Origin of the sequence: Pontibacter flavimaris (assembly GCF_001907195.1) — a bacterium.
GTDB lineage: Bacteria > Bacteroidota > Bacteroidia > Cytophagales > Hymenobacteraceae > Pontibacter > Pontibacter flavimaris.
The window spans coordinates 172,849-230,519 of the sequence record NZ_LVWA01000002.1 but is presented as its reverse complement, the minus strand read 5'-3'; the positions used below and the strand labels follow the sequence as shown (position 1 = coordinate 230,519).

General features: G+C 55.5%; 41 protein-coding genes, 2 tRNA genes and 1 pseudogene (2 of these 44 only partly in view). 28 read left to right on the top strand and 16 right to left on the bottom strand.

Features of this window, described 5'->3' with window-relative positions; all coding sequences use genetic code 11:
* Nucleotides 1-1,762 carry the 5' portion of a BamA/TamA family outer membrane protein gene (locus A3841_RS00935; RefSeq protein WP_073850411.1) on the bottom strand. 134 nt of this gene lie to the left of the window's left edge, so 1,762 of the gene's 1,896 nt are visible here — the first part of the coding sequence; it begins with the start codon at nucleotides 1,760-1,762; its stop codon lies off the left edge, out of view.
* Nucleotides 1,763-2,028: 266 nt separating this feature from the next.
* On the opposite strand from A3841_RS00935, the gene A3841_RS00930 reads away from it, so the two are divergent.
* The 10 genes from A3841_RS00930 to sigZ all read left to right on the top strand — a co-directional run bounded on the left by A3841_RS00930 (nucleotide 2,029) and on the right by sigZ (nucleotide 12,019).
* Nucleotides 2,029-3,294: a putative DNA modification/repair radical SAM protein gene (locus A3841_RS00930; RefSeq protein ID WP_073850658.1), complete on the top strand. Its 1,266-nt coding sequence runs from the start codon at nucleotides 2,029-2,031 to the stop codon at nucleotides 3,292-3,294.
* Nucleotides 3,295-3,392: 98 nt separating this feature from the next.
* Nucleotides 3,393-3,524, top strand: coding sequence for a hypothetical protein (locus tag A3841_RS20665; protein ID WP_262502536.1), 132 nt, complete (start codon nucleotides 3,393-3,395; stop codon nucleotides 3,522-3,524).
* Nucleotides 3,525-3,559: 35 nt separating this feature from the next.
* Nucleotides 3,560-4,342 carry a TIGR03915 family putative DNA repair protein gene (locus A3841_RS00925; RefSeq protein ID WP_073850410.1) on the top strand — a complete coding sequence of 261 codons (783 nt, stop codon included), beginning with the start codon at nucleotides 3,560-3,562 and terminating at the stop codon, nucleotides 4,340-4,342.
* Between the two features lie 184 nt (nucleotides 4,343-4,526).
* A complete protein-coding gene (locus A3841_RS00920) occupies nucleotides 4,527-4,895 on the top strand; it encodes a hypothetical protein (protein ID WP_073850409.1) in 369 nt (122 codons plus the stop codon).
* A 635-nt stretch (nucleotides 4,896-5,530) separates the two neighbouring features.
* On the top strand, nucleotides 5,531-7,519 hold the full coding sequence (locus A3841_RS00910) for a DUF3857 domain-containing protein (protein ID WP_073850407.1): 1,989 nt from the start codon (nucleotides 5,531-5,533) through the stop codon (nucleotides 7,517-7,519).
* A gap of 93 nt (nucleotides 7,520-7,612) precedes the next feature.
* A complete protein-coding gene (locus tag A3841_RS00905; protein WP_073850406.1) occupies nucleotides 7,613-9,529 on the top strand; it encodes a DUF3857 domain-containing protein in 1,917 nt (638 codons plus the stop codon).
* A 24-nt stretch (nucleotides 9,530-9,553) separates the two neighbouring features.
* Nucleotides 9,554-10,132, top strand: coding sequence for a hypothetical protein (locus A3841_RS00900; protein WP_073850405.1), 579 nt, complete (start codon nucleotides 9,554-9,556; stop codon nucleotides 10,130-10,132).
* A 211-nt stretch (nucleotides 10,133-10,343) separates the two neighbouring features.
* Complete coding sequence (locus tag A3841_RS00895) at nucleotides 10,344-10,760, top strand: ArsI/CadI family heavy metal resistance metalloenzyme (protein ID WP_073850404.1); 417 nt, start codon at nucleotides 10,344-10,346, stop codon at nucleotides 10,758-10,760.
* Nucleotides 10,761-10,865: 105 nt separating this feature from the next.
* Nucleotides 10,866-11,381: a GNAT family N-acetyltransferase gene (locus tag A3841_RS00890; RefSeq protein ID WP_073850403.1), complete on the top strand. Its 516-nt coding sequence runs from the start codon at nucleotides 10,866-10,868 to the stop codon at nucleotides 11,379-11,381.
* A 2-nt stretch (nucleotides 11,382-11,383) separates the two neighbouring features.
* On the top strand, nucleotides 11,384-12,019 hold the full coding sequence (gene sigZ, locus A3841_RS00885) for an RNA polymerase sigma factor SigZ (RefSeq protein ID WP_083610102.1): 636 nt from the start codon (nucleotides 11,384-11,386) through the stop codon (nucleotides 12,017-12,019).
* A gap of 817 nt (nucleotides 12,020-12,836) precedes the next feature.
* Here the strand turns inward: sigZ and A3841_RS00875 are convergent.
* Together A3841_RS00875 and A3841_RS00870 are read right to left on the bottom strand one after the other, a co-directional pair.
* Complete coding sequence (locus tag A3841_RS00875; RefSeq protein ID WP_073850401.1) at nucleotides 12,837-14,927, bottom strand: ComEA family DNA-binding protein; 2,091 nt, start codon at nucleotides 14,925-14,927, stop codon at nucleotides 12,837-12,839.
* Nucleotides 14,928-15,130: 203 nt separating this feature from the next.
* Entirely contained in the window at nucleotides 15,131-16,006 is an 876-nt protein-coding gene (locus A3841_RS00870; protein ID WP_073850400.1) for a hypothetical protein, read from the bottom strand.
* 272 nt (nucleotides 16,007-16,278) lie between these two features.
* Between A3841_RS00870 and A3841_RS00865 the strand changes: the two genes are divergently transcribed.
* The 6 genes from A3841_RS00865 (at nucleotide 16,279) to A3841_RS00840 (ending at nucleotide 25,683) form a co-directional block, all read left to right on the top strand.
* Nucleotides 16,279-19,419: a SusC/RagA family TonB-linked outer membrane protein gene (locus A3841_RS00865; RefSeq protein ID WP_073850399.1), complete on the top strand. Its 3,141-nt coding sequence runs from the start codon at nucleotides 16,279-16,281 to the stop codon at nucleotides 19,417-19,419.
* Between the two features lie 21 nt (nucleotides 19,420-19,440).
* Nucleotides 19,441-20,922 carry a SusD/RagB family nutrient-binding outer membrane lipoprotein gene (locus tag A3841_RS00860; RefSeq protein ID WP_073850398.1) on the top strand — a complete coding sequence of 494 codons (1,482 nt, stop codon included), beginning with the start codon at nucleotides 19,441-19,443 and terminating at the stop codon, nucleotides 20,920-20,922.
* Nucleotides 20,923-20,946: 24 nt separating this feature from the next.
* Complete coding sequence (locus tag A3841_RS00855) at nucleotides 20,947-21,591, top strand: immunoglobulin-like domain-containing protein (protein ID WP_235861233.1); 645 nt, start codon at nucleotides 20,947-20,949, stop codon at nucleotides 21,589-21,591.
* A 12-nt stretch (nucleotides 21,592-21,603) separates the two neighbouring features.
* Nucleotides 21,604-22,122, top strand: a complete 519-nt coding sequence (locus tag A3841_RS00850) for a lipid-binding protein (RefSeq protein ID WP_073850397.1) — start codon at nucleotides 21,604-21,606, stop codon at nucleotides 22,120-22,122.
* A gap of 126 nt (nucleotides 22,123-22,248) precedes the next feature.
* Complete coding sequence (locus A3841_RS00845) at nucleotides 22,249-24,633, top strand: TonB-dependent receptor (RefSeq protein WP_073850396.1); 2,385 nt, start codon at nucleotides 22,249-22,251, stop codon at nucleotides 24,631-24,633.
* Nucleotides 24,634-24,639: 6 nt separating this feature from the next.
* Nucleotides 24,640-25,683 carry a DUF4249 domain-containing protein gene (locus A3841_RS00840; protein WP_073850395.1) on the top strand — a complete coding sequence of 348 codons (1,044 nt, stop codon included), beginning with the start codon at nucleotides 24,640-24,642 and terminating at the stop codon, nucleotides 25,681-25,683.
* Between the two features lie 818 nt (nucleotides 25,684-26,501).
* On the opposite strand, the gene A3841_RS00835 is transcribed toward A3841_RS00840, so the two are convergent.
* Nucleotides 26,502-28,838 carry a glycoside hydrolase family 20 protein gene (locus A3841_RS00835; protein WP_073850394.1) on the bottom strand — a complete coding sequence of 779 codons (2,337 nt, stop codon included), beginning with the start codon at nucleotides 28,836-28,838 and terminating at the stop codon, nucleotides 26,502-26,504.
* Between the two features lie 925 nt (nucleotides 28,839-29,763).
* Nucleotides 29,764-32,097 (bottom strand): S46 family peptidase, encoded by a 2,334-nt coding sequence (locus tag A3841_RS00825; protein WP_235861232.1) that lies wholly within the window; start codon nucleotides 32,095-32,097, stop codon nucleotides 29,764-29,766.
* 94 nt (nucleotides 32,098-32,191) lie between these two features.
* Here A3841_RS00825 and yidD point away from each other — a divergent pair, with 94 nt between their 5' ends.
* From yidD to A3841_RS00810, 3 genes are all read left to right on the top strand, one after another.
* Complete coding sequence (gene yidD, locus A3841_RS00820; protein ID WP_073850392.1) at nucleotides 32,192-32,413, top strand: membrane protein insertion efficiency factor YidD; 222 nt, start codon at nucleotides 32,192-32,194, stop codon at nucleotides 32,411-32,413.
* Nucleotides 32,414-33,423: 1,010 nt separating this feature from the next.
* Nucleotides 33,424-34,899: a DUF5687 family protein gene (locus A3841_RS00815; RefSeq protein WP_073850391.1), complete on the top strand. Its 1,476-nt coding sequence runs from the start codon at nucleotides 33,424-33,426 to the stop codon at nucleotides 34,897-34,899.
* A gap of 51 nt (nucleotides 34,900-34,950) precedes the next feature.
* A complete protein-coding gene (locus A3841_RS00810; RefSeq protein ID WP_073850390.1) occupies nucleotides 34,951-35,646 on the top strand; it encodes an ABC transporter ATP-binding protein in 696 nt (231 codons plus the stop codon).
* Between the two features lie 255 nt (nucleotides 35,647-35,901).
* Here the strand turns inward: A3841_RS00810 and A3841_RS00805 are convergent, their stop codons facing one another.
* Complete coding sequence (locus A3841_RS00805; protein ID WP_073850389.1) at nucleotides 35,902-36,474, bottom strand: sugar O-acetyltransferase; 573 nt, start codon at nucleotides 36,472-36,474, stop codon at nucleotides 35,902-35,904.
* 133 nt (nucleotides 36,475-36,607) lie between these two features.
* On the bottom strand, nucleotides 36,608-36,988 hold the full coding sequence (locus A3841_RS00800) for a DUF6334 family protein (RefSeq protein WP_073850388.1): 381 nt from the start codon (nucleotides 36,986-36,988) through the stop codon (nucleotides 36,608-36,610).
* Between the two features lie 272 nt (nucleotides 36,989-37,260).
* Here A3841_RS00800 and A3841_RS00795 point away from each other — a divergent pair, with 272 nt between their 5' ends.
* Both A3841_RS00795 and A3841_RS00790 read left to right on the top strand, forming a co-directional pair.
* Nucleotides 37,261-38,187 carry a DUF1684 domain-containing protein gene (locus tag A3841_RS00795; protein WP_073850387.1) on the top strand — a complete coding sequence of 309 codons (927 nt, stop codon included), beginning with the start codon at nucleotides 37,261-37,263 and terminating at the stop codon, nucleotides 38,185-38,187.
* Nucleotides 38,188-38,639: 452 nt separating this feature from the next.
* Entirely contained in the window at nucleotides 38,640-39,299 is a 660-nt protein-coding gene (locus A3841_RS00790) for a thioredoxin family protein (RefSeq protein WP_073850386.1), read from the top strand.
* A 165-nt stretch (nucleotides 39,300-39,464) separates the two neighbouring features.
* Here the strand turns inward: A3841_RS00790 and A3841_RS19850 are convergent, their stop codons facing one another.
* On the bottom strand, nucleotides 39,465-41,459 hold the full coding sequence (locus A3841_RS19850) for a peptidylprolyl isomerase (RefSeq protein WP_083610101.1): 1,995 nt from the start codon (nucleotides 41,457-41,459) through the stop codon (nucleotides 39,465-39,467).
* 115 nt (nucleotides 41,460-41,574) lie between these two features.
* On the opposite strand from A3841_RS19850, the gene A3841_RS00770 reads away from it, so the two are divergent.
* The 6 genes from A3841_RS00770 (at nucleotide 41,575) to cysK (ending at nucleotide 47,125) form a co-directional block, all read left to right on the top strand.
* Complete coding sequence (locus A3841_RS00770) at nucleotides 41,575-42,051, top strand: hypothetical protein (RefSeq protein WP_073850385.1); 477 nt, start codon at nucleotides 41,575-41,577, stop codon at nucleotides 42,049-42,051.
* Between the two features lie 21 nt (nucleotides 42,052-42,072).
* On the top strand, nucleotides 42,073-42,573 hold the full coding sequence (locus A3841_RS00765; RefSeq protein WP_073850384.1) for a hypothetical protein: 501 nt from the start codon (nucleotides 42,073-42,075) through the stop codon (nucleotides 42,571-42,573).
* A gap of 203 nt (nucleotides 42,574-42,776) precedes the next feature.
* On the top strand, nucleotides 42,777-43,949 hold the full coding sequence (locus A3841_RS00760; RefSeq protein ID WP_073850383.1) for an MFS transporter: 1,173 nt from the start codon (nucleotides 42,777-42,779) through the stop codon (nucleotides 43,947-43,949).
* Nucleotides 43,950-44,499: 550 nt separating this feature from the next.
* The gene (locus tag A3841_RS00755; RefSeq protein WP_139307847.1) at nucleotides 44,500-45,204 is read left to right on the top strand and encodes a hypothetical protein; all 705 of its coding nucleotides are present in this window, start codon (nucleotides 44,500-44,502) and stop codon (nucleotides 45,202-45,204) included.
* 147 nt (nucleotides 45,205-45,351) lie between these two features.
* Nucleotides 45,352-46,185 carry a serine O-acetyltransferase EpsC gene (gene epsC, locus A3841_RS00750; protein ID WP_073850381.1) on the top strand — a complete coding sequence of 278 codons (834 nt, stop codon included), beginning with the start codon at nucleotides 45,352-45,354 and terminating at the stop codon, nucleotides 46,183-46,185.
* A gap of 22 nt (nucleotides 46,186-46,207) precedes the next feature.
* Nucleotides 46,208-47,125 (top strand): cysteine synthase A, encoded by a 918-nt coding sequence (cysK, locus tag A3841_RS00745; protein ID WP_073850380.1) that lies wholly within the window; start codon nucleotides 46,208-46,210, stop codon nucleotides 47,123-47,125.
* A 71-nt stretch (nucleotides 47,126-47,196) separates the two neighbouring features.
* Here cysK and A3841_RS00740 read toward each other — a convergent pair whose 3' ends face one another.
* From A3841_RS00740 to A3841_RS00705, 8 genes and pseudogenes are all read right to left on the bottom strand, one after another.
* Nucleotides 47,197-47,979, bottom strand: a complete 783-nt coding sequence (locus tag A3841_RS00740) for a hypothetical protein (protein ID WP_073850379.1) — start codon at nucleotides 47,977-47,979, stop codon at nucleotides 47,197-47,199.
* Between the two features lie 78 nt (nucleotides 47,980-48,057).
* Nucleotides 48,058-48,492, bottom strand: a complete 435-nt coding sequence (locus A3841_RS00735; RefSeq protein WP_073850378.1) for a DUF2267 domain-containing protein — start codon at nucleotides 48,490-48,492, stop codon at nucleotides 48,058-48,060.
* A 188-nt stretch (nucleotides 48,493-48,680) separates the two neighbouring features.
* Nucleotides 48,681-48,751, bottom strand: a tRNA-Pro gene (locus A3841_RS00730).
* Between the two features lie 23 nt (nucleotides 48,752-48,774).
* Nucleotides 48,775-48,984: pseudogene (locus A3841_RS20550) on the bottom strand (GIY-YIG nuclease family protein); the annotation flags it as partial.
* A 43-nt stretch (nucleotides 48,985-49,027) separates the two neighbouring features.
* Nucleotides 49,028-49,101: transfer RNA gene (locus A3841_RS00720), tRNA-Ala, on the bottom strand.
* A 117-nt stretch (nucleotides 49,102-49,218) separates the two neighbouring features.
* A complete protein-coding gene (locus tag A3841_RS00715) occupies nucleotides 49,219-52,500 on the bottom strand; it encodes a TonB-dependent receptor (RefSeq protein WP_235861231.1) in 3,282 nt (1,093 codons plus the stop codon).
* 323 nt (nucleotides 52,501-52,823) lie between these two features.
* Entirely contained in the window at nucleotides 52,824-55,946 is a 3,123-nt protein-coding gene (locus tag A3841_RS00710) for a TonB-dependent receptor (protein WP_073850377.1), read from the bottom strand.
* A 137-nt stretch (nucleotides 55,947-56,083) separates the two neighbouring features.
* On the bottom strand, nucleotides 56,084-56,713 hold the full coding sequence (locus tag A3841_RS00705; protein WP_235861230.1) for a C40 family peptidase: 630 nt from the start codon (nucleotides 56,711-56,713) through the stop codon (nucleotides 56,084-56,086).
* Nucleotides 56,714-56,786: 73 nt separating this feature from the next.
* Here A3841_RS00705 and A3841_RS00700 point away from each other — a divergent pair, with 73 nt between their 5' ends.
* A protein-coding gene (locus tag A3841_RS00700; RefSeq protein ID WP_073850376.1) for an FAD-binding oxidoreductase crosses the window boundary here: on the top strand, nucleotides 56,787-57,671 show its 5' portion. It continues 519 nt past the right edge of the window; only the first 885 of its 1,404 coding nucleotides appear in the window; the start codon lies at nucleotides 56,787-56,789; its stop codon lies off the right edge, out of view.

Genomic DNA, 57,671 nt, shown 5'->3' with positions numbered 1-57,671 from the left:
TCTGTATGGTGCTGAAAGAAGTGAACTCGTTGCGGAGCCTGAAACCAATGCCGTAGCTGCTGTAGGGCTTCTGGCTGAAGGGGGAGCTCTGGTTGCCGTAGGAGAGCCAGGCCAGATCGGCATAAACAAAGGTAGCCAGGCGGAAGCCCAGCAGCGAGAGCGGCGTGTAGAGGTTGGCCTCGTAGTTGAAGGAGGCCCTGCGTGTGCCGCGCACCAAATCGGAGCGGAAGCCCCGGATGCCGCTTTCGTTGTTGATGGACAGCAGCTCCTCGGGATAGCGGTTGATGCCGAAAGTGCCGCGGCCCAGCAGCTTGTGGCGCAGTTTCCAGTTGCCCCACTCGGCCAGCCGCGTAATATACATGGCCTCCAGGTCCAGCACCCCCTGCTCCCAGCGGTCGTCCCGGATAAAAGAGCCGTAGCCCACCCGGCTGTAGAGGTAGCCAAAGCTGGTGCCGTACCGGGCAAAGGAGAGCGAGGAGCCAAAATAACGCCTGTCCCATACGTCCCCGTCCTGGTAGCCGCCCGTAACGGAGAAAAGCGTGCCCACCGGTATATCTTCCGTCCTGCCGAAGCCGAAGATAAAGCGGTCTTTGTAGTACTTCCTGATGCTGTAGCCCACGCTGGCCAGCATCAGGGTGTTGTCCTGGAAGTTATCGGTGGGGGCGGTGTTATAGTTGGTGTTGATGACGCGGGCGCCAAGTATAATGCGGCCACGGGGCTCGTAGCCCAGGTTGTAGGACTTGAACCTGAGGGTGCGGCCCAGCCAGGCATCCTGCCGGGTGTAGCCCACAAAGCCGTAGCGGGCCACGGAGTCGTCAGGCTGGGCGGGCAGCAGGATGCGCTCGTCTACCCAACTGGCCCCCACGGCGCCCGCATACTTGGTGTTGAGCGAGTAGAAATCGCGGTGCAGGGAAAAGCTCTTCTCTTTGTAGTAGTTCTCATCCACGTACGCCACATCGGCGGTAATGTAGGTTCTGCCGATGTTCTCTATCGTGTAAAAACCGGCCACTTCCCAGGGGCGGGGCCGGTTCAGGTTAAACTTGTACGTGCCCTCTATCTGGTGGCCCTGGCCCAGAAAGTTGAGCTCGCGGAGCGTGACGCGCCCCTTGCCGGAGGAGGGGGTATAGGAGCCGGATCCGCCCAAACTAAAGATGTCGCGGGTGATCACGAACACATCCACGCTGTCGTTGGTGGTGGTTTCCTCGTTCACGATAATGCGGGCGTCGAGGATGTGGCGCGTCTGGCGCAGCAATCGCTCCGACTCCACCAGTGCCAGCGGCTCCAGGGGCTCCATCTTCCGGAAGAGCAGCTTGTTGCGCACCTCGCCCCGGCCCGTCTTCATGTGCAGCGAGTTGCCGGCCTTCTCAAAGAAGTTGCGGGGCACCCGCGCAGTGTCGTTCACGGAATAGCCAAAGGGGTCCAGTGTCAGGATATCGATATTGCGGACGATCTTATAGCTGTGCAGCTCATACTCTTTCTGGATCAGCTCGGCATCCAGGCCATACACTTCCTCCTCGTTCCGGTCAAAGTCGAGCAGGGCCTTCAGCAGCTTGCCCATGATGGTCTTGCGCTCCGACATCTGCTTGAGGTTTTGGATGACGCGGTCGTTGAAGTTCTGCGCGGTGGTATCCTGCGGCGAAAGCTGCTGCTGCACGGTATCCTGCGGCTGCACCTGCGCCTGGCACACGCTGCCACAGAGCAGCAGCAGGCACAGCAGGCATGCCAGCGGCAGCGGTTTTAATGGAGGGTGCAGGTAAGGCATGAGTCGTAGGCGCGTGATGGTCCGGTTTGCATCAACCTCCTAATATAACGCTTTCTATAGCCACAAGTAACGGCAAAGCCTATAAAATAGCTATACAGGCATGTTCGGGTTTATCCGGGAGGGTTGCGTTATACTTTGCTGTGCTAATAAAATTAGTTTATGAACACCTGTAGATAAGTATGTGGATAAAATATTGCTAATATAATTGGTTTTGTGGGGGTGATGCTGGTATCTTTAACCCGTTGAAAGTACAGAAGCACAGCGGTATGGAAAACAGATTGATAGAGAAGCTAACAATTTTAGCAGATGCTGCCAAGTATGATGTTTCCTGCTCCTCGAGCGGCGGAAAGCGCAGGAACGAGAGCAAGGGCTTGGGAAACGCAGAAGGGATGGGCATCTGCCACAGCTATACCGAGGACGGCCGCTGTGTGTCATTGCTGAAGATACTGCTGACCAACCACTGCATTTACGACTGTGCCTACTGCGTGACCCGCAGAAGCAACGACGTGAAGCGCGCCGCCTTCACGGTGCAGGAGGTGGTGGACCTGACGATCAACTTTTACCGCCGCAACTACATTGAGGGCCTTTTCCTGAGTTCAGGCATCTTTAAGAATGCGGATTATACAATGGAGCGGCTGGTGCGGGTGGCCAAAAAGCTGCGGCAGGAGCACCGGTTCAACGGCTACATCCACCTGAAAACGATACCAGGCGCGAGCGAGGAACTGATAAAGGAGGCGGGGTTGTACGCCGACAGGCTGAGCGTGAACATTGAGCTGCCCTCGGAGATGAGCCTGCAGCAGCTGGCGCCGGAGAAGAACTACAAGGAGGTGTTGGAGCCGATGGGCAACATCAAACAGCAGCTGGTGCAGGCAAAGGAGGAGAAAAAGCTGTTTAAATCCGCGCCGAGTTTTGCGCCGGCAGGGCAGAGCACGCAGCTGATCGTGGGGGCCTCGGCCGAGAACGACCACCAGATCCTGCAGCTCTCGAGCCAGCTCTACAAGGACTACAGCCTGAAGCGCGTGTACTACTCCGGCTACGTGCCCATCAGCAGCGACAACCGCCTGCCGATCATCACGGAGCCGCCCATTATCCGGGAAAACCGCATTTACCAGGCCGACTGGCTAATGCGCTTCTATGGCTTTGAGGCCGGGGAGATCGTGGATGAGCAGCATCCGCACCTGGACCTGGACATTGACCCGAAGCTGGGCTGGGCGCTGCGCCATCGCCACGCGTTTCCGGTGGAGGTGAACACGGCAGACTATGAGCTGATCCTGCGGGTGCCGGGCATCGGGGTGAAAAGCGCGCAGAAGATCGTGTCGGCCAGGCGGTTTACGCCGCTCCACTTTGAGCACCTGCGGCAGATGGGTGTGGTGCTGAAGCGGGCGAAGTACTTTATCACCTGCCAGACCAAGAGCCTGCAGCGCCAGGAATATACGTCGGAGCTTATCCGCAGAAAGATATTATTGGGTGACGGCTCGGTGCGAAGCGCCCTGCTCACCCAGCAGCTGGACCTGTTTAAGCAGGTAGGTTAACAAACGAAGGGAAAGGAAGCGGCATGAGAGAAAGAAAAAAGAGATCATCTGTACCAAGTTATACTTCCAAATCAATCCAACCGAAGAACGTATTAGTCATGAGAAAGAACCAGAAAGTTGCCCGCGTATCGCTGTACTGCAAACTGAACATGCTGGTGCCGCAGCTGCAGAGCCTCTCGGCACGCGCCAAGGCCGACACTGGCGACAAAAGCCGCAAGGCAGGCAAATAGCACCGCCTGCTTTTAGGCTGAGTTTATACTTACACATGCACTTCTATACTTACGATGGCACTTTTGAGGGGCTGCTGACGGTGGTGTTCGAGGCGTTTGAGCGCAAGGCCTGGCCCACCGGCATACAGCAGGAGCACCTGGCGCAGCCCAGCATGTTCGGGGAGCATATTGCCGTGGTGACGGATGAGGAGAAGGCCGGCAGGGTGTGGCAGGGGCTGCAGAAAAAGCTAAGTATAAACGCGCAGCAGGCGCTCTACCATACCTTCCTGTGGGAGCAGCCCGGCTCCGAGCAAATCCTCTTTGACTACATCAAGCTGGTTTTTAGCTCCAGGCAAAGTATAGAAGACAACTTTGCTGCGCCCTGCGTGCTGCAGGTGCAGCAGGCGGCCAAGCAGGTGCACCGCGAGAAGCACCGCATGGAGGCCTTTGTGCGTTTTCAGAAAACAACCGACGGTTTATACTTTGCCGTCATCTCCCCGGATTTCAATGTGCTGCCGCTCATCGTGCGCCATTTCGAAAAGCGCTACGCCGACCAGCGCTGGGCCATTTACGACACCAGCCGCCGCTTCGGCGCCTACTACGACCTGAAGCAGGTATCGCTTATTAGCTTGGAGTTGCCGCCGCACCAGCGCCATACTTCCCTGGCGGCAGAGGCCAAGGACGCGGAGGAAGATGTATACCAGCAGCTCTGGCAGGTATACTTTGATAACGTGAACATACCCGAACGCAGGAACCCGAAGCTGCACCTGCGCCACATTCCCCGGCGTTACTGGAAATACCTCTCTGAGAAGCAGCCCCGGCAGCTACGCCAGGCGTAGCATGCTATACAACTTCTCTTGCACTAAAGCGAGAATCAAATTGCACTCACTATGAAACCTTTTTCGCCTTCTATGCGTTTATAGGTATATATATCAGTTTAAAAGTAGTGCAGAAAGCAAGCCCCGGTGTTTTTTACGACGCTCCGGAGTGCTGCCTGCGTAACCCCGTTTTATTTTCCCACAGATGAATTCACGCGTACGAAAGAAACTCATTCAAGTAGCTCGCGGCCGAGCGCACCTCATGTCTTTCCAGAACCTGATTTACGAAGCGGAACTCGGCCTGAACCTCGAGAACCCCCACGAAAAATCGATGCTGACCGAAGTGATTGACGAGATTTCGGAGCGGGAGTATCGGGAGGGCCGCCCACTGCTCAGTTCGCTTGTACGGGTAAAAGGGCAGAAGAACCAGGGCGACAGCTTTTTCAGGATGTGTGAGCGCCTGGGCTACGGTAACTGGAAAGACCTCAAGAAGAACTCCCAGTTTATAGAAGAGCAGCGTGATGCCTGCCGGGAGTTCTGGTCCGACAAAAAGAATTTCACAGAGTATCTGTAAGCATACTTCCTGTAACGCACGAAGCCGTGCGGCTGCCCTATTTCACCGGGCTGCCGCACGGCTTTTTTTGTTTCCCGATCCTCACCTCCCCAAACCGTCCTTCAGAGGCAACCTTCCCATTCACCACTATCCTACAAAACAGCGGGGAAATCCCGCTTCCGCCCACGGGCGCTCAGCCTAATAGGAATAGTAGATATTCTCAAGCGCGGCTGGAGGTTAGCAACTGCCCCTTTTCCTGATCTATGAACAGATGCGGCTGCGCCTCTTATGAGCGCATCGGGGGATTCAGCGCCAAAGTATAACAAGACTGGCACAGCAGAAATAAAACAGGCTTCTTCATGGTTCTGAGCGGGGCCTCTATGGAATTCCTGAAATGCGCCAGAAAGGGGGAAATACGCCGCAGCGACGGCTAATCCTGTTTTGTAACATTCCGCTACAGCAATTGTGAAAATTGTCCTGAAAAATTCATTCGCCATTTTGTCTATATATAAAAATATAGCTTTCTTTATGGAAAATTATGGTGCAGCGCAATGGTATGATGCTGATTAGATCAGTGTTATGAGCGCCTGCCTGTAGTTCTACTTGCTCCTGAAATTGTACATACATCACAGTTATTAACCGCTTTAGAATTGCCTATGAAAGCAAATTTTACAAAACTATTTGTACTGGCCCTTGTTGTGGCCGGTTTTTCCCACCAGGCCGCCGCTCAGGCCGTTAAGTTCGGAAAGGTATCCGAAGATGAGCTCAGGATGAGCGTCTATGACAAAGACACCTCCGCCGCCGCTGTTATACTTTCCGATTATGGCTTCACCCGTATCGAGTACATCGGGGAGCTGAAGGTGGTGTTCGAGCGCCAGATGCGCATCAAGATCTTCAAAAAGTCCGGATACGACTGGGCCGATGTGGTGGTGCCATACTTCCAGCAAGGGCAGGCCAAGGAGCGGGTAGGCTCTATAAAAGGATTTACCTACAACCTGGAGAACGGCAAGGTTACCAAGGACAAGCTGGAGAGCAAAAGCATATTCGACGAGCAGGCGACGGAGTACAGGCACACCAAGAAGTTCACCATGCCTAACGTAAAGGAGGGATCGGTGATCGACATCAGCTACACCATTACCTCCGACTCCGAGTTTATCTACACCCTCCGCGACTGGGAGTTCCAGCACAGCATTCCGGTGGCCTGGAGCGAGTACCGCGCCCGCATACCGGGGTACTTCGACTACAAATTCCTGATGCAGGGGTACCACAGCCTTTACAAGAACGAGCGCCTGAAGGAGGCTGCCACCGGCTCTGCCAAGGCCTCGCCGGACATGATCGATAACGCCTACGTGTGGATTATGAAGGATGTGCCGGCCCTGAAGGAGGAGAAGTACATCACCACCATCCGTGATTACCAGTCCAAAATAGAGTTTGAGCTGCAGCGCGTGCACTTCCCGGGCGAGGCCTCCCGCACCATGACCGGCGACTGGCAGAAAGTAACCTCAGACCTTCTGATGGCCGATAAGTTTGGCGTGCAGCTGAACCGCAGCGGCTTCTTTAAGAACGAGCTGGCCGCCATCCAGGGTAAGTATAAAAGCCAGCCGGAGCAATTGGCTGCCATTTTCGACCTGGTGAAGAACCGCATGAAATGGAACGGCAACTACGGGGTGTACGCCAGCACCACCATCCGCAAAGCCTGGGACGAGCGCACCGGTAGCGCAGCCGACATCAACCTGCTGTTAACCTCCATGCTGCTGGAGGCCGGTTTCGACGCTTCTCCAGTGCTGGTAAGCACGCGCAACCACGGACGCATTAATACGGCCATGTCGCCGATGGTAAGCAAGTTTAACTATGTGATTTCGCAGGTGAAGGCGGGCGATAAAGAGTACCTGCTGGATGCCACTGATCCGCTGGTGACGGTGGGCGTGCTGCCGGCCCGCTGCCTGAATGGAGAGGGGCGCCTGATCAAAAAAGGGGCGGGCCACTGGGTGAGCCTTACGCCGGGCGCAAGCCATACCCGGCTCATCAGCGCCAACCTGACCATGAACGGGCAGGGCGAGATCGTGGGCACCGGTCGCGAGTCTGCCGGGGGCTACGGTGCCATAAGCCTGCGCCGGACGATACTGGAGGAGGGCGAGAGCAAGTATATCGAGCGCCTGGCCAAGGAGGTGGGCGACTTCAAGCTCCTCACCCCGGAGATCAAGAACCTGAACGACCTGCAAAGCACCCTGGATATCACCTACAGCATCAGCGTGAACGGCAGCGGCCGCTCCAACGACATCATCTACCTGAACCCGATGCTGGGCCGTGGCGAGAAGGAGAATCCCTTTAAGCTGCAGGAACGCCTTTACCCGGTAGACTTTGGCACCCCGATAGACGAGACCTATATCTGCAACTTTACCATACCGGAAGGTTATGAGGTAGAGGAGGCACCGCAAAGTATAGCCCTGACCCTGCCGGAGAAAGGTGGCCGCTTTATGTACATGGTGCAGCAGCAGGGCAACACGCTGCAGGTAATGAGCAGGCTGAACATCAACAAGCCGGTGTTCTACGCAGAGGAGTACGCCATGCTGAAGGAGCTCTACAACCGCATCATCGCCAAGCATGCCGAGCAGATCGTCTTAAAGAAGATAGCGGCAAACTAACCTGACGTATGGCTTACAGGTTGAAGCCTGCCGGCCCATGTGCCTGCGCAGGCTTTGCCTGGTGCCTTTTTATAGTTTTATAGATGATCGGCTATGTTACGAACAAACAGAAAGTATAACTGGCTGGGCGCCCTGGTGTGCTGGCTGCTGCTGGCCCCGCAGGTGCTTACGGCCGGCAACGCCACGCTGGCTGAGCTCAGCAAGGAGGCCAACGTGGTCATCCGCTCCGAGGAGACGGTGTTCACCGTGAACTCCATCAGCAGCGGCACGCTGCGCTTCAAAACCAGGATCACCATCCTCAACGAGAACGGCGACCATCGCGCCACGCTTTACGTGCCTTACAACAAGATGAGCAAGGTGAGCAGCATCAGCGGCACCTTGTACGACCGTTTTGGCAACCGCTTAAAAAAACTCAAAAACAGTGATATTAAAGACATAAGCGCCATCAGCAGCATCTCGGTGTATGAGGACAGCCGCGTGAAGATCGCCAGCCTTGAGTACAGCGTGTACCCCTACACCGTGGAGTTTGAGTACGAGGTGGCGCGATCGAACATGATGTTTTACCCGCGCTGGATTCCGCAGGACGAGGAGAACCTGTCGGTGGAGAAGGCCAGCCTGCAGGTGCAGGTGCCGGTAGCCTCCAAACTGCGCTACCTGGAGAGCAACGTGCCCGAGAAGGCCAGGCTGAGCCAAAACGCCACCCATCAGATTTATACCTGGGAGGTGAGTAACCTGAAGCCGGTGAACCGTGAGCCTTACGGCCCTGGCTTCAGTGAGCTGGTGCCCATGGTGCTGACTGCCCCCGGCGAGTTTGAGGTGGATGGCTACAGAGGAAGTATGGAAACCTGGAAGGACTTCGGCCTTTGGCAGAGCAAACTGAACGAGGGGCGCGGCCAGCTGCCCGCTGAAACAGTGGCCAAACTGCAGCAACTGACGGCAAACGCCAAAAGTACGGAAGAGAAGGTGCGGTTGGTATATGATTACATGCAGGGCAAAACCCGCTACGTGTCCATACAGCTGGGCATTGGCGGCTGGCAGCCCTTCGAGGCGAGCTTTGTGGACAGCAAGGGCTACGGCGACTGCAAGGCGCTCTCCAACTATACCCAGGCCATGCTGCAGGCCGTGGGCGTGGCGTCTTTCTACGCGCTGATAAATGCCGGGGAGGGCACTCCGGACATACGAACCGACTTCCCGAGCAGCCAGTTTAACCACGTCATCCTCAGCGTGCCGATGGCACAGGACACCATGTGGCTCGAGTGCACCAGCCAGACCGAGGCAGCCGGCTACAACGGCAGCTTCACCGGCGACCGCCACGCGCTGCTCATCACGCCTGAGGGAGGGAAACTGGTGAAGACTACCGCGTACGGCGCCACCGATAATCAGCAGATCAGAAGTATACAGGTAAAACTGGACGAGACCGGCAGCGGCACTGCCACTGTGCGCACCCGCTACACCGGCATTCAGCAGGAGACCCGCGACCGGGTGATTACGAACCGCAAGCCGGAAGACCAGCGCAAGTGGCTGTACGAGAACATCACGGCCCCGCCTTTCGAGATCAGCAAGTATAACTTTACCCAGCAGAAGGAGCGCGTGCCAAGCGTGACCGAGAACCTGGAGCTGAGCCTGCGGCAGTGCGCCACCCTGAGCGGCAAGCGCCTGTTCCTCAACCCGAACCTGATGAGTAAATGGACGCATGTGCCCAACCAGAAGGAGAAGCGCCTGACTGATGTGGTGCGGGTAATGGCCTACCTGGATGTGGACACGGTGGAAATAGAGATGCCGGCCGGCTACTCGGTGGAGTACCTGCCGCGCGCGATACAGCATACATCCGTGTTTGGCGAGTACAGCGCCTCGGTGAAGGTGGACGGCCAGCGCGTAACGTACATGCGCCGCATGCAGATGCACAAAGGCCGCTTTGCACCCGACACCTACGCCCAGTTGGTGGAGTTTTACAACAACGTGATCAAAGCGGATGCCGAGCAGGTGGTGTTTGTGAAGAACGTGCAGTAAGTATGGACCCCTGACGCGAAGAAGATGAAAAGAATCATACTGGCAGTGCTTATCATCGGGCTGTGTGCCGGCTGTATGCACCAGAACAAGTTCGGCGAGTTTAACGAGAAAAGCGGCCGCCTGGAACTGAGCATGCGGGAAAACCCGGAGCAGGATTTCCGGTTTGGCGACTGCTTTCTGTACCAGGAGGGCGACGAGCGGTACATGCTGCTCGTGACGGGCGTGTATCCGGGGGAGTTCACCACGTTTACGCCTATTGCCGTGCCCGCAGTGGATAGTATAGATGAGTTCTCGGTGGGCAAGTTCATGGTGAACTACTACTCCCGCGAGCCCGGGGTGCTTGACAGGCTGCTGGGCGGGGAGGCACAGTACGGCGGCTTCGGCTTCTCTGTTTTCCCGGAGAACCTGCCGCAGGTTTCCCGAAACCTCCACTACCTTTTTACAGTGAACCTGAGCCCGGGGAAGACACAGGAATTTGGCAGCACGGCCCTCTTCACAGATTACCCGCTGGGTTATACCATCCGGTTCTGCCTCGACTTTGAATCCATCTCGCCCGACAGGCCCATGGTAGCCAAGCTGCCGCTGGAGAGCCTGTGCATGTAAGGGGTAGGGGAATGACCGGCAAAAGGGCAACGTTGGGTTTTATACTTTAGCGGCACCCGTTTAGGCACCAGCTCCGCCAGCGCATACTTTTCTGCGCTGGCGGAGCTTTTTTTAACACCAACAGAAAATATTTTTCAGAAACCTGCGTCTTTTCAGAAGTGGCCCCGTCATCAGGGTATAACAAAACAAAACACCTGAAAAACATAGAGCCATGAAAAGATTTCACGTAAACGTAAGAGTAAAGAACCTGGAGGAATCCACCGCTTTTTATACCGCCCTGTTCGGCACCGAGCCCACCGTGCTGAAACCGGATTATGCCAAATGGATGCTGGAGGACCCGCGCGTAAACTTTGCGATCTCCCACCACCCGGAGAATGCCGGCATTGAGCACCTGGGCATACAGGCGGAGAGCGTGGAAGAACTGAGCGAAGTATATGGCCGCCTGAAGGACGCCAAAGGCGCCATCCGCGAGGAGGGCAAATGTACCTGCTGCTATGCCAAATCAGAAAAGTCGTGGATCACGGACCCACAGGGCGTGGACTGGGAAGCGTTTTATACGTTCGGGGAATCCACGGTGTATGGGGAGCCCGCTACCAAGTGCTGCCCCGAAGCTGCTGACGCCATTTAGTACAGAATAGACTAGGAAAAACAAAATCAGCAGCAGGTATGTGTTTATACTTGCTGCTGATTTATATTTACTCCGGATACAGCTTATTAACCCGATTACAGAACGATGGAAACCGCCACCCAACACGCTGTGCTGCTGACTGAAATGCTGCCGGTGCACTATCCTCAGGTAAAGGAGATTTACGAACAGGGCATCGCCACCAACAACGCTACCCTGGAAACTAAGGCGCCGGACTGGGAAGAGTGGGATAGCAAGTATATGAAAAGCTGCCGTCTGGTGGCCTTGGCTGAAGACGGAAGTATAGCAGGCTGGGCAGCACTTACCGCGGTATCGGGCAGGTGTGTGTACCGGGGCGTGGCCGAGAATAGCGTCTACATCCACCCGAAGTATAAGGGCAGGGGTATTGGCAGGCTGCTGCTGCAGCAACTGGTGCAGGAATCAGAGCAGGAGGGGATTTGGACGCTGCAGGCACACATGCTCAAAGAGAACGAGGCCAGCGTAAGGCTGCACGAGCAGTGCGGGTTTAAGATAGTAGGTTTACGCGAGCGCTTCGGGCAGCTGCACGGCCAGTGGCGCGACACCTGGTTGATGGAAAAACGGAGCAAGGTTGTAGGCGTGTAAGTATGGATAACTGCTGTATCAACCCCACCACGAACTTACCAAAGGACAGCTGTGCCGCTGTGGCTCCTGCATTCCTGGCATACGAGGCGCAACTGCGTGGCTTCGTGCAGAAGCGCGTGCAGGACAAGATGGAGGCTGACGACATACTGCAGCAGCTCTACCTGAAACTCTACAAAAACTGCGAGCAGCTGCAGGGCGTGCACAACCTGAAAGCCTGGCTTTACCAGATCACCCGCAACACCGTGCACGATTTCTTCAGGGAGAATAACCGCCGGCAACCGCTGGAAGATGGGGTAGAACTGCCCGAGCCAGAGGACCTGACGGAGCGAAACCGGCAGGAAGTGGAGGCGCTGGTGGAACCCCTGATCAACCTACTGCCCTCCGAATACGCCGAAGCGCTGCGTCTGAGCGAGCTGGAGGGCGTGAGCCAGAAGGAGATCGCAGAGCGTTTGGGTATTTCTTATTCCGGGGCCAAATCCAGGGTGCAGCGGGGGCGCGAGAAGCTGAAGCAGCTCTTTCTGGAGTGCTGCCACCTCGAACTCAGCCGCGACGGGCAGCTGCTCGGGGCGGAGGTAAAGGCGGACTGTAAAGCGCTGCAGGAGCCGGAGAGTTGCTGCGGGAAAAGTAGCTTTGTCTAGACTTGGTGTAAGTGCTTGGTTGTAAGTCGTTTTTATAGGGTTCACTTCACTCTAGCCCTCACATAAAAATAGGAGAGGGAGTTTCAGCAATACCGGGCCCAACCACCCCTAACCCCTCCCCCGGAACAAATCCGGGATCCGAGACTTAGCCAAGGAGTGGAGTCTGCAGTTATTTTGGCTAAAGTATAAATTCTATAGCTGCTGGTATAGCGCGGACAGGTTGCGACCTGTCCCTACAAAGTATAAACCCACCCCAACCCCTCCGAGGAGGGGAATTATACTTGCTCCCTTTCCTGTCATCTCGAGCAGCGCGAGAGATTTATCGGGAATTCTAAATAGATCTCTCCCAAAGGTCGAGATGACAGAAAGCCGTGGCTATCGAAATGATACCCAGTCCTTAGGTTGAGCGCCTTGTAGATTTACGGTTTCGCTTTAGCGAAATTGCGGAGACCGCAGGTCAAGCAAAGGAAATGTACACAGCGCGATGCCAAAGGACGAGCCCTCCCGGGCTGGAGGGAGCCAAAGCCAGAGATGCAACTATAGGCTTGTGGGAACTAGAGGATCAGCGGTGTTTTGAAAGGATAGCTTGTATCAAGTAGTAGGAAGCAGCGGCTATGGAAGTATAGCCAAAGTATAAAAAGTATAAAAAGGCACAAGCGGACGCTTGCGCCAGAGAAGTATAAAGTATAGCCCAAGTATAAAGTATGGCTTTCCAAGCCAGTTGAGTTACAAACCCAACATCATAGTAGGACACGAGTTGCAAACTCGCGCCAGCAAAAGTATAAATCAACAAGTGTGACTAAAGTAAAAACTACCCCTAAAACTTATACCTTACCTGCACCTTCACATCCGATCTTCTCGGTCCCTCAATCATTTCCAGGCCGCTGCCTATACTTTCCTGATCGCGGAAATGCGTGAGGCCATACTTTAGCCATACATCCAGATCACGGATGGGGCGGAGCTGCAGCAAGGTATAAAAGCGCGTGCCTCGGCCGCTGAAGGCCGGAATGGAGAAGGCGTAGAGCACATCGCGCTCATAGGCATACTGGCGGGTGTCGTAGCTGTCGGTATCGAAGAGGGCGTAGCGGGTGCTGAGGCGGAACTTGTCAAACGTAAAGTTCACGTCCTGCGAGATAAAGTAGCCCGTCTGCCGTGGCGATTCCTGCGCATAGGTGCCAAACTGCACCCGCGTTTTCAGGTTGAGCGTGCGGGTGGGCGAGGTCTCAAAGTATAAAAGATAGTTCCGCGGCGCAGCTTGCGCCACATAGTCCATGGCGGTGGTGTTGCCGCTCAGGTTCCGGCCTTTGCTCTCGTGCCGCATTTGTGCGTAGAGACTGCTCTGGCGGGTGGGCCGGAAGTATAGGCGCACCAGGTACTCATCCCCATGCGAGGGCGCATCCACCAGGTAGCGCAGCCACGGAAACCGGAACCTGTCGTAGTAGGCGGTTATCTCCCATTTAGGCAACGGTTTTATCTTGATGCCGGTGTAAAAGCCCTGCTCGTTGATGTTGCGCGTGCCTTCCCCAAAGGCACCGCCGTAAAAAGTATGGAAATCGCGGGCGTAGTACCGGTACAGCACCGACAGCTCCACGTTGTTGGTCAGGTTGGCGATCAGCCCGTTTATACTTCCCAGGCCGCCGCTTTTACTCATGGCCGCCTCCCCGAACAAGTATACATTTTGCCAGGTGTAGCTGTAGTTGGTGCCCAGGTTGTAGTTGTGGGTGCCCGAAAACTCGAAGCGTTGGTAAGGCGCCCCTGCTTTTTGTATAGGTGCATCATAGTGCATTCCCATGGCAGTTACACCTGCTGAAAAGGTTTTATCTGCGGATTGATACTGGGCGCTGCCGCCGTACACCTGCTCCCGCACGGCGTCTTTGTTGGCCAGTTCGGTAGGCGTCCGGTGAAAACCCGTGGTCTGGATGCCGGTGAAGAACTGCTCCTCCGCAAGCAGCGTGTCGGACTGGCCCCGCAGGTTGGCGTCCACGAGCTTGTTCGAGTAAAAAGCTGTTACATCCACCTTGCCCAAGGTATAGGTTGCCGCGCCGCCGCGCATAAAAGCGTACTCCAGCACGGAACTGTATGGCCGGATGCCCAAATTGGGCCGGCTCACGGTGGTGATGGTCTCGCCGCCTTTGCCCACGCTGTAGCCCGAGGAGAGGAGTAAGCCCTGCCCGAACTGCAGCTGGTAATCGCCCAGGGCAATGGTTTTGAAGCGGCCTTTGTTGTAGAGCTGCAGGTGCAACGTATAAAAGTCGAAGCCGTATCGGCGGGTGCCGGGGCTCCAGGTAAATTGCTCGCCGGCGTCCTTCTCGGCGGTAACGCCAAAACTATAGTCGCGGGTATGGCTGATGCGGTAGCGCAAGTATAACTTCTCGGGCGAGCCTAAATAGCGGGTGGTGGAGCGGCTGCTGGTGTCTACCGAAGTATACCCGCGGCGCTGCTGCAGCGTGCGCTCGTACCGAAGTATAAGCGCGTTGTTATCCTCCCCCACCATGCGTTGCCAGAGCGGCCGTGAATCAGATTGCAAGCCAGCGCCCGGCACCTGCACGAAGGGCAACAGGCGGTAGATGGTAGGCAGATCGAAGCCCGGAATGGCCTGCAGCTCGTAAATGCTCAGCAACTCGCCGTTCTCCTGCAGGTAGTTAAAGTATGATACGATCTGCGGGCGCGAGAGCAGGTATAAGGAGGCCAGTTCCTCGGGCGTGGTGCGGTTTAAGTTAACAGGGCGCTGGTAGTACTGGAAAAGCGTTTCATAAAGGTCTTCGTAACTTATACTTTCATCGTCCTGCTCGGCAAACAGCTCCTGCACCAGCAGGTCCAGGTCGATGTTCTGGCGCGGATAATCCTGCGCCCACAGCGGCGGCAGGCAACACAGGATGCAGCAAAGTATAACGTAGCCTCTTCTCATAAGCGCTAATGACGTATCACGACACACGTATCACGTATCATGACAAAGGAATTTTCAACATAGGACTAAATAAGACAAAAGATGAATTATAAAGTATAAACCCCACTTTCTAACTTTTTAACCTTCTCACTTTCTAACTATAGAGACGCAGCATATTGCGTCTCAACAACTCCCAACTCTCTAACTCACAGAAACTCTCCAGCTCACTGGCTTTCCCTGGAGAAAGTATAACCTACTGAAACATGGTGGCTGTTACCGATGGGCGTGGTGGAGCCAAAGGCGTAATCTACCTGCAGTTGCCGCGCTTTGAAGCCGGCGCCGAAACTAAGGCTGCCGGTAAGCGTGCTGAAGCCGGAGCGAAGTATAAATTTCTGTTGCAGCAGCGCGTACTCGGCCCCGGCCTTAAAATCAGCGTCATGGTCTATGCTTTTTTCCGTTTCGGCGGCCAGCAGCAGGCGGGTGGTGGGGCGGTAGGAGAGGCCGGCTTTCATCACAGTAGGCAGGCGCTCATCCGCAAAAGAGGCTAGCTTTGCCTGGTTCAGGTTGTAGGCAAAGGCGCCAAAGTATAAATCGGGCACCACCTCTCCCTGCACCCCAACCGAGAGCGCCACCGTTTTCCGGCTGCCATACTCCTGCACGGCTACCTGCCACACATCGGCCTTCGCCCCGATGCTAAACTGCCCCAGCTTGTGCGCCACCCCCAGCCCGGCGTGCTGCTGGCTAAAGAATGCGTCCCCGAAACGGCTCAGGCTCAGGCCATAGGTGCCATACTTTTGCGTGGGGAAAACTGCCTGCAGGGCCACCGTGGTAAAGGCGCGCTCCCCGAACCTGTTCTCCGCATACACGCCCACGGCCGGAGCGGTCAGGGTAGCGATGCCGGCCGTGTTGTTTGCCACCGCCCACACATCCGCCACCGCCGCCGAAGTATAGCCCATGCCAGCCGTGCGTGCCCCGAAATTGCACAGTTGCTGCGCCTGCGCCCCGGCCTGCCCAAGTATAAATGCCACAAAAAGTACAAGCGTAAACGTCTGCCTCATTGCCTCAGGTTTGGTGCCCGCTACCTGCTGTAGTACTGCCATACTTCCCTATTTAAAGTATAGAATATTAGTTTATAGCGTTTTTTTATTGATTTCCCCCTTTACGTGCCCCGCTCCTTAAATGATGTGTCGTAACCAGGCAACTTCAAAAAGCATCGCTGTACTTGCCGCCTAAAGAAATCTGAGTGTTAACATCAATTTTGATTCTGTTGGTACTACTTTATTTTATAATTGTATTATTTAGATGGAGAGACAAAGGGCTTAGTACGTAGAATTAAGCTGTAACAGTTTGTAAATCAGCTAAAGATGTGCTTATGAAAAAGGTTCTACTACTTAGTCTGGTACTGGCGTTGCTTCTGCCCTTATCAGGCTATTCGCAAGGAGCCAGAACGGTGACGGGGCAGGTTACAGACCAGGAATCTGGCCAGCCGCTGCCCGGTGTGGCGGTAATTGTACAGGGTACTACAGTAGGTACTACAACCGGTGCCAATGGCGAGTACACGCTAAACGTGCCAGCGGATGCAACAACATTGATGTTTCGCTTTCTGGGCTATGCCGAAGTGCAAAGGGAGATCGGGAACGCCTCCACCATCAACGTGGCCATGGGCCTAGACTCCGAGCAACTGCAGGAGGTGGTGGTGACGGCCCTGGGCCGTGAGGAGGAGGAAAGGACCCTGGGGTACGCCACCCAGCAGGTGGGCGCTGAGCAACTAACGCAGGGCCGCGAGCGCAGCGTAGCCAACGCCCTGCAGGGCAAGGTAGCCGGCGTAAACATACAGAGCCAGGGCGGCGGTCCCGGTGCTTCTACCCGCGTGGTTATTCGTGGCGCTAAATCCATATCCCAGAGCAACCAGGCCTTATTTGTGATAGACGGTATCCCGATCGACAACGGCAGCACCGGAACGGGGGATGACCTGAATGCCGGAGTGGACGTGGGTAACCGCGCCAACGACATTAACCCGGATGACATCGAGTCCATCAACATCCTGAAAGGGCCGGCGGCGGCGGCGCTCTACGGTGCCCGCGCTGCAAACGGGGTGATCATGATCACAACCAAATCGGGCAGAGGGGCCACCAAGAAGGCCGAGGTCACTTTCCTGACTTCTTATACGATAGAGGATGTCCTGCGCTACCCCGAGCTGCAGAACCGCTACGGGCAAGGCTTCTTCGGGGAGCCGGACCTGCTGGAGAACACCAGCTGGGGACCAGCCTTTACGGGCGAGCTGCTGCCATGGGGCCAGGTAATAGATAACCAGCAGCGCGTAAAGCCATATGCTGCCCTGGAGGATAACATCAAGGAGTTCTTCGATTACGGCCACAACTGGACCAACACGGTTTCGCTGTCCGGGGCCGCCGATAACGCTACCTACTATGCCTCTTACTCCAATACGCGGCAGGAGGGCGTGGTGCCCACAACAGAGTATAACCGCCACTCCCTTGCCGTGAAGGGCACTACAAAGCTTCTCAACAAGTTCAACTCCTCCGCCTCCCTTACTTACACCAAGTCTGGCGGCGACTTTGCGTTGACAGGGCAGGGCAACTCCGTTTTCAACCAGATCATCCAGACGCCGCGAGACATTCCGGTGCGGGAGCTGGAGGACCTGGAAAGCCCCTTTAACGACGAGGCGGGTTTCTACTCGCCCTACACCATCAACCCATACTGGTCGCTAAGGAACCAGACCTATGAGAATGAGGTGGACCGCCTGTTCGGCAACATCACCATCGGGTATGATATCATGGAGGGGCTCAACGTAACCTACCGCATCGGCACGGACTTCTACACCGACCGGCGCAAGCAGTTTATGGCCATCCGGGACGTGGAGGGGCAGAATACTGCCAACAACAACAATGGCATGTACCAGGAGCGCCAGATCTACTACAGGGAGGTTAACTCTGACCTGATCGTGTCCTATACCAGGGAGTTGTCGGAACTGCTGACGCTGGATGTCCTGGTAGGCAACAACATTAACCAACGCGAGAATGATGATCTGTCAGCCACTGCCGACGCCCTGGCCAACAACGAGTTCAGGTCGCTGAGCAACATCATTGGCACGCCGCTTACTACCAGTTTCAGGGATAAGCGCAGGCTGGTGGGGGTATACGGATCGGCGAAGGTAGGCTACAGGAACTTTCTGTGGCTGGAGGTTACCGGCCGCAACGACTGGTCCTCTACGCTGCCCATCGGCGATAATAGCTTTTTCTACCCCTCCGTGAACCTGGCGTTTGATGCGGCAGAGGCCTTTGGCCTGGCAGAGACCACCCCGATCAATTTTGCTAAGATCAGGGCCAACTATGCCAACGTGGGTAACGACGCGCTGCCTTACAGCACGCGGTCTGTGTTTATCTCGGGCAACATTAGCGATGGCTTTGCCGATACTGATCTGAATTTCCCGTTTGCCGGCCTGCCCGGTTTTGAAGTAAGCAACGTGATCGGCAACGAGAAACTGGAGCCGGAGAACACGAGTTCCTGGGAGGTGGGTGCCGACCTGCGCTTCTTCAACGAGCGCCTGCGCCTGGATGCGGCCTACTATAACTCCAAGTCCACTGACCAGATCATCAACGTGCCGCTCTCCTATGCCACAGGTTTCGGCTCTGCCTTCCTGAACGCGGCCACTATCCGCAATGAGGGGGTTGAGCTGCTTGTCGGGGGCATTCCGCTCGAGATAGGGGATTTCAGCTGGGACATCAGCGTGAACTTCACCAAGAATGAGAACACGGTGGAGGACGTGGCTGGGGATAACGAGATCTCGCTGGGAGGTTTGGCGGCGGCGGCACTGGTTATCTCAGAGGGGCGGCCCTATGGCACGTTCCTGGCCGAGGATTACCTGCGCGACCCGCAGGGCCGTATCGTGGTGAACGCCTCTACCGGCCGGCCACGGCTCTCTACGGAGCAGACCTATCAGGGTACCATTCAGCCGGATTGGCAGGGCGGCCTGATAAACACCTTTACTTACAAAGGCCTGCGCATGTCGGTGGTGTTTGATACGCGCCAGGGCGGTAAGATCTACTCCAGAACAAGGGGTACGCAGCGCTTTGCCGGCACCGCTCCCGAAACGCTCTTCAACGATCGCCAGCCATACATCATACCCAACTCTGTGGTGCAGGTGGGTACCAGCGATGAGTACATCGAGAATACCACACCGCTTACCAACACCAACCTGTACGAATACTGGGGCAACCTACCTGAGGGTACCAACATCATAGATGCCTCTTTTACCAAACTAAGGGAAGTGAGCATCTCCTACAGGTTGCCGGCCACCCTCACAGAGAAGACCTTCTTTGGTAACATAGAGGTAGGGCTCTCGGGCCGTAACCTGGTGCTGTGGACCCCGGACGAGAACACCTACATCGACCCGGAGACAAACAGCTTTGGCAACGGCAACCTGCAGGGCTATGAGTTCAGTAGTTACCCAAGCACCCGCTCCTGGGGGGCTAACCTCAGAGTTACTTTCTAACGAACCGAAGACGAGAAAATCATGAAAAAGCTATCTATAAAAGTGCTTGCTGTACTCTTTGCCTTCTCTCTCGGCTTTACAGCGTGCGACGATTACCTCGATATTAACGTGGACCCCAACAACCCGCCCACTTCCACGCCGGCGCTAACCTTGCCGGCGGCGCAGGGCGAGCTGGCCTATGTGCTGGGCAACCAGTTTCAGTTTTTGGGCAACTTCTTCGCTCAGCACTGGACCCAGGCCGGCGCCGCCAACCAGTACTGCGACCTGGAGTTGTATCAGATCACCTCTTCTGACTACGATGCCCGCGTGTGGGGCGAGTTGTATGCCGGTGCCCTGCAGGACTTCCGGTTTGTAAGCGACCAGGCCCGGGAGGACAGCATACAGAATGCCGAGGCGATCGGGCGGATCATGGAGGTGTATACCATGCAGGTTATCACAGATGCCTGGGGAGATGTGCCTTACACCAGTGCGCTGGCAGGCCTGGAGAACTCCAATCCGGAGTACCAGTCGCAGCAGGAGATCTACGACCTGCTCATCGTTCAACTCGACTCGGCTTTGCTGCTGATTGATGAGGAGGCCCCCTCCGGCCTTGGCGACGCGGATTTGGTGTATGGGGGAGACATGGGCTTGTGGCGCAGGTTTGCTAACACGCTGAAACTCAAAATATACCTGCGTCAGGCATACGTAAGGCCCGATGTTGCCCAGAATGGCATACAGGCCCTGTATGCCAGCGGCGCGGAATTCCTGCAGATAGGGGAGACAGGTGGTGTGGCGTTTGCTGACCAGACGCTGAACCGGAATCCTTTCTTCCAGACCCAGGTGGAGTTTAGAGGAGGGGTGGATGTGGTGGCCAGTAATACCTCCCTCAGCTACCTGCAGGAAACAAATGACCCGCGCCTTAATGAGCTTTATGCCCCGGCAGAAACGGGTGCAGCGGCCGGCAACTTTGTGGGGGTAGACCAGGGGGTGGAATGTACCCCTGATAGAAGCGGCGATCAGTCTAACACGGTATCCAAGCCGGGACCTGCCGTGGCCAGTCCGACAACAGCGGTGCCATTTTTAACGGCGGCAGAGAGCTTCTTTCTGCAGGCCGAGGCCGCAGCCCGCGGCTGGACAGGAGGGGCAGGCGGTGAGGCCAGCGAGCTGTATGCGCAGGGCATCAGAGCCTCTTTTGATTACCTGGGAGAGGATGTGGCACTGGTAGACCAGCTGCTCCAACAGTCCGGCGTAGCCTACCCCGCCGGAGGGGACGTGGAGGCGCAGGTCGAGCAGATCCTCACGCAGAAATGGGTATCGTTTAACGGGGTGCAGGGCTTCGAGTCGTGGACAGAGTACAGAAGAACCGGTTACCCCAGCTTTATAGCGCCATCGGCTGCCTCCACGCTGGGCGCGGACCTGATCCCCAAGCGCCTGGTATACCCTAACACGGAAGCGATCCGGAACCAGAATTATCCCGGCCTGATCGAGATAAACGAGCCGGTGTGGTGGGACGTGAAGGATTAATGTGGAACCTAAAACGCAAGAAAGATGAAAATTCTTAATAAAATCTTCATGATGGTCATACTTTCCGCCTCCGCCCTTCTTTTGTCCGGCTGCGAGAAAGATGATGAAACCGCGAATGTCTCGTTTATTACCACCTATCCGGTTGTGTCGCTGGTCGGGGAGCAGTGGGAAGTTTTGCAGGTAGGGGAGGCCTTCACAGATCCCGGGGCAGAGGCATTTGAGGGCGAAACCGCCATCGAGTATACTACATCGGGAACAGTGGATCCCAACGTGCCCGGCGTATATGTGCTCACCTATACCGCCGTTAACCAGGATGGCTTCTCGGGCTCTATCAGAAGGTACGTGGGCGTTGTTACCCCCGAGGCGGCGGCCATTGATCTGAGCGGGCAGTACAAGCGCAACGCGGGTGCCTTGGGGGTCTCAACCGTTACCCAGATTGAGCCGGGCTTGTTCGAGACGGATAACATAGGAGGCGTCGCCGCACCAGGCCCTTCCACAACTGTCAGGTTCTTTCATTATGATGTTGGTCAGTTGGGGGTGCCTCCGCAGGATGTGCAGGGCAGTGAGTTCGCCGCTGTTGATGCCACCGTGATACCTGGGGTCAGCTATACTTGGTCTGTTATCAACTCCGGCTATGGCGCGGCTCCCCGCACGTTTGTCAAACTATAAACCTGTACCACTATGAAATTAAAGTATACTTTATTGCTGACCCTGTTCCTCTCGCTCGGTGCCTTTACCTCCTGCGATGACGATGACGACGATGACATAGACTATACCGCCACGTACCCCGTCTCGGGGGATTGGGTGGTTACATTCAACGTGGAGACCGCACCCGGGCAATTCGAGCCGCTTACGGACCCGACCGAGGTGCTGATCTACAACACGGCGGCCAATACGCCCACAGAAGTATGGGTAGACGATGAGGGTAACTTCTGGGAATTTAAGGTAAAAGCTCCCCTTGACATCAAAAACCTTACGTTTGGCGGAGAAAACCTGGAAAACGATTACTACCCCTCACAGGTAACCATTACCGACGGGCAGGTGTTCCTGGGTGCAGTGGAAGTGAACAATCGCATGCAGGACAGCATTTACTTCAGGGTATCTTTCAGCGACGACACGGACGCAGAGGGCAACGAGGCTCCCTTCGGCACCATTTACCATGTATACGGACACCGGAAAACCGGATTCGAATTTGAGTAACGACTGGTGTCCTTCGTTTGGGAAGAGGCAGGCTGCACAAGCCTGCCTTTCTCTCGTGCAGCCCCTGAAAGTATAAATCCGACCAAGTCATTCAGCATCAACTAACTAAAGTATAAAGCTAACCTTATGCGGCTGCTCGCGCTCTGGCTTTTTGTGGCTGTTCTGATGCTCTGCGAGTCACTACTCTTGCCCGCCTATACTTTTGCCCAAACCAACAGCTTTACCGTGCGGGGCACCGTGCGCGATGCCCGGACAGGAGAGGCCATTGCGGGTGCCGCTGTGCTGGCTGCAGGCACAACCACAGGAACCACGACCGATGCAAATGGTGCCTTTGCGTTATACTTGCCTGCCGGAAGTAAGACCCTTGTAATCTCCTACTTGGGGTATGAGCGGGCGATAGTTCGCATCAGTGGCGGCAACACAAAGCTGAATGTGCCGCTGGTGCGGTCGTCGGTGCAGTTGTCGGAGGTGGGGGTAGTGGGGCAGAAGCCGGTGCACGATAACATCCGCAGCGTGCAGGGCGGCATCACCAGCCTTGATATCAACACGATCAAATCGGTGCCGGCCTTTCTGGGGGAAGTGGACGTGGTGAAAAGTATAAAACTGTTGCCGGGCGTAAGCTCGGTAGGCGAGGCTGCGACAGGCTTTAACGTGCGCGGCGGAAGCGTGGACCAGAACCTGGTGCTGCTGGACGGGGTGCCTCTTTTTAATAGCTCCCATCTGTTTGGTTTTTTCTCGGTTTTTAACCCCGATGCCGTGGCGGACGTGACGCTGTACCGGGGTGGTGTGCCGGCGCAATATGGCGGGCGCCTCTCCTCGGTGCTGGACGTGCGGATGCGGGAGGGCGATAGAGAGAAGTTTGCGCTTAGCGGCGGCGTGGGCCTTGTCTCGGCCCGGCTGGCGGTGGAGGGCCCCATCATCCGGGACAAAACTTCTTTTCTGGTAGCCGGCCGCAGTTCCTACTCCGACTGGCTGCTGCGCAAGATGCCCGACGCCAGCATCCGCAACAGCCATGCGGCTTTTTACGATGCCTCCGTCAAGATCAGCCATACGTTTGATGAACGCAACAGGCTGGCCATCTCCGGCTACCGCAGCTTCGACGAGTTCGGCTTCTCGGGCGACACACTCTACAACTGGTCTACCAACGCGGCTACGGCCAGCTATACGCACCGCTTCAGTCCCAGCCTCTCCATGAGCCTCAGCGGGGTGTACACCGATTATACTTTTAAAGTGAAGACCGAGCAGCGCATGAACGCCTCAGAGTACAGCAACGGCATCGAGTTGAAAAGTATACAGGCAGATTTTGCCCTGGCCACCGGTAAGCACGCGATCCACTTCGGTGCCTCGGCCCTCGATTATACCTTTGAGCAGGGCAAACTAAGGCCGACTTCTGTAGAGTCTGGGGTGCTGCTGGTGCAGTTGCAACCGGAACAGGCGTTGGAGAGTGCTGTGTACTGGAACGATGAGGTGCGGTTCTCGCCCAAGTTCTCCTTAATGTATGGCCTGCGTTACTCGTTTTACGCCAATTACGGGGCCGGGCAAGTATACCGCTACCAGCCGGGCGTGCCCAAGCAGGAGCGCACGATTACGGATACCCTACGCTATGGCCGCGGGGAAATTATTGAAAGCTACCACGGCGCCGAACCCCGGTTTTCGGTGAACTATACTTTCAGTGAGCGCAGCGCCATCAAGCTCGGCTATAACCGCCACCGGCAGTACCTCCACCTCATCTCCAACACCACCACTATCTCGCCCACCGACATCTGGAAAAGCAGCAATACCCACATAAAACCACTGATCGGGGATCAGGTGAGCCTGGGCTACTTCCGCAATTTCAGGAAAAACACGATAGAGGCTTCGGTAGAGATCTACTACAAGCGGATGGAGCACATGCTCGACTATAAGAACGGGGCCAATTTATACCTGAACAAAACCCTGGAGGCAGATCTGTTGGCCGGCAAAGGCAGGGCTTATGGTGTGGAAGCAAGTATCAGCAAAGTAAGCGGGCGCCTGACCGGCTGGCTGAACTATACCTACGCCCGCACGGAGATTTCCATCCAAGGCGCCACAGAAGAGGAAACCGTGAACAAGGGCGAATATTACCCGGCCAGCTACGATAAGCCCCATACTTTAAACCTGGCCGGCAGCTACGAAATGGGCAAACGCTGGCTATTGGCATCAACCTTTACCTACAGCACGGGCCGTCCCATCACCGCGCCGCTCGCGCACTACGTGATTGGCGATTTCATCGTGCCCCACTTCGGCGACCGCAATCAGCAGCGCATCCTCGACTACCACCGACTCGACCTGTCGCTCTCGCTCTTGCCGGACAAGGCCAAGAACCGGCGTTGGGAAGGCACCTGGAACCTCTCGCTCTACAACGTGTATGGGCGCAAAAACCCGTATTCGGTTTTCTTCCGGCAAGTATACGGCTCCCCGCCCAGGGCCTACCGGCTGGCAGTGGTGGGTGTGCCGCTGCCCTCTATCTCCTATGATTTCAAGTTCAGGTAAGGCGTCATGAAAGAAGCAGTCATCTTATGTATCATCTTGCTGCTGATGGGCAGTTGCATCGACCCGTTGGACCTGGACATTGACGACCAGGCCGAGCAACTGGTGGTGGACGGCATGATCACCAACGAGCCGGGCCCGTACACTGTGCGCTTGAGCCGCAGCAAACCTTACGACACTTACGCCGACAACTGGGACGCTGTGGAAACGGGAGCTTCCGTTATACTTTCTGACGACCAGGGAAACCAGGAAACGCTCACCGAAGCCGCACCGGGCCTTTACCAGACCAGCGAAGCAGGCATGCTGGGCCAGCTGGGATACACCTATACGTTGAGCATCCGCACCAAAAGCGGGCAAATCTATACTTCTGCCCCCGAAACGCTCCGGCCCGTACCGCCCATCGACAGTTTATACTTCGAGGTGCGCCCGCAGCAGATCCTCAACGAGACAGATGTGGAAGAAACGATTTACATGGTGGATGTACTGGCGGATGTGCCTGACCCAGCGGAGAAGAACTACTATTTATGGCAGTGGCAGAGCACCTTTCAGGTAAATACACAGCCTTGGGATTATACGGAAAAGATAAGAGGCGTGCGGGTGCCAAGGCCCAAGGATTGCTGCGAAGTATGCTGGGTGACCAGTCCCACCGGCAGCGTAAACGTGCAGGACGACAGGCTCATAAACGGCGGCAAGCTGAGCCGGCATGTCGTGACCCAAATACCTGTGACAGAGCAGGCCTTCGGCACCAGGTACCACCTGGAGGTAAAGCAGTTCTCCGTATCTGAGGCCGCTTACGATTACTGGCGCATCCTGAAAGCCCAGATCGAGAACGGGGGAAGTATACAGGACCCGCCGCCCGCTACCATCATCGGCAACATCACCAACACGGCCACCGGCGAGCGGGCGCTGGGCTTTTTCGGGGCTTCGGCAGTAACCAGGCGCAGCCTGTTTATCCGGCGGGAGGATCTGGGTGTGCGCGTCGGGCCGTACGTGTTCCCGGATGATTGCCGGGTGATTACCAACAGCACTACCGAGCGGCCGGTGTTCTGGTAAAGTATAAAGAGATTGATGAGTTAGGCTTCCTATGGAAGTATAAGGTTTATAGCTAATTCCTATCGATCCTCTTCCTCTGGCGCAAGCGTCCGCTTTACCTTTCCCTCATCCAAGGCCCCTCTCGCTGGCGCGAGTTTGCAACTCGTGCCTACTATGGTGTTGGGTTTGCAACCCAACTGGCTCGCAGAGCCATACTTATACTTAAGCTATACTTTATACTTTGTGCTGTTTCGGACATCCGTGTCCGGAACTACTGCTGCTGCGGACTTTCTAGTCCGCGTAAGCCATACTTTTATACTTCAGTTTATACTTGCTGCTATACTTCTATACTTCTCTGGCGCAAGCGTCCGCTTGTGCCTCCCTAAGCCACCGCTTCCCGCAACCTGAACCAAGCTATACTTACTAGCAACTGCTGATCCTCCAGCCTTACAAACCTACTGTTGCATTTATACTTTGGCTCTCTCAAGCCCGAGAGGGCTCGCCTTCGGGCATCGCGCTGTGTTCCCTTCCTTTGCTACCCTTCGGTCGCAATGCCCTTGCAGGGCACCGGAATCTCACAAGGCGCTCAACCCAAAGGCTGGGATCAGTTCGATAGCCACCTGCTATGCAGTTTGAACCGGACTCCCTCTCCTGTTTTTAGGGGAGGGCTGGGGTGAGGTTAAATTCCCCGCCTTAGACAAGGAGGGGCTAGGGGTGGTTGGACCCGGCGCTGCTGAGATGCTCCTTGGAATAATGAAATAACTCCGGCCCCTTAAAAGGAGAAGTATAAACTTTCCTTTTAAGGGGCCGGAACCGTGCAATCGGTATTTGTTTTATACCTACTCTACGCTCAGTTCATCTACCAGCAGCCAGGTTTCGCGGCCGGCTACAGGATACTGGGCAGGGGCTATGCCCACGTTGCGGGCCGTCACCTTTACATAGCGCGCCTTGGTGGCCGGAAACTCGGCGGCAACCGTTTTACGCATGATACCTTCTTCCTTGCCGGTGTTGCTGATCACTTTCACGGTTTTAAAGTTCTTGCCATCCTCCGACACGGCATACTCTATCTGCTTAGGCAGGAACACGCGGTAGCCGATGTGCTGCACGTAAGAGCTGCTGATTCTAGAGATGGACTGCACCTGCTCCAGGTCGATCACGGCTTCCAGGTCATTTTTCAGGTAGCCCAGCCAGTGACCGTCGTAGTGGTCGGTGGTGCCGTAGAGGCCGTTTACCAAAGTGGCTGTACCCGGCGAGAAGCTGCGGTGCGGCTCCCTGGCCAGCGTTACCTTGCGGTTGAAGCCCTTATGAGCATCAAAAACTTTGGTTGTGGCCTGGCCTATCAGTTTGCCATCCTTAAAAGAACCTGCCTTGATCACGGCAGCTTTCGTCAGCTCAAACGGCCCGGTATACTTCTGCGATTGGGCTGTTGGCTCAGAACCATCGAGCGTGTAAAAAATATCGGTTCCGGCAGCATCGGTGGTGAACGTCACCTTGGCGGCCTTGCGCTCAGGAACTACCTGCAGTTGCTGCTTCACCTGGAAGGCACTCTTGGCGTAGTTTATGCCCATGGCATCGTAGCGCTGGTACTGCTGCTGCATACGCGTTTTAAAGTCTTCCCAGTCTTTCAGGTGTAGCGGCGTCCAGAGCACTTCCGACAGGGCCGCGATGCGCGGGAAGGCCATGTACTCCACATGCTTCGGGTTAGGCATATACTCAGTCCAAACGTTGGCCTGGGCGCCTAGGATGTACTTTTGCTCTTCTTTGGAAAGCTCTGCCGGCGTAGGGTTGTAAGCGTAAACCCTCGAAAGCGGGTTAGCGCCATGGATGGTCACCGGCTCCAGCTCCCGGTCGCCCTGGTAGTGGTCGAAGTATACGTAGTTGCCGGGCGTCATGATGACGTTGTGCTTTTGCTTAGCTGCCTCAATGCCGCCTTTCTCGCCGCGCCAGCTCATCACGGTCGCGTTCGGGGCCAGCCCGCCTTCCAGGATCTCGTCCCAGCCGATGATCTGACGGCCTTTGCTGTTCAAAAACTTCTCCATGCGCTGGACAAAATAGCTCTGCAGCTCGTGCTCATCCTTCAGGCCTTCGTCTTTGATGCGCTTCTGGCACTTCGGGCATACTTTCCAGCGGGTTTTCGGGGCTTCGTCGCCGCCAATGTGGATGTACTCGCTTGGGAACAGGGCGATCACTTCCACCAGCACATCCTCCAGAAACGCAAAGGTCTGCTCGTTTCCGGCGCAGAAAACATCATCGAAAATGCCCCACTTGCCTTCTACTTTAAACGGCCCTTCCGTACAGGCCAGCTCCGGATAGGTTGCCAGTGCGGCCAGGACGTGGCCCGGCATCTCAATTTCAGGAACTACCGTGATGTAGCGCTCTTGGGCATACTTTACCACGTCTTTTATCTGCTCCTGGGTATAAAAACCACCGTGGCGTTTGTCGTCGTAGGTCTGGGGCAGATCCCAGTAATGGCCGATCAGGGTGCTGTCGCGCCAGGCGCCAATCTCGGTGAGTTTCGGGTGCTTTTTGATCTCGATGCGCCATCCCTGGTCATCGGTCAGGTGCCAGTGGAAGGTGTTGAGCTTGTGCATGGCCAGGTAGTCGATGTACTGCTTCACAAACTCCACGGGCATGAAATGACGCGTCACATCCAGGTGCATGCCGCGCCACTCGTAGCGGGGTTTATCGGCTATACTTACCGCAGGGATCGTTACCGGCGCCTTGGTAGGCTGCGGCGGCAGCAGCTGTTGTATTGTTTGGGAACCGATAAAAAGCCCATTGGGCTGGTTGGCGGCAAGTATAATTTGCTCAGGTGTTACTTCTAACGTATAGCCTTCCTTGCCTAAGGTATCAGGGGCTGTGGTAAGGCTGAGTTGGATGATGTTTCTGGCCTTTTTCTTCGGGTCTTTTTGTACCACCTGCGGCTGCACACCGGTAGCGGTTTTTATACTTTGGGCCAGCTGGTCAGCGATACTTTTGAGCTCCTCATTTTTAGCCGGCACGTGAACTTTCGTATCGGCATTGAGGGTAAAGTGGCCGCTCTGGGGCGTCAGGTGCTGCGGCTTGGGGATGATGGAAATGGCCGGAGTTGCTACCTGGTTCTGCGCCTGGGCACTGCCAAGCCCCAGTAACAAGGCCAGACTAAGCAACAGGGGGAACGTTTTATTCAATCTCATGAAATGTTTAAGTAATGTTCGAACATCAAGGATAAGGAATATTTGATGGAAATGCCAGATGAGGAGTTAGAGAGTTGGGAAGTTAGAAGGTTATCCAACCACCCCTACCCCTCCTTATCTAAGGAGGGGAGCCTGCCATTACTGTTTGCTGAAGTATAAAGTGCTATAGTCAAAGTATAGAACACCCCTATTGAGCGATGCTCGCAAGCTTCGAACTACCCTTCTCACTTGTCCTCAAGGGGACACTTTGGCTCAAGTTGCATCAGCAGCGGCTATCGAATGATACCCAGTTTTTCTGTGAGGCGCCTATGCGAGTTTTTCCGGTGACGAACGTGAGTGAGGCAGCCCGAGGTACGAGGGCAGGAAAAGCTCCCAGCGCCGAGCGGGAAAACGAGCCCTCTCGGGCTTGAGAGCACCAAAGCCGGAGGTGCAACGGTAGGTATATGGGAACTAGAGGATCAGCGGCAGCTAGAAAGGATAGCTTGCCTCAAGTGGAAGGAAGCAGCGGCTATGGAAAGTATAAACGACATGTATAATAACTACAGTCAATCTAAAAGAAGTAAAATAAGCTTATGCAGCTTGCCCACAAGATCCTTTCAGGATGACAAGAAAGGGGAAAGCGGACTCTATACTTAGCAAGTATAGCCCAAGTATAAATATGGCTTTTCAAGCCAATCGAGTTACAAACTCGATATCATTAAAGGACACAAGTCTGGAGACTTGCGCCAGAGAGCGGGGGAGTATAAAATCCTGTTGATCCCTTCATCCTGAAAATCCTGATTCAGACAAGTATAAAGTATAGCATCAGCAAGTATGGCTTAGATGGACACAAAATTGCAGATTGGTATTATGAAAAAAGCATAAAAATAACATCGGCGCTGAGGATGCCCCAGCGCCGATGTTTATACTTTAACAAGACAGATGCTTAGTCCTTCACCTGCAGTTTAACTCTGGCTTTGCCTTGTTTCTTATCTACCTTAAACTCGGTTTTGCCTTGCTTCAGGTTTTGCCGGGCCTCTTCTACAACTGATTTCAGCAGCTCGGCCTGCGGCGTGGCGGCTTCTTCTGCTTTAGCTGTGGCAGCTTCGCTTGGGCCTGGGTTCTCGCCGTCCACGATCGTCATCTCGTTGATCAGGTTGGTGGCACCGGCATACTTTTCGATCAGGAAGAGCACGTAGCGCGAGTCCACGTTGATGCAGCGTTTGTAGTCCGGGTCGTATACCAGGTCGCCGGTCATGGCTTCCCAGTTGCCGTCGAAGGCCAGGCCGATGAGCTCGCCTTTGCCGTTGATCACCGGAGAACCGGAGTTGCCGCCCGTGATGTCGTTGTCGGTGATGAAGTTAACCACCAGCTCGCCTTTGGAGTTGGCGTAGCGGCCGTAGTCTTTGGCTTCATACAGCTGCTTGAGCTTGGCCGGAATGATGAACTCCTCGTTGCTTGGGTCTTCCTTGGCCATAGTGCCTTCCAGGGTAGTATAGTAGCTGTACTCCACCCCATCCTGCGGGCTGTAGCCTTTCACGGAACCGTAGCTCAGGCGGATGGTGGAGTTAGCATCCGGATAAAATACTTTGTCCGGGTTCATCAGGCGCAGGCCGGCTACGTACAGGCGGTTGGCTTTGGCCAGTTTGGCCTCGCTTTCAGCTACTTTCGGTGCGATGTTGTTTCTGTAGTTGTCCACAATGGAGCTCACGATCTGGAAAGCCGGGTCGTTATCAAGCGCCTTTTGGGTTGGATTCTGCAGGAAGCTGTTGAGTTTCTGCTCGTTCACCACAATGGAGTTGCTATATACGTGGTCGGCCAGTTTCTCGAAGTTGCCTTTATACTTTTGCACCAGCTTTTTGAAGGCTTCTGGCTGCTGGTCTTTGGCGATGTCCTCGTGGTAGGCCTTCATCATAGCAGCAAACACCTTCTTGTCGGCTGGCAGGTGGTAGTCTTTAAAGAAAGCGTCTACGCGCGGTTTTACGTCCTCAGCTGCTTTCCTGGCAGCGGCCGCGTTACCCGACTTCAGGGCGTTGTAAACCGGCGTCAGGCGGTAAGCCATCAGCAGCGCTTCCGTGCCCAGCACGGCTTCGTTCAGGTACACCGAGCCCAGGTTATACTTCTCGATGGTGGCATAGGCGTCAGCAATGTCGCTCATCACGTTGCCGTAGGTAGCTTTGCGCTCGGCGTCGGCGTTGGCCCAGGACTGGAACTTATCCTCGTCGGCAATTTTACCCTCGATAGTGCGCATGCGCTTGATACCTTCGTTCTGGCCGATGGAGTATTTGTAGTAATTGGAGGTAGAGGCATACTTGGAGGCATACTTGATGCGCGTGTCGTCGCTCTTATCCATCTCATTTTTCCAGATATCCAGCTTTTTCTCGCGCAGCTTAATGCGGGAGTTGTTGAGCTGGTTTACTTCCAGTTTCAGGCCGTGCGAGGTCATGAAACGCTTGGTGCGGCCCGGGAAGCCAAAAACCATGGCAAAGTCGCCCGGATCTTTGTCGCCGATGTTGATGGGCAGGTGGTGGGCTGGCTTGTAAGGCACGTTGCTCTTGCTGTACGTGGCAGGAGAGCCATCCGGCGCCATGTACACGCGGAACATCGAAAAGTCGCCGGTATGGCGTGGCCACATCCAGTTATCCGTATCGCCACCGAACTTACCAATAGAAGATGGCGGAGCACCTACCAGGCGCACGTCGGTATACCGATTGTAGACGAACAGGTAAAATTCGTTGCCATTGAAGAAATCACGCACATACGTTACGTACTTGCCGTTCTCAGAAGCCTCTTTGGCCAGTGCCTGCGTACGCTGGGCAATCAGTTGGGCGCGCTGCTCTTCCGGCGTGTTGTTGTCGATACCTTCCAGAACTTTGGCCGACACATCGTCCATGTAGTGCAGGATGTCCACAAACAGGCCCTCGTTTGGCAGCTCCTGGTCTTTGGAAGTAGCCCAGAAACCGTTGGTCAGGTAATCTTTTTCAGGCGTGGAGTGCGACTGGATCTGGCCGTACCCGCAGTGGTGGTTGGTGAGTAGCAGACCTTCCGGGGAGACGAACTCGCCGGTACAGAAGCCACCGAACTGCACGATGGCATCCTTCAGGCTCGAATTATTGACAGAGTAGATTTCTTCGGCTGTCAGCTGAAGTCCCTGCTTCTGCATATCGGTGTAGTTCAGACGCTTGATGAGCATCGGCAACCACATACCTTCGTCTGCCTTGGCCGCGAACGGCGTGCTCAGCGAGACTAAAAGGAGGAGTGAAAGGATTCTTTTTAACATGGAAATTTGTTTAGATTAGTTAAACCGTGGCAAATTTAGCAAAACTTGCCGCCTTTTGCTGTAAATCATACGCGGTCTCTGCCGCAAAGTAGCTATGACCTGGATATTAAAAAAAGTCGTACTTGCCCTGGTGTGGGTGTACCAGCACATGATCTCGCCGCTCACGCCGGCTGCCTGCCGCTATACGCCTACCTGCTCGCAGTACGCCGTGGACGCGGTGAACAAGTATGGCCCGTTTAAAGGCGGCTGGCTGGCGCTCAAGCGCATCGGGCGCTGCCATCCCTGGGGCGGAAGCGGGTATGATCCGGTGAAGTAGTTTCTTTATACTTCGATAGGTATACTTTATACTTGAGCTATAATTTATAACTGTCTTTTTCCATGGTGCAAGTCTTCAGACTTGTATCCTACGATGAGGTCGAGTTTGCAACTTGACTGGCTTGAAAAGCCATAGTTTCATACTTGCTGCTATACTTTACTTTATACTTTCCCTGGCGCAAGCTGAAAGTTTCGGAGCGTCCGCTTGTGCCATTGTATACTTCCTTGAGCCGCCGCTTCCTGCATTTTGACACAAGCTATCTTTACTAGCTGCCGCTGATCCTCAGTCTTACAAGCGTCTCGCTTCATTTCATACTTTGGCTCCCTCAAGGCCGGGAGGCCTCGCCTTTGGGCATCGCGCTGGGAGCTTTTCCTGCCCTCGTGCCTCGGGCTGCCTCACTAGCGTTCGGCACCGGAAAAACTCGCATAGGCGCTCAACCCAAAGGCTGGAATCAGTTCGATAGCTACGGCCTTACTGTCATCTCGAATGAAATGAGAGATCTCTCGCCCTGCTCGAGATGACAGGAAAGCATACTAATAAGTATAAATTCCCCTCCTTGGAGGGGTTGGGGTGGGTTTATACTTTGTAGGGACAGGTCGCGACCTGTCCGCGCGAGGACAGCGGCTATAGAATTTATACTTTGGTTATAGCAGTTACAGAGTTCCCCTCCTTGGACTACCGAGAACGAGAGTTCGAAGGTAGCGAGCGCAGCTCTGAGGGGTAGGGGTGGTTTGATTTGGTACTGCAAAAGCTCCCTCCCCTGTTCTTAGGGGAGGGTTGGGGAGGGGTGATAATTCCCTTCCTTAGCCAAGGAGGGGTTAGGAGCAGTTCGACCGCCACTACAGCTACTGATCCTGAGGATTCCCAGACCTCCCATGTACTTATTCATCGGAGACGGAACCTTGTAAGTATAAGTTTTTCATGGGTTAGTCTAAAAAAGGTCGGTTGCGCTTGAATAAGAGCATACTTCTGGGCATATTTAGAAAACGATATACTCACAAGTCAACCCTATGCTTCTAACCTTACTCTCACACCAATGGAAAGCAAACTACCGTTCCTCTGTCTTCCAGAAGGGGCTGGTGCTCAACATCATCATGGGCCTGCTGATCTTATACTTTGGGGCCATTTTCCTGGTCCTGGGCTTTGCGTTGCACAAGCTTCTGGCAGAGGTGGTGCCGGGGCAGTCGGCAGTGGCGGTGGTGAATGGCGCGTTGCTGTTCTATTTCCTCATCGACCTGTTTTTCCGTTTTCTGCTGCAGGAGCTGCCGGTGCTGGCGGTGCAGCCTTACCTGCACCTGCCGCTGCACAAGCGCAACCTGATACACTTTTTGCTGCTGAAGTCGGTGCCCAGCATGTTTAACCTGCTTTTCCTGCTGATCTTCGTGCCCTTCATGATAATGGGTGTGATGCCGGAGTACGGCACGGGAGCCGCGCTGGCCTGGCTGTTCGCCATCCTCGGCCTTACGTTTTTCAATAACTTCCTGCTGCTATACTTTAAGCGGCAACTCAGTACCAAGCCTGTGCTTACACTGCTGTTTGGTCTGGTAGTGGCTGGGCTGATGTTGCTGGATTACCTGGATGTGTTCTCGCTCTACAAGGTGTCGCAGGCTGTTTTTGCGGCGGTGCTGCAGCAACCCTGGCTGGCGGTGGTGCCGGTGTTTCTGGTGGCCGGCGCCTACCTGCTGAACTACAGTTACCTCAAAGCCCATACCTACCCCGAGGAGCTGACGGTGCGCCGGCAGACTGTGGCAGAGGGCAGGGGCATCGCCTTCCTGAGCCGCTTCGGGGAGTTGGGAAAGCTGATCGAACTGGAACTGAAACTGATCTGGCGGCACAAGCGCTCAAAGTCGCTGGTTACGATGTCGGTGCTTTTCCTCTTCTACGGCCTCATTTTCTACCGTAACGAAAAGTACATGGATGATTTCGCGATACTGATTTTCGTGGGAATCATGATTACGGGTATGCCGATCTTTAGCTACGGGCAGTTTGTGCCGAGCTGGCAGAGCGCCCACTTCGATGCCATCCTTACCCGCCGCATTTCGCCATACCAGTTCTACGCCGCCAAGTTCTGGATTTTTGTTCCCGTTGCGGTGCTGTCTTACCTGCTGACGCTCCCTTACGGGCTGTTTGGCTACAAAATCATACTTATAAACACGGCCGCATTGCTCTTTAACATCGGGATTAACGTGTTCCTCATCTTCTTTTTCTCCGTTTACAACACCTCCCGCCTGGACCTGAGCAAGGGCTCGGCCTTTAACTGGCAGGGGGTAGGCGCCTCCCGGTTCATCATGATGGTCCCGATGATTCTGATCCCCATGCTACTCTACCTGCCCTTTAAGTTTATGGGAGCACCCTATATAGGCGTGGCCGCGATCGGGTTGATCGGACTGGTCGGTTTTGCGATGCAGAAGCAGCTGCTGCGGTGGTCGGCCAGTTGGTTTGTGAAGCACAAGTATAAACTGGCTACCGGCTTCAGGCAGCAGTAGGCAAAGTATAAAAGTATAAATCAGAGGTTTCATCATTGATAAAAGAACAACATGATAGCGATAAAGAACATCGAGAAAGTATACAGCGGCAAGGTAGTGGTGAACATTCCGGAGCTGACGATTGCAGCCGGCGAGGCCGTGGGCTTGGTGGGCAACAACGGGGCGGGCAAAACCACGCTGTTCCGCATGATCCTGGACCTGATCCGGCCAAGCAAGGGCGAAGTATACGCAAAAGGTTTGAACGTGGCGCAGAGCGAAGACTGGAAAGTATACACCGGCTCGCACCTGGACGAGGGCTTCCTGATCGATTACCTGACGGCGGAGGAGTACTTTAAGTTCATAGCCGACCTGCACGGCCTCTCGGACGGCGACGTAAGCGAGCGCTTGCTGCCGTTTATGGATTTTTTTAATGACGAGATCCTGAACCAGCGCAAGTATATCCGCGACTTCTCGAAGGGCAACCAGAAGAAGATCGGCATTGCCGCCGCCGCGCTCTCCAACCCCGAGCTGCTGATCCTGGACGAGCCTTTCGCCAACCTCGACCCCAGCTCCCAGATCCGCCTGAAGAACCTGCTGCGCCTCCTGCGCGAGCAGAAGCACATGACCATGCTCATCTCCAGCCACGACCTGAGCCACGTAATTGAAGTATGCGAGCGCATCATGATACTGGAGAAAGGCCATCTGGTGCAGGACATGCAGACAAACGAAAACACCCTGCGCGAGCTGGAAACATACTTTACCGTGTAGTCTGGCTTGGTAGTTATACTTCAGACAAGAGCCGATGCAGGCTTAATCCTGCACCGGCTCTTGTTTTTATACTTTCGGGATATTTTGTAAGAGCAGATTGTCCCCTTGAGGGGACAACAGGGGTGTTTACACCTGCAGATTCACCCGTTTTGCACACACTAGCAGCCCGCTCCGTAGCTTTACACCCCTGTAGTCCCCTCAAGGGGACACTTTCCCTCTTGTGCCTGTATCGTAGAATACTTGCTTAAAGTATAATTACCCGTTCGCGTCTTCTTTCAGATGCCGGATGACCCGGCACGGATTACCGGCAGCAAACACATCGTCCGGAATATCGCGGGTGACCACGCTGCCCGCCCCGATCACCGAGCGGCTGCCTATACGTACGCCCGGGCAAATCACCACGCTGCCGCCTACCCACACATCCTCGCCAATGGAAATAGGCTTGGCATACTCCACGCCTGAGGACCGCTCCACATGGTTGATGGGGTGGGTGGCGGTATAAACCTGTACGTTAGGGCCGAACATCGTTCTGCTGCCGATGGTTACCTGCGCCACATCCAACACCACGCAATTGAAGTTAAAGAATACCCGCTCGCCCACCACCATGTTGTAGCCATAGTCGCAGTAGAAGGGCGGCTGCAGCCACAGCCCCGCCTGCGCTTGCGGAATCAGCTCTTTCAGAACGCGGGTTCGTTCCTCTACCTGGTCTTCCCGGCTGTCGTTGAGTTCTTTTAAAAGCAGCCTGGTGCGCAGCCTGTCGTCAACTAATTCCTGGTCCAGCGGGTCGTACAGCTCACCGGCCAGCATTTTTTCTTTTTCGGTTCTCATGGATTAGGTGTAAATGGGATTTAATCTCTTACGTTGACGTGGGCGTATGGATTATACCAATTACGCTGGGGCGCGTGTAAGCTCGCACCGGCAGGGAGTGGGTGCCTGTGCATAGGTTCTAAAGTATAGATTATCAGTATTCCCGGAAAACAATAAGCCTCAACTGCGAGGCCTCCGCCAGCAGCTGCACATGCGTGCCCTCTGCATCGTCGAACGCCAGCTGAAAGCCGTCCTCGTAGCCGTACTGGTTGGTCATGCGCCGGAGCCAGGCTATTGTTTTGCGTTGGTTGGCAATCTGGGTGAAGCTGAACTGCCGCTCCAGCGCTTCCGTATCCAGCTCCGGAAGTATGGCAAGTATGATCTCGTCCGTGTCCGCGTTTACCCGCACTGCCAGCCATACTTCCTCCACCCGGAACAGCACCTGCTCCAGCCAGCCATACGTCAGGTCGTGCAGCGCCAGGGCCTGGGTTACTTCTTTTCCGCTAAGTGCGTCGAGATCTGTGAGGCTTTCCATTTCCTTTCCAAGATAGAGGATTATACTTTGCCGACCTATAGCTGCATCTAAGCAAGGGGTGTCATATTCTACGGTGGGCTGATGACGCCCGGAACCCGTTTCGCCAGGTGCACTGCTTTTGCTCGCGCAGCACCAACAGGGACCGATGCGGGGCCGGAGGGGCGGCTGCTTCTGCACAAAGGGGAGGTGAGTAAATCCAATTTTAAGTGCGATTCAAAAGCAGAGTTCCTACCTTTGTTACCTGCATCCCATACAACCCATTTGCCAACACCATGAAAAAATTGCTGATCACCGCCGCACTGGCCGGCTTTATACTTACCTCCTGCTCCCAGCAAAAAACCGATATCGAAGCACAAAGTGTGGAGACCGCGATGGAAACTGATTCCAGCTATGTGGCAAGTATAGATGCGTGGCATGCCAGGCGGGTAGAGAACCTGCAGAAGGAAGACGGCTGGCTGGCGCTGGCCGGTTTATACTGGCTGGAGCCGGGCAGCAACAGCTTCGGCAGTGCCGAGGGCAATAAGATCGTGTTCCCGAAAGATAGGATAGCGGCCCAGGCAGGCAGTTTTATACTTGAAGGGGATGTGGTGAAGCTGCAGATCAGTGAAACCGCTGAAATAACCCTGGATGGCGAGCCGGTGCGGCAGGAGGCAGAGGTGTACACAGCTGGCATGGAGCAACCTGCCGTAATGCGCCACGGCTCCCTGAAGTGGGTGGTGATAAAGCGCGGCGACAAATTTGCGGTAAGGCTGTGGGATGCGGAGAGCGAGGCACGCAGAAACTTCGCGGGCCTGGAGCGCTACCCGGTGCAGCCGGAGTGGAGGCTGGAGGCCCGGCTGGAGCAGAACCCGCTGCCAAAGCAGATCCCGATCACCAACGTGCTGGGGCAAACCTCGCAGGAGCCCTCGCCGGGAGCGGTGGTGTTTACCGTGGAGGGCCAGCAGTACCGCCTCGATGCGCTGGAGGAAGGGGAGGAGCTTTTCATCATCTTCGCCGATAAAACCAACGGCACCGACACCTACGGCTCGGGCCGCTACCTTTACATGCCCAAACCCGACAGCAGCGGCATCACCTACATCGATTTTAACAAAGCCTATACGCCGCCCTGCGCGTTTACCGGCTACGCCACCTGCCCCTTGCCGCCAAGGCAGAATTTCCTGCCCATCAGCGTAACCGCCGGCGAGAAAAGCGAGGAATAGTAGAGAGTTAGAGAGTTGAGGAGTTAGAGAGTTGGGGAGTTGGAAAGTTAGAGAGTTATGGCGCAAGCGTCCGCTTGTGCCCGGCGCTAATTTTATACTTTGGTAGTCTCTAAAGTATAAAGTATAACCGGAGCCTTTACCATCCTGCGCCGCTGCCGTGGGCTTTGGGCCGGATAACTTTTGCGCCTCCTGCCTGTTTCGTACCTGTAGCGTTACCCGGTGCCAGTGTTGCCGGACACCAAAAACCAGGCAAGGATGTTTGTGGCCGTACCGATCATAGTCAATGTGAACGGCAAAAGTATGGCTGCCGGCAGCTGTTGTTCCTGGCGGATACCGAAAACAGCCTGACCCATCCTGCAAAGATGAACCTGCGCGGGCGGAACTAACTCAATTTTGGATTCGTTATATATAATTAAGACAATATCCTGATCAAGAAGAAAGAAGAAAAAATTATGAAAGATACGACAACGGCAAAATCAGTTATCACTTCCGGGCACCTTCAAAAGGCTATCACTTATGTACAGTACCGCGAGATGATCGATAAGCTGCTGGCCGAGAACAAGACTAGCGGCAACGACCACTCTGAGGCCATGGTGGCCTATACCCGCATGAACCTGCACCGCATGCGCCGTGTGGAGAAGACCGTGCTGGGGGACGAGATGGTGCAGGTGATGCTGAGCGTGCAGACGCCCATGACGTGGGTGGTGCTGACGGAGGCCTGGTGTGGCGATGCGGCTCAGTGCCTGCCCGCCATCGTGAAGATTGCCGATGCCTCCCCGCTTGTGGAGGTGAAACTGTTGCTGCGCGATGAAAACCTGGATGTGATGGATGCCTACCTGACCAACGGGGGCCGCTCCATTCCCAAGCTCATCGCCCTGAAGACCGACACGATGGAGGTGCTGGGAACCTGGGGGCCGCGCCCGGAGCCTGCCCACAAACTGTACATGGAAATGAAGGAGCAGAACCTTCCGTTTAACGAGTTTGCCGAGAAGCTGCACGGCTGGTACGCCAAAGACAGGAGCCGTACGCTGCAGCAGGAGTTTATCGGCCTGATCAACGACTGGTCTAAACTCACCGCGCCTGAGGACATGACGGTGGAGCGCTGCTCGTAAGCCTCTGCGCCCAAAAGTATAAAAGGCTGCCTTTACCGGGCAGCCTTTCTTTTTACCTTGTTCCGTGCGTCTCTTCCTGTCGCTTGTCTGCATGCCGGGCAACCTGCGCCGCCGACAGTTCCTCAGTCCATACTTCCTGCATCAGCATAAAGTATAAAACACCGGTTACAACTCCTCTGCCGCACTTGTTACCGCGGGCTGCAGGCCCAGCACCTCCACATCCACAATCTTGTCGCCTACCTCCAGGCGGTGCACCACATCCATGCCGTCAATCACCTTGGCGAAGATGGTATAGCGGCCGTCCAGGTGCGGGGCGGGGGAGTGGGTGATGAACCATTGGTTGCTCTCGGTGTCCTTTCCGGCGGAGGCCATGCCCACGTAGCCCTCGTAGTAATGCATCGGGGTAAACTCGGAGCGGATGGAGTAGTCGGAGCTGCCCCAGCCATCGCCGCGCTTATCGCCGCCCTGCGCCACAAAGTTGGGCACCACCCTGTGGAAGTATAAACCGTTGAAGAAATCCTGCTGCGCGAGCTCCACGAAGTTAGCCACCGAGCCGGGGGCATCCTCCACGAAAAGCTGCAGGGTTATACTTCCTTTCTCGGTGCGCAGCAGTACCTGTTGGTTGCTGTGGATGGTTTTCACCAGCTCCCATTCGATGGGGTGGGTAAACGGGTTCTGGGGTGTCTGGCTTTCCTGCTTGCCGCTCAGGTAGTCGATGGTTTTCTGGAGCTCGATGTTGGTCTCCATGTCGCGGGGCAACTGCAGTTTCTCCTGTGCCTGGCTCAGGAAAGTATAGTTGCCGTACTGGCTGCGCAGGTTCAGCTTCGGGTCGCGGATGGCGGCGGCGGCCATGCCCACCAGGGCCACGTCGCCAGAGGCCACGGCGTGTTTAAAGATATCGGCAAAGGCAGGTTCCAGCCGCTTCGGGAAATCCCGCTGCTGGCGCATCAGGATCAGGGCCTCCATGCCGGTGGTGGCAATCACGGGCTCCTCGGCCACAAACACCTGCTCGGCTATAAACTCATGGTTGTTAACGTCGCCGGAGAGGGCCTTTAAAAGGTGCGCCTTGTCGTAGGCGGTGCGTGCGTTGTGGAACTGCTGCTTGTAGCGTGGGTTCAGGTACACGCGGTTCTGCACCTGGCTGTTCTTCAGGATCACCCAAATCACGTTGCTGCGCACGCGGGCATCGAGCAGGTTGGGCAGCACGTTGAGCAGCGTCTGGGCCGGCACCCCGGCGTTGTTGGCCAGCAGGAACTCCGAGGTGGCCACGGCCGTGTTCACGTTCTGGTCCTGCAGCGCGGCCAGTACGGCCTTGCTGATCTCGGGGAACTCCAGCCCGCTCATGGAGCGCACCGCACTCAGGCGCACGCGGTAATCGGGGTCGCTCTGCGCGATGGTGGACAGGAAAGTAGCCTTGTCCAGCGCCCTTACCTTGGCCAGGGCCTGCGCGGTAGCCATGCGCACCTCCGGTGCCTTGTCGGATGTGGCGGCGTTCAGCAACTGCAGGCGGTATTGGGTCAGGTCCAGCTTGGGGGTGCGGGCCAGGAAGTGTGCGGCGGCCAGGCGGGCCTCGTAAATGGTGTTGGGGGACAGTAATTCGACGGCCTTCTGCACCACCTGCTGGCTCTGCTGCTGGCGCAGGCCCAGGCGGTACATGCCCCACGCCTGCCCGGCCAGGGCATCGGGGGTAGCGGCTTTGTAGGTGGCCAGAAAATCAGCGGCCTGGGCTGTGCCCACCTTTCCCAGTGCCTCCAGCAGCTGCGCCTGCACCTGCGGGTTCTGCTCCTCACTAATCCTGTTGATGATCTCAGCCTCGGAGCGCTTATGCCCTATCTGGCCCAGGGCATAGGCGCTGGCTTCCCGCACAGACGCAACCGAGTCTTCCAGCATGCCCTGCAGGGCGTCCAGGGCAGCGGTATCCTGCACGGAGGCAAAGGCCAGCGCGGCGTGGCGGCGGTAAGCGGTGGTGGGGTTGCTGAGGTATGGCAGCAGCTCAAGCGTGTTGCGCTCATCCTGCAAAGTATAAATCTCCTGCAGGGTTACATCGCCGAACTTATTGTTGGAGGGCTGTAGCGTATGGGTGGTGCTGCGCTGCAGGGGAAGGTACTGGCAAGAGGCCAGCGTACCCAGGGCAAGCAGCCAGGTATAGCGTATTTTCATGGGGTAAATTCTAATTGGCGCTTTAAGTTACTAAAATGCGCCGATATGCAGCAGGCGTAGGAACTTTGATATATAAGGAGGTTTTTATATTTTTAGACTGAAAACGACATACCTTATGCAGGACACCAGCATCAGACTGTTTGAAGATGCCTATACCATAAAGCCCCGCTCGGAGAAGCGCCTGATGCTGCTTGCCCTCGCGGCTATGGCCCTGCAGTTTGTGCTGCTGCTGTACATCTTCTTCTCTCAGACCTTTTCCGCGGCGCTGGTGCTCCTACTTCTGCTAAGCCTGCTGGTGCCCGCATACTTTGTTTTCAGCGTTTGGCTGGACCGGAATCCGCACTACCGCCGGCACCTCACCCTCCACGACGAAGGAGTCTGTTACCGCCCCCGTTTTATGCAGGCGGAGCAGGAATTTGAGTGGGGTGAAGTTGATTATATTAAAATAAACATGTATAAAGTGCTATTCGTATTAAAGAATGTGGAGGAGCATGAGGTAAGCCTGGAGCACATACAGAACGACCGGGTACTGCAGCAGGTAAAGGAACAGGTGCTGCAAACGGCACGCTTAAAAGGAATAGAAATCCACTAAAAACATCCCAAGGTTAACGATATGTACGTAAATCTGTATCCGGGCAAGCAGCTGCGGTCCACTAAAAGGACAGTGCTCCTTATTGGTTTGTTCCTGGTGCTTGGGGGCGGGTACGCGCTGCTCCGCGAGTTCCTGTGGATGGACTTGTTCCGCGAGGGCTGGGCCCTAGCGAGCGGCGCAATGGTGCTCCTGGGCCTGCTCCCGCTGGCCTATGGCACCGACATGCTGCACTTTAAGGATGCCTTCTTCTCCATGACGCCCGACCGCATCGTGTACCGCCTGACCCTACTGGGCACGGAGAAAGTGGTGGAGTGGCAGCAGATACAGGAATTGCACATCACCGAGTACGTGATCGAGTTTATGCTGAAGGGAGGTAATGTAACGAAAATGCGCCTGAGCGCCATACAAAAGCCGGACGTAGCCCGCCATGTGTCACGGAGCATCCATCTGGCAGCCCTGGAGCAGGGCATCATGATCAACGGCGTAAAACCATCCCCCACTTCGCCGGCTATGCAGGTGTGATTTTTTTTAGGAATGCAGGAAAGTAAAGTATACTTCCCAATCTCCTGACAGCGTAAACCTACGCCTGCCTGTTTACGGCCGGGAATTATTCTCTATACTTTCCAGGTGCCAGCCTCCGGCCATACTGCTGCACGCCCAAATCCTCCGCTCCTCATTAGCACGAAACCCAAACCTTTGCCAAATTGCGGCCTGAAGTATAGACTATGGCTGAACAGACAAAGCGTGTGTATGGGGTGCAGTTCGGGTTGCTCTGCCTGAGTGCCTTCCTCTTTTTCTCCAGCTTCAACATGATCATCCCGGAGTTGCCCGACTACCTGGCTGGTTTAGGGGGCGAGGAGTATAAAGGCCTCATCATCGCACTTTTCGCACTTACCGCTGGCCTCTCCCGGCCCTTTAGCGGCAAACTGGCCGACCAGATCGGGCGTGTGCCGGTAATGGTGGTGGGGGGATTGGTCTGTGTGCTGGCGGGCCTTTTGTACCCGCTGGTCGCCTCTGTGGGCGCTTTCCTGCTGCTGCGCTTCGTCCACGGCTTCTCCACAGGTTTCACGCCCACGGGCAACTCGGCCTACGTGGCCGACCTGGTGCCGGTGGAGCGGCGCGGCGAGGCGATGGGGCTGCTGGGCCTTTCAGGGAGCCTGGGCATGGCTGCGGGGCCTGCGTTGGGCGGACTTCTGGCGAGTGAGTACACGGCTAATGTGATGTTCTATACTTCGTCGGCAGCGGCTTTTCTATCAGTGGCCGTGATCTGGCACATGCAGGAGACAGTATCCCATCCAAAGAAATTCAGCCTGGGCCTGCTGCGCATAAACCGCCGCGAGGTGCTGGAGCCGCGGGTGCTGGCGCCCTCGCTGGTCATGCTGCTCACCTCCTTCGGCTTTGGCACCATCCTCACCATCATCCCCGATTTCAGCACGCACCTGGGCATCCAGAACAAAGGGCTTTTCTTCACCTCCTTCACGCTCTCCTCGCTGGCCATTCGTTTTCTGGCCGGCAGGGCCTCCGACAAGTATGGCCGCGTGGCTGTGCTGCGCGTCAGCTCCGCGCTCCTGACACTGGCGATGCTCGTGATCGGGTTGGTGACCACGGATACGGGGCTGCTGCTGGCGGGGGTGCTGTTCGGGGTAGCCACAGGCATGAACTCACCCACCATTTACGCCTGGACGATCGACCTGAGCCACCTCGAGCACCGCGGCCGTGCCATGGCCACCATGTATATTGCGCTGGAGGCGGGCATTGGTTTGGGGGCGCTTGGTTCAGGCTGGCTCTATGCTAACCAAAGCAGCAACTTTACCCTGGTGTTCTGGGCGTCGGGTGTTTTCTCGCTGCTGGCGTTTCTGTACCTGGTGTTAGTGGTAAAGAGGGAGAAAGAAGTATAAAGTGCGGCTGCTGCTGATCAGACATTCGGCAGCCTGATCAAACTGTAAGATCATACCTGCCTGCCGCCGCTCATTCCCGGCTTGGGCTTTCCTGCTATACTTGCCGGCTGCCGGCTATTACCTGCCTGTATCATCCCTGGCGCTTAGCCTTTGCCAACAGGGGAAATTTATACTTGTACAGGCTGATTGGAACATGCTTGCACGGCTTTTTACCACATAACAGCAAGCATCTCCCTGCACAAACCAAATACCTTTGCGAAATGAGAATCCTCACATCCGGTAAATTCTTTCCTGTGCGGGTTTTACATCCGTTTGAGCCGTGTATATAGTATGAATCTCATTCTAAAGCCCCTATCCGGCAGAAAAAATTGTACTTTATTTTAGCCGTTTCTGAGGAAGCCTCGTACAAATCACCACATCACAGTTCTCTTACATCCCGTCTAAAAACAAAATACGCTTGTTATTGCTGGCATTGTTGCTTCTTTGATCAGGGCAGCGGGGGAGAGGTTTGCGTGTAGGTATAGTATCGGAATAATTAAAATTGTGTAGTATGAAGAAGTTTACTTTTAATGCCTTGGTTTGCTGTGTGTTTGGAGTCGTGCTGATGAGCTGCGATAAAACGGAAGAAACGGAAGTGGACCCGCTGGCGGCCACGCAGAGCAAAAACTTTGGCACCGACCCCTCCAGCTGCGAGATCATTGAGTTTGATGAGTATAGCCCTACGGAGGCAAGTAGGGGTGCCATCACCACGGTCTACAGCCAGAACACGCCGGTCAGAGTTGCGGCGCACTACCGCTTGAGCAATGGCGGGTACGCAGAGCAGAATACGGCGCTGCTGTTCGACACCAGCGCCCCGGACCGCAAGAACCAGCAGTTCAGAACACCAAGCCCGGCTGCCATGCGCCCCATGGGTCAGGTGCTGAGCGTGGGGAGCAGCAATGGCAAAACAACCAGCCTCTATACCAAGGGCAGCCGCATCGAGATGGACTTTTCGGCCATGGGCAGCATCAACCTCAAGGGCCTGCACGTGCTCGACATCAGCGAGGAGGAAGCTGGCTCCAGGCTGGAACTGCTGGACAAGGACGGTAACCTGCTAAAAACGATGGAGCTGCCGGTAACAGGCGCCTACGGTGCCACCCGCCTGCGCGTGGATACGCCGGGCGTGGTGAAGCTGCGCGTGGTGTTTGGCAACGAGAGCAGCCGCAGCGGCGGCGGAGCCATCGACGTGATCGAGTTCTGCCGCGAGGAAATATAAGCCAAAGGAGCAGAAGGGAAAGGGAGCCGGAGAAGGCTCCCTTTTTTTGTTGCCTACCGCGTCTGTGCGCAGGCATCACCCAACAAAACCTTCCTTTTTTTGTTGAGCTTAGAACACGAAATACCAACATACGTTCTTAAGAGGATCATGGATAACCAGTTCTTAACCACCTTATTCAAGCGCCACCACCGGGCCAAGCACCAGGTGCCGGCCTCTGCCATCTGCAACCTGGTGGAAGGGGTGCTGCAGCTGCTTTTTCCGCCGCTGGCCGATGTGCGCTTCGAAACGGTGCAGGAGCTGGAGGCGTTCAGCAGTGGCCTTAAAACGAACATGATGCGCATCTTGACAAGTATGGAGCAGGAGCTGCCCACGTCGGCTGAGGAGGTGTCGGAGCGGATGATGCAGGAACTGCCCCACATTTACGAACTGCTGCTGATGGATGCCGAGGCCATTGCCGAGGGCGACCCCGCCGCGCGAAGTATAGAGGAGGTGATCCGGACCTACCCGGGCTTTAAGGCGGTGGCCATGTACCGGATGGCGCATGCGCTTTACGAGTTGCAGGTACCGCTGCTGCCGCGCGTGCTCACCGAGTACGCCCATGCCCGCACCGGCATCGACATACATCCCGGCGCCCGGATCGGTACCCACTTCTGCATCGACCACGGCACGGGCGTGGTGATCGGGGAGACCAGCCGTATCGGCAACCACGTGAAAGTATACCAGGGCGTCACGCTCGGGGCCCTGAGCGTAGACAAGGCCATGGCCAGGATCAAACGCCACCCGACCATCGAACACCATGTGGTTATCTATGCCGGCGCTACCATCCTGGGCGGCAACACGGTGGTGGGGGCCCATAGCATCATCGGTGGTAACGTGTGGCTCACGGAGAGCGTGCCGCCCCACTCGCGTGTGTACCACCGCCCGCAGATACACGTGCGTCGTTCCGAAGAACCTGCCAACCTGATCAATTTTTCCATCTGACAAAGTATAAAGCAAAGCAAGTATGAAGATCAACACAATACTGGATTCCATTGGGGCTACCCCTCATGTGCGCATCAACAAGCTGTTTAAAGAGGATGTGGAAGTATGGATGAAGCTGGAGCGCAGCAACCCCGGCGGAAGTATAAAAGACCGCATCGCCCTGGCCATGGTGGAGGATGCCGAGCGTAAGGGCCAACTCACGAAAGGGGGCATGATTGTGGAGCCAACCTCCGGCAACACGGGCGTGGGACTGGCCATGGTGGCCGCCGTAAAAGGCTACGACATTACCCTGGTGATGCCGGAGTCGATGTCGGTGGAGCGCCGCCGCCTGATGACTGCCTACGGCGCCCGCCTGGAGCTTACGCCGCGCGAACTGGGGATGAAAGGCGCCATTGCCCGCGCACGGGAGATCCTGCAGGAGAACAGCAATGCCTGGATGCCCATGCAGTTCGACAACGAGGCCAATACCCAGGCCCACATCGACACCACCGCGCAGGAGATCCTGGAGGATTTCCCCGACGGGTTGGATTACCTGATCACCGGGGTAGGCACCGGCGGCCACATAACGGGCGTAGCCAGGGTGCTTAAAGATAAGTTTCCGAGCCTGAAGGTATACGCTGTAGAGCCCACTGCCTCGCCGGTGCTGAGCGGCGGAGAGCCAGGGTCGCACCCGCTGCAGGGCCTCGGAGCAGGGTTTATTCCTTCCATCATGGACACGACGCTGCTGGACGGTGTGGTGCAGGTGCAGCAGGATGAATCGTATGACTTTACCCGCCGCGCCGCCCGCGAAGAGGGCATTTTTATAGGTATATCATCCGGATCGGCGCTGGCGGCTGTGAATAAAAAGCTGGAAGAGGGAATCCCGGCAGGATCCAGGGTGCTAACTTTCTGCTACGACACCGGCGAGCGCTACCTGTCTGTAGAGGGATTGTTCGTGTAAGTATAAACCCAGTCGAAGTATAAAAAGGCCGGCCGCTAAAGTATACGGCCGGCCTTTTTATACTTCATACTTTAGTCGCCGGCTACCAGGGCCGTCATGCGCCAGTTGCCTTTCTTGTTTTTGTTGAAGATGGCGCGGTACCCCACCGGGCTGTGCACGTCGGAGCGGTGCAGGTAGCCCTGCAGCTGGGCATCGGCGCTCTGCACGTGCCACCACTCCTTCTGCGGCGCTCCCTCCGGGTACGATTTGCCGTAGTCTACCTTCAGGATAACCTGGTTAAGGGTACAAACGGCGGGGGCGTTCGCCACAGGCTCCTCCCGAAGTATGGCCCCCGTCCTGATCACGGCCACATGCATAAAGGCGTCTATGGAATCCGGCCAGTTGCTGTAGACGTAGGGCAGCGCGTACACCTGCCGGTTGTTTTCGACGGGATAGCCGCCACCGAGCTGCAGCAGGTGCTGCAGCAGCAGCCATACTTCCGAGCTGGGATTATCAGGTTGCCACTGCCCGGCAAAGCTGCTCCAGCCGCCGTTCTCGTCAAAGCCCGTCCTGATGTTCGGGTCCACCAGCTCCTGTAGCTGCTCTGCGTTTTGCGTCTGTACGGCCTGTTCCAGCTGCTGCAGGTACTTTACCAAGCCGGCGTCTGTGGTTGCTGTGTCGGGGGGTAGCAGCAGTGGGGCCTCTGTCTGGCAGCTGGGCAGGGGAGGCGTCTCCGGGGCTGCCGCTATGGTGTCTTGCAAGGTGTCCTGCGCTGCGGGCTGTGCTGTTATGGCGGCCGAGGTTAGTTCCGACTCCTGTTGCCTGCAGGCGCTAAGTATAAGTATGGAGATAAGGGCGATATAGATTTTTCTCATAGTTTAGAATACATAAAAGGTGCCGTTTCTGCGGTATAAGTATGGAAACGGCACCTTTTATACTTTGGTTAGGCTGGTTTATACTTCCAGCAATTCCTGAATGTCGTGGTGCATGGCCTCTCTTACCTTGTGCAGCTCGGCTGACGGAACGCAGTGGCGCAGCGCCTTGAACACGGACTGGAATGATTTGATGATGTCACTGTCGGTGATAAAGTCGTTGTTGGCGGCGAATGCGTTCTTGCTCCGGATAAAGTCTATCCACTCCTGTCCGTCGCGGATCTTTACGGGCACCTGAGCCGGGTTATACTGGTCATAGTAAATGCCCTTCCAGATAATAGGCAGCCGGGCGGCAAAATGAATCGCATCGTTAACAGGCAGCCTGTCGCGAATGGCCTGCAACACGGCCCGGAATACGCGGCCCGCCTGGTTCAGGTCTTCTGTGCCTAACTCCTCCGCCACTTTCTTAAGCAGATTGATCGCCTCGTTCTTATTCTCCTCAAAGCTAAAAGCCATAGCTACCTCCTTTTTTAGTGAAACAAGTCCTATAGGTACGGCACCGGGGTGGGGTAGTTTTAGGAAGCAAGGTATAAGCCGTGAAAGGAAGGAGATATTGAGGAGGGAGGCAGAGGTGTTAAAGTAAGGTTGAGGCTCGGCCCGGAGAGCAAAACAAAAAAGGCAACCGCTTTCGCAGTTGCCTTCTGTGGAGAATATCGGAGTCGAACCGATGACCTTCCCGAAAGCCTTCGGGACGCTATAGCCAGCGGAGCTAATTAACCATTCGATATACTTTCTGCTTTTCTTTGCTTTAACCTCGTTTTCCCTCCTTACCGCCTCGCTACGTGTAGCAAAAGGCTCAAGGTACATAAGCTGCCACGGAGCTCCAGAACCAGTGGATTTGTTTCTGCCAGAGTTATGCTGCGCGATGCGCGTATCCATGTCGCCGCAGCTACCGACATAGTAGCGGCCGGTTTTTTCGGAGCGAAGGATGTAAGTGAAGTATGGCATGGGCAAAAATAGAAAAAGGCAACCGCTTTCGCAGTTGCCTTCGTGGAGAATATCGGAGTCGAACCGATGACCTCTTGCATGCCATGCAAGCGCTCTAGCCAGCTGAGCTAATCCCCCGTTTGTGAGCACAAAAATAGCACAAATATTTTAGATGCAAAACATCTGTCAAAAAATATGTAAAAGAAAAAGGGGCAGCTACTGCTGCCCCTTTTCGTAGTGAGTACTTTATACTTCTTAGTTGAAGATGTAGCGCAGACCAACCTGCATGCTCCAGGTGCTAGATGTTCTGAAGGTATCGCGGAAAGGAGAATCAGGCAGGATCGTGTTGCCGTCATCGTCCTTCACCGTGATCATGTTGAAGGATGGAATGCCTTCAGCAGACACACTAGCCACCTTCAGCAGGCCATAGTTGTACTGAGAACCACTGTTCAGTTCTTTGTAAGTGCCCCAGTCAGAGTTGATCATGTTGCCGATGTTCTTCACGTCTACGCTCAGCTGCAATGTATTACGGTTCTCACCGATGTTTACAAACACATCCTGCAGTAATCTGGCGTCGAATCTGTGCAGCCAAGGCAGCAGGCCATTGTTACGCTCTACATAGCCGCCTCTGCTGTCCTTCAGGAATTTGTCGTTGTCAACAAATCTGTCGAATGCCTCACGCTGTTGCTGGGCTGAAAACTCAACAACACCATTTTTGTCTTTGATGTCTTTGAAGATCATCTCGGAGGAGTTGCTCGGAATGTACAGCAGGTCGTTGCTCACACCGTCTTTGTTGATGTCGCCGTTGTAAGTATAGGCAAAGCGACCTTGGTGAGCACCTTCATAGAACATCGAGAAGGTAGTGGCCAGGTGATTGGCATACTCTTTACGGTAAGAAAGGCTACCTACCACACGGTGAGGGATGGCAAACTGGGAGATACCCATCAGGAGCTCGTTCGGGTCGTTGATGGAGTAGTTGTTAGACCAGGCTGAGCCAGCGTTAGAGCCCGGGTTGCCAGTGATGTCTTTAGCATACGTATACGTATAGAACACAGAGCCAAAGAAGCCGCCTCTTGAAGGCAATGACAGACCGGCGGTCGCAGAAAGAGACTCACCTTTCTTTGTGTTTGTCAACACGATCGCGTCACCGGTTGCAGGGTTGTACTTGGTGAAGTTAACGTCCTTGCCATCGGCGTCTTTATGGTTGTTCCAGAAGTCACGCGTATCGCCAGAGTTGTTAAGCTGCCCAGGGGCTGGCTTTCTGTTCGCGTTGAACTGGTAGACTCCCTGGATATCCTTTGTGTAAAGGAAGTCAGCAATCGCTACCAGCGGAGTACCCGGGATAGCGTAGTCAGCACCTAAGCTGCTTCTCCATACTTGTGGCATTTTAAAGTCGCGGTCAACCAGTGCAAAGCTACCTGGGGCACCGGCCTTTGGAGACTTAATGAACACGTCAGACGGACCATTGTTCACCCAGTACATAGGGTCTGGGTTGAAGCGGATTACATCCAGTACATCTGCCTTAACCGGCTCTAACGTGTTCTGCAGTACGCCGGCGTTCGTTGGCATGTTTGTCAGCCATACAAATGGGATACGGCCAGAGAAGATACCGGTACCACCGCGCAGTTGCAGCGATCCGTCGCCCATTACATCGTAGTTAAAGCCAACACGTGGGGAAAGCAGCACTTTTGATTTTGGCCAGGTGCTGCTGGAGTACTGTTTCTCGTTTCCGTCCGGATCCAGCAGTACCAGGTTGTCAATAGATGGGTTGGCAGTCAGGTCGTTGAGGTAAAGCGGAAGCTCGCCACGTACACCCAGTGTAATGTCCAGTTGGTTGTTAACTGAGAACCTGTCCTGCAGGTAAAGGCCCGCTGTTGCAAAATTCACACGCGCATAGGGGTCCTGTCCTTCGTATGGGTAAGTGATGGCATAGGAAGTAGGCTTCGCGTTGTTGATAAAATCATCAACAGAAGCATAACGGTAATAAGAAGTAGCGAAACGCTGGTAGCTGTTACCGAACTTCAGCAGCTCAAAGCTGGCACCTCCTGTGATGGTGTGCTTGCCCGCCAGGTAAGTCAGGTTGTTGATGAAAGAGTAGTTGTTGTTGATCACATCGTTACCCTTTGTGAACGGCTCTGTACCAAAGCTCATGTACTGGTCGCCGCCTTCCCAGATATCAACAAGCGGGAAATCTTCTCCGTTTGCTGTACGGGTGTCCTGAATGCGGCTGTAAGTTGCCAGGAACTGGTTGGAAAGCTTGGCAGAAAGGGTGCTGTTCAACTCTGCAGTAAGCGAGCGAACCGTGTTCTCGAAGCCATAGTTGGATTTCTCGAATGCCAGGGAGCTGGAGCTCACACGGTTAGACGAAGAACGTGGGTTAGGGCCGGAGTTGCCGTTGATAACCTGATCGCTTGTGCCAACCACCTGGTTGTAACGGATGGTGAATTTGTGCTTTTCGCTGATGTTCCAGTCCAAACGTACCAGGAACTTGTTGCTCTCGTTGGCGAACTCATTGGCATAGTTCTCATAGGCACCTGGGTTATAGCTATAGTTGCTGATCAGGTGCTCACGAACTCTCTCCAGGTCAGTGGCAGTTGTTCTTGCCACGTTAGGACCAGTCAGGCCAGGGCGGGAGGCCAGCCAGGTAATGCCCGGGAAGGTCTCCTTCTCGTGCTCGTAGTTGGCAAAGAAAAACAGTTTGTTCTTAATGATCGGACCGCCTAAACGGGCACCATAGGTAACGCTTTGGTTGTCGTTTTGCTCCGGCAGCTCACGGTCACCAACCTTGGTGCCGATCATATCCTGGTTGCGGAAGAAAGTATAGACAGAACCAGAGAATTTGTTCGTGCCGCTACGCGTTACGGCGTTTACGCCAGCACCTGTAAAGCCAGACTGACGCACATCGTAAGGGGCGATGTTTACCTGAACCTCCTCGATCGCATCCAGGGAGATAGGCTGTGAGCTACCGCCTGGCAGCGCGTTGCCGCTAAGGCCAAAGGCGTTGTTGAAGTTGGCACCGTCAATCTGCACGTTGTTGAAACGTCCGTCACGACCGGCGAAACCGTTGCCGTTCGCCTGCGGCGTCAGGCGTGTGAAGTCGGTGAGGCTTCTGGAGATGGTTGGAAGCGACTCGATCTGCTGCGTGCCTACGTTTGTAGCTGCGCCTGTTTTGTTTGCATTGAAAACAGAAGAACGGTCTGCGCTTACAACAACCTCATCCAGCATGCCGCCTGACTCTGCCAAAGAAGCATTGAGTGTGTAGGGGCGGCCCAGTTGCAGTGTGATGTCAGAGTAGCTTTTAGCCTGATAGCCAATATAGCTTACTTCTACGGCATAAGGACCACCCACGCGCATGTTGGCGATGTTGAACTGGCCCTCTGTGTTGGTGGTAGCGCCATAGGTTGTACCTGACGGCTGGTGCGTTGCTCTTACAGTCGCGCCGATCAAAGCCGCACCGCTTGCATCCTTCACGGTACCATTGATGCTACTTGTTGTTACCTGGGCCTGTACCCCAGCCACGTATAACAACATGAACATTGTGGAGAGTAAGAATTTCTTTAGGAAATCCTGGTAATGTTTGGTTGTAACTCTTTGCTCCCGGCTACACCTACTGCTAAGTATAGGCTGCGGAATACTGTAAAAGTTTTTCATAAAGTGGGTTGATTGATTTTTTGACCGCAAAGGTAAGCCCTTAGGGGGGATAATTCCCAACAATGATGTTAACTAAATATTAAAAAAAGGCAGAAACTGCCTTGGTCTGATTTAAAGCCATTTTCTGACCTTACTGCATCATAATGATCACTTTGAAATAAAAAAGGCGGGAGTGATCCCGCCTTTTTGAGCTTCATTTAGAGGTGTAGTTAGTTAAACAGATACCGGAGCCCCAACTGCCCCTGCCAGCGCGAGGCAAAAGGGGCGGTGTTGTAACGCACGCTGCCGGGGTTAAAGGTGAAGGTGGGGTTGCCTGCATCGTCGAGGCCGGCAAAGCGGATGATCTCGTTGGCCTCGTTGTTGACAAAGAACTCATGGCCCCAGTCGCGGTTTAGCAGGTTGCCCACGTTAAAAATATCGAACGTTACCTGGAACGTGTGGCGGTTGTCGCCTGCCTGCAGCACAAAGTCCTGAAAAACACGCAGGTCCACCTGGTGTGTCCAGGGCATACGGGCCCCGTTTCGCTCGGCGTACCGGCCGCGTCGGTCGCTCAGGTAATCATCGTTCGAGATGAAATCGTCCAGCGCCTCCCACTGCTCTTCCGCCGAAAAGGTCAGGCCTCCGGAGGTGAAGGGTTCCAGGTTGATCTCGCTCTGGCTGCGCGGCACGTAGATCAGGTCGTTGGCGAAGTTGCCCTCGCGGTTCAGGTCCCCGTTATACAAGTACGTAAACGGCAGGCCCGACTGCCCTTCATAAAATAGCGAGATCCCGGTGGCGAACCTGTCATCGGTGCCGTACCGGAACGTATAGCCGGCGCTTCCCACTATCCGGTGGCGCACATCATAGCGGGAGTAGGAGAGTTCCGGGTCATTGGGGTTGTTGACGATCTGGTTAAACTCATAGTTGGAGAGGGCGGTGGAGTTGGTGCCACTGTTCACATCCTTCGACTTGCCGTACGTATACGCCAGGGTTGTCTTCAGGCCCTGGAAGAAATCTTTGCGCAGCTGCCCCGTGATGCTGTAGCGGGACCCCTCGTCGGTGTTATCCAGCAGGATGACGTTGGTATAGTTCTCGTTGATGCGGCGGTCGTCGGGGTACACCTCGCGGTTGTCGGGGCCGCCGGGCAGGGTGCCCGATGGCGCCACCAGGTTCAGGTCCTTGTACACCACGTCGTTCAGGGTTTTAGAGTAGATACCCTCCACAGTCAGGAAGATCTCATAGGGTAAAGTATAATCCACTGCCAGGTTGCTGCGCCATACTTGCGGAAGCTTGAACTCATCAGCGATCACGTTGATCTCAAAGGTCTGCGGAATGCTGGGATCAATGAACTCACCCACATCCTCCACGAAAGCATCCGGGTTGCGGCGGTCTATGGTGCCCAGTATGGTACCCGTGTTGATGAACTGGTTGGAGAGCCACACAAAGGGGACGCGGCCGGTGAAGATGCCGGTGCCGCCGCGAAGCTGCAGCGTGCGGTCTTCGGTGGGGGTGTAGTTAAAGCCGAAACGGGGTGCCCACATCAGCTCACCGCTCGGGGTGCGGTCGGTCGTCAGGCCGGGATAGATGCCCTGGAAGTCGTTTTCAAAGGCCAGGTTCCGCTGCGGCTTGTCCGGAAATACGGGTATGTCCAGGCGCAGCCCCAGGGTCAGCTTTAGCTGCTCCGAGAAAGTATACTCGTCCTGCACGTAAAATCCCAGTTGCATGGCGTTAAACTCGGCGTCCGGGGTAGGGTCGTTCTCCTGCAGGGAGTAGGTGGCGCGCACCCGCCGCGGATTATCGTTGAAGAAATCCTCCAGGCTGTTGAATTCCCAGCGGCCGTTGAGGTTGTTGATGAACAGGTTGCGGAACTTGAAGAACTCGTTGTGTGTGCCCAAGGTGAAGTTATGGCGGCCCAGCAGGTAGGTGAAGTTGTCCGTGAACTCGAATATGTCCTGGTCCAGCTCGTTGGCGGTGGAGGAGCGCTGCGAGCCGAACTCAAAATCGGCGATCGGGTCGAAAATGGTGATCTGCGGGAACAGCGCTCCCTGTATCTGCCGGTCCTCCCGGATGCGGGTATAGCCGATGATCAGGTTGTTGGAGAACTCGTTCGAGAAGCGGCTGTTGAGCTCCAGCACGGAGCTGTGGGTAACACTGTTAAAGCGATAGGCGTTGTTGCCGAAGCGGATAAAGTCGCTGCTGCGCGAGATGTTGTCATCAAAGGCATCCACCACGTTGTGGCGCAGGGTCAGCTGGTGCTTGTCGCTGATGTTCCAGTCCAGGCGGCCAAAGAACTTGTCGCTCTGCGTCTGGCGGTCTATCCGGCCAAAGGAGCCCACATCGTAGCCATACCTGCTCTGCACAAAATCAGCGAGCTCCTGGGCCACATCCAGCGGTATCTGCGACTCCGCCGAGCCTGGCGCAAACCGAACCGGCTCCTCAAAGCGGGTAGCGTCGTAGTTAAAGAAAAAGAACAGCTTGTCCTGCTTTATCGGGCCGCCTATCCGCACCCCGTACTGGTAGTTGCTGAACTCGTCTGCCCGTTCGCGGGGGCCCTCCACGGACTTGCCTATCGTGTTCTCGTTACGGCCGAAGCCATACACCGAGCCGGAGAACGTGTTAGTGCCGGAGCGGGTCACGGCGTTAATGCCGCCTCCCGTAAAGTTGCCGAGTTTCACGTCGTAAGGGGCTACCACTACCTGTATCTCCTGTATGGCGTCCAGCGAGATGGGCTGTGTGCCCGCCAGGCCGCCCGGGGTGCCGCTGCTTGACAGGCCAAACACGTCGTTGTTCACGGCCCCGTCGATGGTGATGTTGTTGTAGCGGTTGTTGGAGCCGGCGATGGAGTTACCCGAGGCCTGTGGGGTGAGGCGCGTGAAGTCCTGGAGGCTGCGGCTAAGGGTGGGCAGGTTCTCGATCTGCTCCCGCGTCACGTTGGTGGCGGCGCCGGTGCGGTTCTGGTTGAACACATCGTCCTGTTCGCCCACGATCTCCACTTCCCCCAGCTGCCTGGCGCTCTCCACAAGCTCAAAGTCTACGCGCGCCGTCTGGCCAAGCGAGAGCGTCACGTTCTCCGCCCGCTGCTCCTGGTAGCCGATGTATGAGGTGGTAACGGTATAGGGGCCGCCGACGCGCATGTTCTGGATATTATAATAGCCATCCGTGTTGGTGCCAGCTACATATTGCGTGTTGGTGGGGGTATGTACAGCTATAACAGTTGCACCAGGCAGTGCCATGCCGCTCTGGTCCCGCACTACCCCGTTCATGGCGGCGGTGGTGGTGCCCTGTGCCCCTACAGGCTGTGCCTGCAGTAAGCAGAAGCAGCAAATTATCAGTAATTTGTAAAAAAGTCCCATAATGCCTAATAACTAATTGAACAACAATTGATTGCTTTAGCTATTAAGTACGGATACTTTATACTTTATAATGTTATTTTATTATACAAAATATAAATCGTTATATAAGTATAAAGTATTTCGCTTTCCATTTGGGATTAGAAAACCGGCGGCCGAACAGCCTTGATGAAGATCTTCTGGTAGTGGGGGGAGTATAGGTTGTTCTCTATAACGCCCAGGGAGGTGGAAGCGTGGATAAACCGCACGTCCTCCGGGCTGTTCACCTCCGTTACCATGCCCACATGTGTAATGTTGCGCTTGCTGGTCCCGAAAAATACCAGGTCCCCTTCGCGCAGGTCCTTCGTCTTTACCTCGGAGCCATAGCGGCTTTGCTCTTCAGAGGTGCGGGGCAGGGCCACGTCTATACTTTGGAACGAGGTGCACAGCAGGCCGGAGCAGTCCATGCCCACGCGGGTAGTGCCGCCCCAGCGGTAAGGTACACCCGTGTAAGAGCGCGCTGCTTCTATCACAGTGGCCACATCGCTGTCCAGGTTGCGGTTGGGTACGCGTGTGCGGCTGGTGCGGTCTTTGGAGGTGCCGGTAGTGGCGCCCGCATACTTCCCGCCCTGGCGGCCCGCTCTCTTTTTGGCGCGTTTCTCGGCGGCAATCTCACGGGCAGACCTGTATTCCTCCCCGCGCTTGCTGAAGGCAGGCTGCGACGACTGGCAGGAAGCCAGCAGCAGCAGGAAAAAGATAAAAAGGGCAGAAGTAGTAAAAAGAGATTTCAAAGTGTATTTTGCAAGCAAGTATAACAACATATATTCCACTGGCTAAATTAAGAATTAGTCCAGCCTTTTTAAAATGAAATTTAATCCGATCACACCAGAAGCTGTTGCGGCATTCGCGGAGATAGTTGGCCAGGAGCACGTGCTGCTGCCTGCGGCCGCTGAAGCCATGCTGCGCTACACCCACGACGAAACCGAAGACCTGCGCTATGAGCCGGAGGTGGTGCTTAAACCTGCTAACGCCGCCGAGATCAGCCGTATTATGCAGTACTGCAACGAAAACTACATCCCGGTTACGCCGCGTGGCGCCGGAACGGGCCTGAGTGGTGGGGCACTTGCCGTGCATAAGGGCGTTATACTTTCCACGGAGCGCCTGAACCGGATCATCAGCATAGACGAGCGGAACCTGCAGGCCACAGTGGAGCCGGGCGTAATCACGCAGGTGTTTCAGGAGGCCGTGATCGAGCGCGGGCTGTTTTACCCGCCAGATCCCTCCAGCCGGGGCAGCTGCTTCCTGGGCGGCAACCTGAGCGAGAGCAGCGGCGGACCGAGGGCCGTGAAGTATGGCGTGACCAAGGACTATGTGCTGAACATGGAGGTGGTGCTGCCTACCGGCGAGGTGACCTGGACCGGTGCCAACGTGCTGAAGAACGCCACCGGCTATAACCTTACCCAACTGATGGTGGGCAGCGAGGGCACGCTCGGCATCATTACCAAAATCGTTTTCAAGCTTATCCCGCACCCGCCGCAGAACCTGGTGATGCTGGTGCCCTTCCGCAAGGAGGAGGAGGCCTGCGAAGCCGTGTCCCAGATTTTTATGGCGGGCATCGTGCCCTCTGCGATGGAGTTTATGGAGCGCGATGCCATTGAGTGGACCAGCCGCTACCTGAGCCTGGACGTAGCCATGGCGGCTGACGAGCAGGCGCACCTGCTTATTGAGCTGGACGGCAACGACATGGAC

What these genes read in the sequence shown, in the direction of transcription:
- A3841_RS00930 (WP_073850658.1), top strand. Translation starts at nt 2,029, where the DNA reads ATGGAAAACAGATTGATAGAGAAGCTAACAATTTTAGCAGATGCTGCC.
- A3841_RS20665 (WP_262502536.1), top strand. Translation starts at nt 3,393, where the DNA reads ATGAGAAAGAACCAGAAAGTTGCCCGCGTATCGCTGTACTGCAAACTG.
- A3841_RS00925 (WP_073850410.1), top strand. Translation starts at nt 3,560, where the DNA reads ATGCACTTCTATACTTACGATGGCACTTTTGAGGGGCTGCTGACGGTG.
- A3841_RS00920 (WP_073850409.1), top strand. Translation starts at nt 4,527, where the DNA reads ATGAATTCACGCGTACGAAAGAAACTCATTCAAGTAGCTCGCGGCCGA.
- A3841_RS00910 (WP_073850407.1), top strand. Translation starts at nt 5,531, where the DNA reads ATGAAAGCAAATTTTACAAAACTATTTGTACTGGCCCTTGTTGTGGCC.
- A3841_RS00905 (WP_073850406.1), top strand. Translation starts at nt 7,613, where the DNA reads ATGTTACGAACAAACAGAAAGTATAACTGGCTGGGCGCCCTGGTGTGC.
- A3841_RS00900 (WP_073850405.1), top strand. Translation starts at nt 9,554, where the DNA reads ATGAAAAGAATCATACTGGCAGTGCTTATCATCGGGCTGTGTGCCGGC.
- A3841_RS00895 (WP_073850404.1), top strand. Translation starts at nt 10,344, where the DNA reads ATGAAAAGATTTCACGTAAACGTAAGAGTAAAGAACCTGGAGGAATCC.
- A3841_RS00890 (WP_073850403.1), top strand. Translation starts at nt 10,866, where the DNA reads ATGGAAACCGCCACCCAACACGCTGTGCTGCTGACTGAAATGCTGCCG.
- sigZ (WP_083610102.1), top strand. Translation starts at nt 11,384, where the DNA reads ATGGATAACTGCTGTATCAACCCCACCACGAACTTACCAAAGGACAGC.
- A3841_RS00875 (WP_073850401.1), bottom strand. Translation starts at nt 14,927, where the DNA reads ATGAGAAGAGGCTACGTTATACTTTGCTGCATCCTGTGTTGCCTGCCG.
- A3841_RS00870 (WP_073850400.1), bottom strand. Translation starts at nt 16,006, where the DNA reads ATGGCAGTACTACAGCAGGTAGCGGGCACCAAACCTGAGGCAATGAGG.
- A3841_RS00865 (WP_073850399.1), top strand. Translation starts at nt 16,279, where the DNA reads ATGAAAAAGGTTCTACTACTTAGTCTGGTACTGGCGTTGCTTCTGCCC.
- A3841_RS00860 (WP_073850398.1), top strand. Translation starts at nt 19,441, where the DNA reads ATGAAAAAGCTATCTATAAAAGTGCTTGCTGTACTCTTTGCCTTCTCT.
- A3841_RS00855 (WP_235861233.1), top strand. Translation starts at nt 20,947, where the DNA reads ATGAAAATTCTTAATAAAATCTTCATGATGGTCATACTTTCCGCCTCC.
- A3841_RS00850 (WP_073850397.1), top strand. Translation starts at nt 21,604, where the DNA reads ATGAAATTAAAGTATACTTTATTGCTGACCCTGTTCCTCTCGCTCGGT.
- A3841_RS00845 (WP_073850396.1), top strand. Translation starts at nt 22,249, where the DNA reads ATGCGGCTGCTCGCGCTCTGGCTTTTTGTGGCTGTTCTGATGCTCTGC.
- A3841_RS00840 (WP_073850395.1), top strand. Translation starts at nt 24,640, where the DNA reads ATGAAAGAAGCAGTCATCTTATGTATCATCTTGCTGCTGATGGGCAGT.
- A3841_RS00835 (WP_073850394.1), bottom strand. Translation starts at nt 28,838, where the DNA reads ATGAGATTGAATAAAACGTTCCCCCTGTTGCTTAGTCTGGCCTTGTTA.
- A3841_RS00825 (WP_235861232.1), bottom strand. Translation starts at nt 32,097, where the DNA reads ATGTTAAAAAGAATCCTTTCACTCCTCCTTTTAGTCTCGCTGAGCACG.
- yidD (WP_073850392.1), top strand. Translation starts at nt 32,192, where the DNA reads ATGACCTGGATATTAAAAAAAGTCGTACTTGCCCTGGTGTGGGTGTAC.
- A3841_RS00815 (WP_073850391.1), top strand. Translation starts at nt 33,424, where the DNA reads ATGCTTCTAACCTTACTCTCACACCAATGGAAAGCAAACTACCGTTCC.
- A3841_RS00810 (WP_073850390.1), top strand. Translation starts at nt 34,951, where the DNA reads ATGATAGCGATAAAGAACATCGAGAAAGTATACAGCGGCAAGGTAGTG.
- A3841_RS00805 (WP_073850389.1), bottom strand. Translation starts at nt 36,474, where the DNA reads ATGAGAACCGAAAAAGAAAAAATGCTGGCCGGTGAGCTGTACGACCCG.
- A3841_RS00800 (WP_073850388.1), bottom strand. Translation starts at nt 36,988, where the DNA reads ATGGAAAGCCTCACAGATCTCGACGCACTTAGCGGAAAAGAAGTAACC.
- A3841_RS00795 (WP_073850387.1), top strand. Translation starts at nt 37,261, where the DNA reads ATGAAAAAATTGCTGATCACCGCCGCACTGGCCGGCTTTATACTTACC.
- A3841_RS00790 (WP_073850386.1), top strand. Translation starts at nt 38,640, where the DNA reads ATGAAAGATACGACAACGGCAAAATCAGTTATCACTTCCGGGCACCTT.
- A3841_RS19850 (WP_083610101.1), bottom strand. Translation starts at nt 41,459, where the DNA reads ATGAAAATACGCTATACCTGGCTGCTTGCCCTGGGTACGCTGGCCTCT.
- A3841_RS00770 (WP_073850385.1), top strand. Translation starts at nt 41,575, where the DNA reads ATGCAGGACACCAGCATCAGACTGTTTGAAGATGCCTATACCATAAAG.
- A3841_RS00765 (WP_073850384.1), top strand. Translation starts at nt 42,073, where the DNA reads ATGTACGTAAATCTGTATCCGGGCAAGCAGCTGCGGTCCACTAAAAGG.
- A3841_RS00760 (WP_073850383.1), top strand. Translation starts at nt 42,777, where the DNA reads ATGGCTGAACAGACAAAGCGTGTGTATGGGGTGCAGTTCGGGTTGCTC.
- A3841_RS00755 (WP_139307847.1), top strand. Translation starts at nt 44,500, where the DNA reads ATGAAGAAGTTTACTTTTAATGCCTTGGTTTGCTGTGTGTTTGGAGTC.
- epsC (WP_073850381.1), top strand. Translation starts at nt 45,352, where the DNA reads ATGGATAACCAGTTCTTAACCACCTTATTCAAGCGCCACCACCGGGCC.
- cysK (WP_073850380.1), top strand. Translation starts at nt 46,208, where the DNA reads ATGAAGATCAACACAATACTGGATTCCATTGGGGCTACCCCTCATGTG.
- A3841_RS00740 (WP_073850379.1), bottom strand. Translation starts at nt 47,979, where the DNA reads ATGAGAAAAATCTATATCGCCCTTATCTCCATACTTATACTTAGCGCC.
- A3841_RS00735 (WP_073850378.1), bottom strand. Translation starts at nt 48,492, where the DNA reads ATGGCTTTTAGCTTTGAGGAGAATAAGAACGAGGCGATCAATCTGCTT.
- A3841_RS00715 (WP_235861231.1), bottom strand. Translation starts at nt 52,500, where the DNA reads ATGTTCATGTTGTTATACGTGGCTGGGGTACAGGCCCAGGTAACAACA.
- A3841_RS00710 (WP_073850377.1), bottom strand. Translation starts at nt 55,946, where the DNA reads ATGGGACTTTTTTACAAATTACTGATAATTTGCTGCTTCTGCTTACTG.